Annotated in this window: 45 protein-coding genes and 1 pseudogene (1 of these 46 cut by a window edge); 26 read left to right on the top strand and 20 right to left on the bottom strand. The window is 71.7% G+C overall.

Annotated elements, in window-relative coordinates; genetic code table 11:
* Positions 1 to 21: 21 nt before the first annotated feature.
* Positions 22 to 1,143: an acyltransferase family protein gene (locus DOO78_RS08535; protein ID WP_111469316.1), complete on the bottom strand. Its 1,122-nt coding sequence runs from the start codon at positions 1,141 to 1,143 to the stop codon at positions 22 to 24.
* Between the two features lie 398 nt (positions 1,144 to 1,541).
* On the opposite strand from DOO78_RS08535, the gene DOO78_RS08530 reads away from it, so the two are divergent.
* Both DOO78_RS08530 and DOO78_RS08525 read left to right on the top strand, forming a co-directional pair.
* Positions 1,542 to 3,782: a carbohydrate-binding domain-containing protein gene (locus DOO78_RS08530; RefSeq protein ID WP_111469315.1), complete on the top strand. Its 2,241-nt coding sequence runs from the start codon at positions 1,542 to 1,544 to the stop codon at positions 3,780 to 3,782.
* A gap of 310 nt (positions 3,783 to 4,092) precedes the next feature.
* Positions 4,093 to 5,181, top strand: coding sequence for a glycoside hydrolase 5 family protein (locus tag DOO78_RS08525; protein WP_111469314.1), 1,089 nt, complete (start codon positions 4,093 to 4,095; stop codon positions 5,179 to 5,181).
* A 25-nt stretch (positions 5,182 to 5,206) separates the two neighbouring features.
* Here DOO78_RS08525 and DOO78_RS08520 read toward each other — a convergent pair whose 3' ends face one another.
* The 3 genes from DOO78_RS08520 to DOO78_RS08510 are packed head-to-tail and all read right to left on the bottom strand — an operon-like array spanning position 5,207 to position 8,189.
* A complete protein-coding gene (locus tag DOO78_RS08520; protein ID WP_111469313.1) occupies positions 5,207 to 6,085 on the bottom strand; it encodes a lysophospholipid acyltransferase family protein in 879 nt (292 codons plus the stop codon).
* The gene (locus DOO78_RS08515; RefSeq protein WP_243634459.1) at positions 6,082 to 7,443 is read right to left on the bottom strand and encodes a cytochrome P450; all 1,362 of its coding nucleotides are present in this window, start codon (positions 7,441 to 7,443) and stop codon (positions 6,082 to 6,084) included. Before DOO78_RS08515 ends, DOO78_RS08520 begins: the two co-directional genes overlap by 4 nt.
* A complete protein-coding gene (locus DOO78_RS08510) occupies positions 7,440 to 8,189 on the bottom strand; it encodes an SDR family oxidoreductase (RefSeq protein ID WP_111469312.1) in 750 nt (249 codons plus the stop codon). Before DOO78_RS08510 ends, DOO78_RS08515 begins: the two co-directional genes overlap by 4 nt.
* 357 nt (positions 8,190 to 8,546) lie before the next feature.
* Here DOO78_RS08510 and DOO78_RS08505 point away from each other — a divergent pair, with 357 nt between their 5' ends.
* The 3 genes from DOO78_RS08505 to DOO78_RS08495 are packed head-to-tail and all read left to right on the top strand — an operon-like array spanning position 8,547 to position 14,168.
* Positions 8,547 to 9,566 (top strand): efflux RND transporter periplasmic adaptor subunit, encoded by a 1,020-nt coding sequence (locus DOO78_RS08505; RefSeq protein WP_207802836.1) that lies wholly within the window; start codon positions 8,547 to 8,549, stop codon positions 9,564 to 9,566.
* 7 nt (positions 9,567 to 9,573) lie between these two features.
* Positions 9,574 to 12,750, top strand: coding sequence for an efflux RND transporter permease subunit (locus DOO78_RS08500; protein ID WP_111469311.1), 3,177 nt, complete (start codon positions 9,574 to 9,576; stop codon positions 12,748 to 12,750).
* A 5-nt stretch (positions 12,751 to 12,755) separates the two neighbouring features.
* Positions 12,756 to 14,168, top strand: coding sequence for a TolC family protein (locus DOO78_RS08495; RefSeq protein ID WP_111469310.1), 1,413 nt, complete (start codon positions 12,756 to 12,758; stop codon positions 14,166 to 14,168).
* A 10-nt stretch (positions 14,169 to 14,178) separates the two neighbouring features.
* On the opposite strand, the gene DOO78_RS08490 is transcribed toward DOO78_RS08495, so the two are convergent.
* Positions 14,179 to 15,342, bottom strand: coding sequence for a hypothetical protein (locus DOO78_RS08490; protein ID WP_111469309.1), 1,164 nt, complete (start codon positions 15,340 to 15,342; stop codon positions 14,179 to 14,181).
* Between the two features lie 3 nt (positions 15,343 to 15,345).
* The gene (locus DOO78_RS08485; RefSeq protein WP_111469308.1) at positions 15,346 to 15,972 is read right to left on the bottom strand and encodes an ABC transporter substrate-binding protein; all 627 of its coding nucleotides are present in this window, start codon (positions 15,970 to 15,972) and stop codon (positions 15,346 to 15,348) included.
* A gap of 143 nt (positions 15,973 to 16,115) precedes the next feature.
* On the opposite strand from DOO78_RS08485, the gene hpnA reads away from it, so the two are divergent.
* From hpnA to DOO78_RS08460, 5 genes are all read left to right on the top strand, one after another.
* Positions 16,116 to 17,123 (top strand): hopanoid-associated sugar epimerase, encoded by a 1,008-nt coding sequence (gene hpnA / locus DOO78_RS08480; RefSeq protein ID WP_111469307.1) that lies wholly within the window; start codon positions 16,116 to 16,118, stop codon positions 17,121 to 17,123.
* The gene (locus tag DOO78_RS08475; RefSeq protein ID WP_111469306.1) at positions 17,120 to 18,280 is read left to right on the top strand and encodes a glycosyltransferase; all 1,161 of its coding nucleotides are present in this window, start codon (positions 17,120 to 17,122) and stop codon (positions 18,278 to 18,280) included. Before hpnA ends, DOO78_RS08475 begins: the two co-directional genes overlap by 4 nt.
* Before the next feature lie 173 nt (positions 18,281 to 18,453).
* Positions 18,454 to 20,526: a squalene--hopene cyclase gene (gene shc, locus DOO78_RS08470; RefSeq protein WP_207802835.1), complete on the top strand. Its 2,073-nt coding sequence runs from the start codon at positions 18,454 to 18,456 to the stop codon at positions 20,524 to 20,526.
* Between the two features lie 268 nt (positions 20,527 to 20,794).
* A complete protein-coding gene (locus DOO78_RS08465; RefSeq protein ID WP_111469304.1) occupies positions 20,795 to 21,451 on the top strand; it encodes a phosphorylase family protein in 657 nt (218 codons plus the stop codon).
* 333 nt (positions 21,452 to 21,784) lie between these two features.
* Positions 21,785 to 22,927 (top strand): MFS transporter, encoded by a 1,143-nt coding sequence (locus tag DOO78_RS08460; protein ID WP_243634470.1) that lies wholly within the window; start codon positions 21,785 to 21,787, stop codon positions 22,925 to 22,927.
* A gap of 120 nt (positions 22,928 to 23,047) precedes the next feature.
* Here DOO78_RS08460 and DOO78_RS08455 read toward each other — a convergent pair whose 3' ends face one another.
* Together DOO78_RS08455 and DOO78_RS08450 are read right to left on the bottom strand one after the other, a co-directional pair.
* Positions 23,048 to 24,265 (bottom strand): cytochrome P450, encoded by a 1,218-nt coding sequence (locus DOO78_RS08455; protein ID WP_111469302.1) that lies wholly within the window; start codon positions 24,263 to 24,265, stop codon positions 23,048 to 23,050.
* 3 nt (positions 24,266 to 24,268) lie between these two features.
* On the bottom strand, positions 24,269 to 24,610 hold the full coding sequence (locus DOO78_RS08450) for an AtuA-related protein (RefSeq protein WP_111469301.1): 342 nt from the start codon (positions 24,608 to 24,610) through the stop codon (positions 24,269 to 24,271).
* Between the two features lie 112 nt (positions 24,611 to 24,722).
* Here DOO78_RS08450 and DOO78_RS08445 point away from each other — a divergent pair, with 112 nt between their 5' ends.
* Entirely contained in the window at positions 24,723 to 25,079 is a 357-nt protein-coding gene (locus DOO78_RS08445) for a hypothetical protein (RefSeq protein WP_111469300.1), read from the top strand.
* Between the two features lie 3 nt (positions 25,080 to 25,082).
* Here DOO78_RS08445 and DOO78_RS08440 read toward each other — a convergent pair whose 3' ends face one another.
* Entirely contained in the window at positions 25,083 to 26,510 is a 1,428-nt protein-coding gene (locus DOO78_RS08440) for an acyclic terpene utilization AtuA family protein (protein ID WP_111469299.1), read from the bottom strand.
* An 842-nt stretch (positions 26,511 to 27,352) separates the two neighbouring features.
* Between DOO78_RS08440 and DOO78_RS08435 the strand changes: the two genes are divergently transcribed.
* Positions 27,353 to 28,576: an ABC transporter substrate-binding protein gene (locus DOO78_RS08435; RefSeq protein ID WP_111469298.1), complete on the top strand. Its 1,224-nt coding sequence runs from the start codon at positions 27,353 to 27,355 to the stop codon at positions 28,574 to 28,576.
* A gap of 172 nt (positions 28,577 to 28,748) precedes the next feature.
* Positions 28,749 to 30,053 (top strand): MFS transporter, encoded by a 1,305-nt coding sequence (locus DOO78_RS08430; protein WP_111469297.1) that lies wholly within the window; start codon positions 28,749 to 28,751, stop codon positions 30,051 to 30,053.
* A gap of 52 nt (positions 30,054 to 30,105) precedes the next feature.
* Here the strand turns inward: DOO78_RS08430 and DOO78_RS08425 are convergent, their stop codons facing one another.
* Positions 30,106 to 32,088 (bottom strand): transketolase family protein, encoded by a 1,983-nt coding sequence (locus tag DOO78_RS08425; protein WP_111469296.1) that lies wholly within the window; start codon positions 32,086 to 32,088, stop codon positions 30,106 to 30,108.
* Between the two features lie 97 nt (positions 32,089 to 32,185).
* On the opposite strand from DOO78_RS08425, the gene DOO78_RS08420 reads away from it, so the two are divergent.
* The 8 genes from DOO78_RS08420 (at position 32,186) to DOO78_RS08385 (ending at position 40,008) form a co-directional block, all read left to right on the top strand.
* Entirely contained in the window at positions 32,186 to 33,160 is a 975-nt protein-coding gene (locus DOO78_RS08420) for a LysR substrate-binding domain-containing protein (RefSeq protein WP_111469295.1), read from the top strand.
* Positions 33,157 to 34,032 carry an SDR family NAD(P)-dependent oxidoreductase gene (locus DOO78_RS08415; RefSeq protein WP_243634458.1) on the top strand — a complete coding sequence of 292 codons (876 nt, stop codon included), beginning with the start codon at positions 33,157 to 33,159 and terminating at the stop codon, positions 34,030 to 34,032. The genes DOO78_RS08420 and DOO78_RS08415 overlap by 4 nt, the downstream gene beginning before the upstream one ends.
* A gap of 58 nt (positions 34,033 to 34,090) precedes the next feature.
* The gene (locus DOO78_RS08410) at positions 34,091 to 34,942 is read left to right on the top strand and encodes a transketolase (RefSeq protein ID WP_111469293.1); all 852 of its coding nucleotides are present in this window, start codon (positions 34,091 to 34,093) and stop codon (positions 34,940 to 34,942) included.
* On the top strand, positions 34,939 to 35,982 hold the full coding sequence (locus tag DOO78_RS08405; RefSeq protein WP_111469292.1) for a transketolase family protein: 1,044 nt from the start codon (positions 34,939 to 34,941) through the stop codon (positions 35,980 to 35,982). Before DOO78_RS08410 ends, DOO78_RS08405 begins: the two co-directional genes overlap by 4 nt.
* A gap of 58 nt (positions 35,983 to 36,040) precedes the next feature.
* On the top strand, positions 36,041 to 37,036 hold the full coding sequence (locus DOO78_RS08400) for a TRAP transporter substrate-binding protein (protein WP_111469291.1): 996 nt from the start codon (positions 36,041 to 36,043) through the stop codon (positions 37,034 to 37,036).
* Between the two features lies 1 nt (position 37,037).
* Positions 37,038 to 37,637, top strand: a complete 600-nt coding sequence (locus DOO78_RS08395) for a TRAP transporter small permease (RefSeq protein WP_111469290.1) — start codon at positions 37,038 to 37,040, stop codon at positions 37,635 to 37,637.
* On the top strand, positions 37,634 to 38,896 hold the full coding sequence (locus DOO78_RS08390) for a TRAP transporter large permease (RefSeq protein ID WP_111469289.1): 1,263 nt from the start codon (positions 37,634 to 37,636) through the stop codon (positions 38,894 to 38,896). The genes DOO78_RS08395 and DOO78_RS08390 overlap by 4 nt, the downstream gene beginning before the upstream one ends.
* A 269-nt stretch (positions 38,897 to 39,165) precedes the next feature.
* A complete protein-coding gene (locus tag DOO78_RS08385) occupies positions 39,166 to 40,008 on the top strand; it encodes an amidohydrolase family protein (RefSeq protein ID WP_165838791.1) in 843 nt (280 codons plus the stop codon).
* Between the two features lie 51 nt (positions 40,009 to 40,059).
* Here DOO78_RS08385 and DOO78_RS08380 read toward each other — a convergent pair whose 3' ends face one another.
* Positions 40,060 to 40,458 (bottom strand): protease inhibitor I42 family protein, encoded by a 399-nt coding sequence (locus DOO78_RS08380; RefSeq protein WP_111469287.1) that lies wholly within the window; start codon positions 40,456 to 40,458, stop codon positions 40,060 to 40,062.
* 166 nt (positions 40,459 to 40,624) lie between these two features.
* Here DOO78_RS08380 and DOO78_RS08375 point away from each other — a divergent pair.
* Positions 40,625 to 41,845: pseudogene (locus DOO78_RS08375) on the top strand (C1 family peptidase).
* Positions 41,846 to 42,108: 263 nt separating this feature from the next.
* Positions 42,109 to 43,281, top strand: coding sequence for a M20 aminoacylase family protein (locus DOO78_RS08365; protein ID WP_111469284.1), 1,173 nt, complete (start codon positions 42,109 to 42,111; stop codon positions 43,279 to 43,281).
* Between the two features lie 54 nt (positions 43,282 to 43,335).
* Here the strand turns inward: DOO78_RS08365 and DOO78_RS08360 are convergent, their stop codons facing one another.
* From DOO78_RS08360 to glk, 4 genes are all read right to left on the bottom strand, one after another.
* Positions 43,336 to 44,274 (bottom strand): 3-hydroxyacyl-CoA dehydrogenase family protein, encoded by a 939-nt coding sequence (locus tag DOO78_RS08360; protein WP_111469283.1) that lies wholly within the window; start codon positions 44,272 to 44,274, stop codon positions 43,336 to 43,338.
* A gap of 110 nt (positions 44,275 to 44,384) precedes the next feature.
* Positions 44,385 to 45,770, bottom strand: a complete 1,386-nt coding sequence (locus DOO78_RS08355) for an MATE family efflux transporter (RefSeq protein ID WP_243634457.1) — start codon at positions 45,768 to 45,770, stop codon at positions 44,385 to 44,387.
* Positions 45,763 to 46,266 (bottom strand): winged helix-turn-helix transcriptional regulator, encoded by a 504-nt coding sequence (locus DOO78_RS08350; RefSeq protein ID WP_111469282.1) that lies wholly within the window; start codon positions 46,264 to 46,266, stop codon positions 45,763 to 45,765. Before DOO78_RS08350 ends, DOO78_RS08355 begins: the two co-directional genes overlap by 8 nt.
* Positions 46,267 to 46,408: 142 nt before the next feature.
* Positions 46,409 to 47,335 carry a glucokinase gene (glk, locus tag DOO78_RS08345; RefSeq protein ID WP_111469281.1) on the bottom strand — a complete coding sequence of 309 codons (927 nt, stop codon included), beginning with the start codon at positions 47,333 to 47,335 and terminating at the stop codon, positions 46,409 to 46,411.
* A 131-nt stretch (positions 47,336 to 47,466) separates the two neighbouring features.
* On the opposite strand from glk, the gene DOO78_RS08340 reads away from it, so the two are divergent.
* A complete protein-coding gene (locus DOO78_RS08340; protein ID WP_111469280.1) occupies positions 47,467 to 48,576 on the top strand; it encodes an enolase C-terminal domain-like protein in 1,110 nt (369 codons plus the stop codon).
* A 362-nt stretch (positions 48,577 to 48,938) separates the two neighbouring features.
* On the opposite strand, the gene DOO78_RS08335 is transcribed toward DOO78_RS08340, so the two are convergent.
* Positions 48,939 to 49,841: a LysR family transcriptional regulator gene (locus DOO78_RS08335; RefSeq protein WP_111469279.1), complete on the bottom strand. Its 903-nt coding sequence runs from the start codon at positions 49,839 to 49,841 to the stop codon at positions 48,939 to 48,941.
* 115 nt (positions 49,842 to 49,956) lie between these two features.
* Between DOO78_RS08335 and DOO78_RS08330 the strand changes: the two genes are divergently transcribed.
* On the top strand, positions 49,957 to 50,628 hold the full coding sequence (locus DOO78_RS08330) for an RraA family protein (RefSeq protein ID WP_111469278.1): 672 nt from the start codon (positions 49,957 to 49,959) through the stop codon (positions 50,626 to 50,628).
* A gap of 30 nt (positions 50,629 to 50,658) precedes the next feature.
* Positions 50,659 to 51,351, top strand: coding sequence for a Glu/Leu/Phe/Val family dehydrogenase (locus tag DOO78_RS08325; RefSeq protein ID WP_207802833.1), 693 nt, complete (start codon positions 50,659 to 50,661; stop codon positions 51,349 to 51,351).
* 203 nt (positions 51,352 to 51,554) lie between these two features.
* Here DOO78_RS08325 and DOO78_RS08320 read toward each other — a convergent pair whose 3' ends face one another.
* The 4 genes from DOO78_RS08320 to DOO78_RS08305 all read right to left on the bottom strand — a co-directional run.
* A complete protein-coding gene (locus tag DOO78_RS08320; RefSeq protein WP_111469277.1) occupies positions 51,555 to 52,715 on the bottom strand; it encodes a PepSY-associated TM helix domain-containing protein in 1,161 nt (386 codons plus the stop codon).
* A gap of 2 nt (positions 52,716 to 52,717) precedes the next feature.
* Entirely contained in the window at positions 52,718 to 54,835 is a 2,118-nt protein-coding gene (locus DOO78_RS08315) for a TonB-dependent siderophore receptor (RefSeq protein WP_111469276.1), read from the bottom strand.
* A 202-nt stretch (positions 54,836 to 55,037) separates the two neighbouring features.
* The gene (locus DOO78_RS08310; RefSeq protein ID WP_111469275.1) at positions 55,038 to 56,696 is read right to left on the bottom strand and encodes a hydantoinase B/oxoprolinase family protein; all 1,659 of its coding nucleotides are present in this window, start codon (positions 56,694 to 56,696) and stop codon (positions 55,038 to 55,040) included.
* Positions 56,693 to 56,931, bottom strand: partial view of a hydantoinase/oxoprolinase family protein gene (locus tag DOO78_RS08305; RefSeq protein ID WP_111469274.1) — the final stretch only. The gene runs 1,819 nt beyond the window's last position; only the last 239 of its 2,058 coding nucleotides appear in the window; its start codon lies beyond the right edge, outside the window — the gene reads right to left on this strand; the stop codon is at positions 56,693 to 56,695. The genes DOO78_RS08310 and DOO78_RS08305 overlap by 4 nt, the downstream gene beginning before the upstream one ends.

The following is a 56,931-nucleotide window of genomic DNA, read 5'->3' as shown; positions in this document are numbered from 1 at the left end:
GCCGGCCGGGCCGGAGGCGGCTCATGGCGTGGCGACCGCCGCATCCACCTGCCGCCGCGGCCGCTGCTGCCGCAGCAGCAGCAGGATCGGCTTCTCGAGGGCGTAGTAGACGGCAATGGCGGCGCCCATGGCGAAGAGGCTCGCCGAGATGACGAAAGCCCAGGGATCGTTGATGTGCGTCCAGCGCCAGAGGATGGCGAAGACGTTGATCGAGAAGGGATGCGACAGGTAGAGCGAGTAGGAGGCGTCGCCGCCGAGGCGCAGCAGCTGCCCGATCCGCCCGATCCGCCCGATCCGTGCCGGCTGGCTGCCGAGGATCATGCCGGCCGCCAGGAGCAGGCAGGGCAGCCCGTTGCGGATCAGGCGCGACGGCGTCTCGAAGGGCGCGCGGTCCGGCGTGACATGCGCCATGGCGGAGAAGCCGAAGGCGATCGTCAGTGCCACCGCGAGGCCGACCAGCGCGGCCCGCGTCGGCATCGGCAGCCGCCAGCCATCGGCGTAGAGCATGGCCAGCCCGATGCCCAGCAGGAACTCGATGATGATCGCGCTGCCCCAGAAGTGCAGCGGCCAGACCGTGGCCGGCACCAGCGCCCCGAGCAGGATCAGGGCGGCGAAGGCGCCGAACAGGATGGCGATGCCGGTCTTCCGCTCGAAGCGCAGGGCCAGGGCGAAGACGGCGTAGAACAGCATCTCGAAATTCAGGGTCCAGCCAAGGGCGAGGACCGGCAGCAGCTCACCCGAGGCATTGGGCCAAGGCAGGAAGAAGAAGGAGGCGATGATGTGCTCGGGACTCGACATGCTCGCCGTGACCCGCCCCGGCATCAGGGCGAGCGCCGCGATCATGGCCAGGGAGAAGCACCAGTAGAGCGGCACCACGCGCAGGATGCGGCGGCTCATGAACTTGCCCGGGGCGCCGCGGCGGCCGAACTCCTCCTTGCCGATCAGGTACATGATGAAGCCGCTGATGATGAAGAACAGGTCGACGCCCATTCCCCAGTCGATCGCCGAGAGCAGGCCGAAGGTATCCGGCCGGGCATAGCCCAGCTCCATCGCCTCGTGCTGCACATGGCCGAAAAGGACCACGGTGGCCGCGACGAAGCGGAGCACCTGCACGTTGTGTAAAATGGATCGCGGCTCTGTCATCGACGTCCCTGAAGGGTGGCAACCCCGCTGATGCGTGTGCCACAGGCACAATCGTCCCGACAATGACGCGCTGCGTGATTCGATGTCACGTTCAGTCTCCCTGCCTCGCAACTGCGTGCGGAGAGGCGCCTGATCCCGGCAGGCGAGGGTCGGCGGACCCGCCACGGCCACCAGTCATAATCTGGCAAAAGCGAGAAACATTTCGTTTCGCCGTGGGATAATTCGGCCCCGGAAAAACAACGGGCCGGGCTACCGACAGCAAAATCCTTGCTACTCAATGATCATAACTAAATCGAGATTTTCTCTTGTTGGTTCCAAAACGACCGTGTTAGTCGTGCATCAACCCATCCTACTCAACCTAAGGTAGAGATCGGGCCTTCATTCGGAGGCAAATTCGCATGGCGACAACACTTGGCTCCCTTGGCTTCGCGACCCCGCTCGGCGAACTGTCGACCCTGAGCGACGACCAGCTGGCTGCGAAGCTTGCCGACTACAAGGCGACGGGTGCCACCTGGCTGCGCACCGACTTCTGGTGGGACCTGGTCAAGCCAACGGCCAGCGGTGGCTACGACTGGTCCACCGTCGATCGCGTGGTCGCGGCTGCCAATGCCCAGGGCCTGAAGGTGATCGGCGAGCTGCTCGGCCTGCCCTCCTGGGTGCAGAATGGCGGCGGCGTGGCGGCCAACGTCTCGGCCTATGGCGATTTCGCCAAGGCCGCCGCGCAGCATTTCGGCGACCAGGTCAACTACTGGGAGATCTGGAACGAGCAGAACCTCTCCGGCTTCTGGGGCGGCCAGCCCGACGCCGCCGCCTATACCCAGATCCTGAAGGCCGCCTACACCGCCATCAAATCGGTCGATGGCAATGACTTCGTCATCTCCGGCGGCCTCTCCCCCGCCCCGGATTCGGGCAGCGGCTGGCAGAGCGCCGTCTCCTTCCTGCAGCAGATGTATGCCAACGGCGCCGAGGCCTATTTCGACGCCCTCGGCTTCCACCCCTATTCCTGGCCGCTGATGCCGAACGACACGGCGTCCTGGAACGGCTTCCAGATCATGCAGAGCGGCATCCGCAGCCTCATGGTGGCCAATGGCGACGCCGACAAGCAGATCTGGATGACCGAGTTCGGCGCGCCCACCGATGGCGGCAGCGGCGCCGTCAGCGAGGCCGACCAGGCCACCATGCTGCAGCAGGCGATCACCTTCCAGCAGAACACCAGCTGGGCGGGGCCGCTGCTCTACTACTCCTATCAGGACCGCGGCAGCGGCAGCTGGTCCGGCTACTCGACCGAGAGCTTCTTCGGCCTCGTCCATACCGATGGCTCGCACAAGGCCGCCTATGACGTGTTCAAGAACGGGGCGGTGCCGGCCAGCAGCGGCGGCTCCGGCAGCACCGGCACCGCGGTGACGGCGACGCTCGGCAGCGGCAGCGACGCGCTGGTGCTGAGGATCTCGCAGGACGCCTATCTGGGCAGCGCCCAGTACACCATCGCGGTCGATGGGGTGGCCATCGGCGGGACCCAGACGGCCGGCGCCCTCTCCGGCAAGGGCGACGACCTCATCACCGTCAAGGGCAACTGGGGCGCGGGCAACCATACCCTCACCGTGACCTTCCTCAACGATGCCTGGGGCGGCACCAGCACCACCGACCGCAACCTGCATGTCGACAGCATCAGCTTCAACGGCGCCACCCTCTCCGGGGGCACCGCCACGCTCGGCTCCAACGGCCCGGTGAATTTCGCCTTCGTCAAATCCGCCAGCTCGACCAACGACACCGCCCCGGCGATGCAGTTCGGCACGCCGGGCAGCTGGGGCCAGGACAGCAAGGTCTCGGAGAGCCACCTCACCTATGGCAGCCAGGACTACCACGCCTTCCGCGCCACCGCCGCCTGGGGCGCGGTCGATACCGTGAAGTCGGCGCCGGCCAGCTGGGCGGCGACCAACAACACCCATCTGGCGGTGGACAATTTCAAGCAGGTGCAGCTCGACCTCCGCGCCGCGGGCAGCACCGGGCTCGACGTCATGGCGGTGGCGGCCAAGGGGGGCGCCATCACGACCGGCAACGGCAACGACCTGATCACCTGGGTCGCCCATTCCGACGCCTCCGGCACCGGCAACACCATGCTCATCACCACCGGCGCCGGCAACGACACCGTCAGGATCACGGCCGCCAGCCTGTCCACGCTCGACCAGTACGACGTCTCGAACAATGGCAGCCTGTTCAACGCCAGCTACAACGGCAAATACTCGACGGCCGATGTCTATACCGGCGCGGGCACCGACATCGTCACCACCGAGGGCAGCGTCCGCCTGGTGCTGCATGCCGGCGCCGGCCCGGTGACGGCGACCGGCGGGGCCGCCTCCGACACCTTCTTCCTCGGCAAGGGCACGGCCGACCTGACCGGCGGCCTGGGCAATGACCTCTACGTCATCACCCAGGGCAGCGGCCATGCGGTGATCGAGGACTTCGCCACCGGCGCCGACAAGCTGCGCTTCACCGGCATCACCTCGGGCAGCGTGACGAGCAAGGTGGCGACCGAGAACGGCGTCTCCGGCCTCAAGGTCACCTATGACTCGGCGGGCGACAGCGTCTTCCTCGCCCATGTCACCAAGCTGGCCGCCGCCGACATGGTCTTCGCCTGACCCTGTCCCCGCCGGGCCCTGCGCCCGGCGGGGACCCGTTGCGGTCGCCGCCGGCTGCCGGCGCGTCCGCGCACGAGCGCTTGTGCTGCGCGGCGCTGGCGGGCGCCGGGCGACCCAGGATAAACCCTTGTGCTGCAAGGGCTTCGCCGGCGCTGCGGTTGCCGCAGGACGGCAGGCCGGCCTGCCGCGCCGGAGCCTTGCCGCTTCCCTGCACCGCCCGCCCGACGCGACAATGGCGTGTCGGCAGGGAACGGCGGGTGGCCGCCCTCGCTCCTCCGGCATGGATTGCCTGGGCGAATGGAGGAGCAAGATGCGACGCGTGCTGATGAAGGGCTGTCTTGCCAGCCTCCTGGCCGGGCCGGCCCTGGCCCAAACCCGGCAGAAGGCCCCGCCGGCCGCCGCCCCGGCCGGGAAGGGGGTCGAGCTCGGCCTGGCGACGCCGCTGCAAGACCTCCTCGGCCATTCCCCCGCCGAGATGCAGACCCAGATCGCGGATTACGCCCGGCTCGGCGCGACCTGGCTGCGCACGGATTTCTGGTGGGACCACATCCAGCCCTACCGCCGGCCGATCTACGACTTCGACAAATTCGAGCCGATCGTGACCACGGCGAAGCGGCATGGGCTCGAGGTCCTGGCCGAGCTGCACGGCATGCCCTCCTTCGTCGCCGATAGCGGCGGCATGGGCTTCGAGGGCAACCGCAGCGCCTATATCGACTATGCGCTGGCCACCGCCCGGCGCTTCCGTGGCCGGATCCGCTACTGGGAGATCTGGAACGAGCCCAACATGCAGGGCGCCTGGGGCACGCCGCCGGATGCGGCGGTCTACACCCGCGTCATGCGCGACACCTACACGGCCATGAAGCGCGAATTCCCCGATTGCTTCATCGTCTCGGGCGGCCTGTCCCCGGCGCCGGAGACGGCCGGGGACCATGTCGGCGCCATCGATTTCGTGAAGCGGATGTATGCGAGCGGCGGCAAGGGGCATTTCGACGCCCTCGGCTTCCACCCCTATTCCTGGCCGCTGACGCCACGGGACGCGGTGCCCTGGAATGGCTGGGACATCATGGAGCGCAGCATCCGCCAGATCATGGTCGGGCAGGGCGACGGCGACAAAAAGATCTGGCTGACCGAGTTCGGCGCGCCCACCGATGGCGGCAAGAACGCCGTCTCGCCCGAGACCCAGGCCGAGATCCTCCGCCAGGCGATCGACCGCGTCGGCCGCGAGCCCTGGGCCGGGCCGATCTTCTGGTACTCCTACCGCGACAAGGGCGGCAGCCGCACGGATACCGAGAACTGGTTCGGCCTGGTCGGCCCGCGCGGCGAGCGCAAGCCGGCCTACGACCTGTTCCGCACCACCGGCGCCGCGGGCCGGCAGGAGAAGCCGCGGCCGCAGCGCTGAGTCCATCCCGGCTCCCGGGTCGGCCTCAGCGCCAGTAGAGCAGGGGGAACCACTGCTCGAGGTGGCGCAGCACCGCCGGGGTGATCGCCGCATCGAGCGCGGCGGTCCCCGCCGCGACATCCGCCGCCCGGTCGGCGGTGCGCGGCACCTCGATCGGCGGCAGGAAGCAGGCCTCGAAGCGCGGGTCGCCCGCCGGCCCGGGCAGGCGCAGCGCATAGGCGGGGAGGATCGCCGCGCCCGCCAGCCGGGCCAGCTTCACCGCCTGCACGAGGTTGCCGCCGAGCGGCGCCGCCCGGCCGAGGCGCGGCGCCATCACCCGGCCCTCGGTGACCTCGTCCACCAGCATATAGAGAATCTCGCGGCCCTCCCGCACCGCCCGCAGCGCCGGCCAGGTCGCCTCGCGGCCGAGCGGCAGCAGGCGGGCGCCGGCGCGCAGCCGCTCGCGCACCAGCAGCTGGCCGCGGAACTCGGCCGCCGGCGGCGGGTCGTGCACCACCGCGACCGGGATGTCGAGCCGGTGCGCCGCCAGGCCGAGGATCTCCCAATTGCCCAGATGCAGCCCGGCGAGGATCACCGGCCGCCGGTCCCGGTGCAGCGCCAGCAGCGCCGCCTCGCCCCGCATCGTCACCCGCCCCTCGTCATGCAGGCGGATGTAGCAGGGGACCTCGCAGGCGGTGCGGGTGGTCGCATCCCACAGCGCCGCGACCGCCGCATCCGGGGCGAGGTCGGGCCGCAGCCGCGGCACCGCCGCCCGCGCCATGGCGTCCAGCCGGGGATAGAGCCTTGGCGCCACGTGGCGGGCGATGGCGCCGGCCAGGGCCTGGCCGGCCGGCGTCGGCAGGTGCCGCATGGCCGCGGCCACGCCGCGGTCGAAGCCGCCCACCAGCCACCGGCGCGGCGTCATCGCGGCGTCAGCAGCATCGGCAGCGCCTCGCCCGGCCGCAGGGTCAGCCGGCAGACCGGGAAGACCCGGGCGCCCGGGGCGAGGCGCAGATGGAAGGCGGGCAGCAGCGTCGCCAGCACGATCACCGCCTCGGCGAGGCCGAAGCCCATGCCGGTGCAGACCCGCGGACCGAGGCTGAAGGGGACGTAGGCATGGCGCGGCCGCTCCGGCCCGCCGGGCAGGAAGCGGTCGGGCAGGAACTGGTCCGGCCAGCGCCACCAGCGCCGGTGCCGGTGCAGCAGCCAGGGCACCACCATGACGAGGTCGCCGGGATGCACCGCATGGCCGGCGATGGTGATGCTCTCCTGCGCCTGCCGCGCCAGCAGCGGCACCGGCGGGTAGAGCCGGAGCGTCTCCTCGACCACGGCACGGAGGAAGGGCAGGCGCGGCAGGTCCTCCCAGGTGGCGGCGCGGCCGCCGAGGGCGCCCGCCTCGGCCACCGCCCGCGCCTCCGCCGCCGGCGCCTGGGAAAGCAGGTAGAAGGCCCAGGCCAGGGCATTGGCCGTGGTCTCGTGCCCGGCCATGAAGAGCGTCGCCGCCTCGTTGCGGAAGGCGGTGGCATCCATCGGCCGGCCGCTGCCCGGCAGCGCCGCCTCGGCCATGGCGCGGATCAGCGAGGCCTCGCCTCCCTGCATGGCCTCCTGCACCAGCCCCTCGATCACGGCATGGATTTGCCGCACCTCCGCGGTCACGCCGCCGCGCCGCCGCGGCAGCCAGTCCGGCAGGCCGAGCACGCTGAACAGGTCGAGATGGCCGATCCGCGCCTGGTAGCGGGCGAAGGCCTGCACCACCGTCGCCGCCGCCTCGCCGCCGAGCCGGCGGCCGAAGAGGGTGCGGCAGATCACCTCGGCCGCGAGCTGGCCCATGGCGGCGAGCAGGTCGAGCGGCTGCCCCGCCGGCCGCGCCCGCCAGGCCTCGCGGAACTCCGCGGCGACCTCGGTCATCACCGGCGTCAGCGAGGCGAGGCGCGAGGGATGGGTGACGGCGGCGACCACCCGCCGCCGCTCCTTCCAGACCAGCCCGTCCGAGATGAACAGCCCGTCGCCGAGCAGCGGCTCCAGCGCATGGCGCATCTGCGGGCTCTTCCGCTCCAGCGCCGCGTGCTGGTCGATGAAGGCGTCCTGCACGCTGTCCGGGCTGTTGCAGATGAGGATCCGCCGGGCGAGCAGCCGGGTCGGGATCATCTCCTGCTCGAAATGCGCGTCGAGCCACACTTCGAGGAAGCTGCGCCGCGCCCTCCGCAGCAGCTCGGGCAGCGGCAGGCGGGATTTCGGCCGCTCCGGATAGGGGGGGACGAAGAAGCCGGACACGCCGTTCATTCGCGATGGACGCGCAGCGGCCCGAAGCTCTGCACCACCGGCATCACCTGCAGGGTGTTGACGTTCACCCGCGCCGGCCGCGTCGCCACCCAGTGCACGGTATCGGCGATGTCCTCGGGCGTCAGCGGCTCGGTCCCGGCATAGACGCCCGCGGCCTTCGCGGCGTCGCCGCCGAAGCGGATGGCGGAGAACTCGGTGCCGCCGACCAGGCCGGGCTCGATCTCCGTCACCCGCACCCGGGTCCCGAAGAGGTCGGCGCGGAGGTTCAGGCTGAACTGCCGGACGAAGGCCTTGGTCGCGCCATAGACATTGCCGCCGGGATAGGGCCATTCGCCGGCGGTCGAGCCGATATTGACCACATGGCCGCGGTCGCGCGCCACCATGCCCGGCAGCACGGCGCGGGTGACGTAGAGCAGCCCCTTCACATTCGTATCGACCATGGCCTCCCAATCATCGAGGCGAGCCGACTGCGCCGGTTCCAACCCAAGGGCGAGGCCGGCATTGTTCACCAACAGGTCGATCGCGGCAAAGCCGTCCGGCAGGGCGGCGAGGGCCGTTTCCACCGCGGCGCGGTCGGCGATGTCGAGCGGCAACGCATGCACCCGCTCGGCGCCCAGCTCCTCGGCCAGCGCCGCCAGCCGCGCCTGCCGGCGGCCGACCGCCACGATGCGGGCCCCGTCGGCGGCGAAGCGACGCGCGATGGCAAGGCCAAACCCGGCGGTCGCGCCGGTGACGAGGACGATCATGCGGCTTTCCTTCTCGGCTGCGTGATCCCTACGCCAAACTCGGAGGGGTTGAAATACCTTACAAAGCGTCCATTATCCCGCGTGTCGGCCGGCGTTGCAGACCGTCGCAAGGCGGCGCGTCCGGTGAAGAGGACCTAATTGTGCCGACGCGTGCCAGTTGAGCAGTTTGGGCTATCGGCACGCACACCATTGGGTGCTGAGCCGTGCGCCTCCCAATCCCGGCATGTTTTGGGGGCTGAACCTGTGTTTTCTGGGAATGCGGCGCGGCGGTGGCTCTGCGTGCTGGCCTTGGCGGCGCTTGCGCCGGCCATGCCCTTGCGCGCGGCCGAAGGTCCGACGGGCGAGATCCTCATCCCGATGGATGAACGGCGCGCCCGTGCCGCGGGCATCGATGTCACGCGGGTGCAGGCGGAGGCCGGGACGGCGCAGACCATGCTGCCCGGAACCGTCGCCGTGCCGCCGCAGCAGCTCCGCATCGTCGCCGCCCCCGCGGCCGGCCTGGTCGAGACCGTGCTGGTGGCGCCGAACGAGCCGGTGAAGGCCGGCGAGGCGCTGGCCCGGCTGCGCAGCACCGACCTGCTGGAGGCGCAGCGCACCTATCTCCAGGCCCTCTCGGCCGAGGAGCTGGCGAAGCAGCGCCTGGCGCGCGACGAGCAGATGTACCGCGAGCGGATCATCGCCGAGCGGCGGCTGCTGACCACCCGCGCCGACCACGAATTCGCCCGCACCAACCTGCAGGAGCGCGAGCAGATGCTCGCCCTGCTCGGCATGGCGGAACCCGACATCCAGGCCGTGCGCAAGACCCGGCGCATGGCCGCCGCCCTCACCGTCACCGCGCCCGAGGACGGCGTGGTGCTGGAGACCCGGACCAGCGCCGGCGAGCGCGTCGCCGCCTCCGCCCCGCTCTTCTCCATCGCCCGGCTGAAGCCGCTCTGGGTCAACCTGCAGGTGCCGCTGCCGCAGGCGATGGCGATCGAGCCCGGCACGCGGATGAGCATCCCCGGCACCGCCGCGCAGGGCGAGGTGATCCGCCTCGGCCGCAGCGTCGACCCGGCGACGCAGAGCGTCACCGCGGTGGTCGAGGTCGCCGACGGGGCGGAGACGTTGCGCCCAGGCCAGGTGGTCACCGCCGCCGTCGCGCTGCGGCCGAACGGCACGCCGCAATGGAGCGTGCCGGCCGGGGCGGTGGTGCGGCATGCCGGCCGGTCCTGGGTCTTCGTGAAATCCGCCGACGGCTTCCGCGCCAAGCCGGTGACGGTGATCTCCGAGAGCCCCAGCGCCAGCTCGATCCGCGCCGGCCTCACGCTGGATGACCAGGTGGCCACCCGCGGCATCCTGACGCTGCTCGCCGAACTCACCGAAGTCTACGGGGGCTGAACCGGGCATGCTCGGACGTCTCGTCGCGCTGGCGCTGCGCCAGCGGCTGATCGTGCTGCTCGTCACCCTCGGCCTGATCGTCTGGGGCGTCGATTCCTACCGCAAGCTGCCGATCGACGCCTTCCCCGATGTCTCGCCCACCCAGGTGCTGGTGGCGATGCAGGCGCCCGGCCTGCCGCCCGAGGAGCTGGAGGCGCAGATCACCAACCCGATCGAGATCGCCATGCGCGGCATCCCGAACCTGGTCGGGATCCGCTCCATCACGCGCTACGCCATCGCGCTGATGACCTTCGAATTCGCTCCCGGCACGGATGTCTACTGGGCCCGCACGCAGGTGGACCAGCGGCTCGACGATCTGGAATCGCAATTCCCGGACGGCGTCTCGGGCGGCCTCGCGCCGGTGGTCACGCCGCTCGGCGAGATGCTGATGTTCACCCTCGAGGGCGGCAGCATCTCCCCCATGGCGCGGCGGACCATCCTCGATTGGGTGATCCGGCCGCAGCTCCGCGGCCTGCCCGGCATCGCCGACGTGAACACCCTCGGCGGCTTCGTCCGCACCTACGAGGTGGCGCCCGACCCGGCGGCGATGGCGGCGCGCGGCATCACCACCGAGATGCTGGCCAACGCGCTCGGCGAGAACAACCGCAACGACGGCGCCGGCCGGGTGCGCGACGGCGAGGAGGCGCTGCTGGTGCGCGCCGAGGGCCGCATCCGCAACCTCGACGACATCCGCCACATCGTCGTCGCCGCGCATCCGACCGGGGTGGTGCGGGTCTCCGACATCGCCGATGTCCGCTTCGGGGCGCTGGCGCGCAACGGCGTCGTCACCCGCAACGGTGAGGGCGAGGCGGTCTGGGGCATCGTGCTCGGCCTCCGCGGCGCCAATGCCAAGACGGTGGTGAACAACGCCAAGGCGAAGCTGGCGGAGATCCAGAAGACCCTGCCCGAGGGCGTCAAGATCGACATCTTCTACGACCGCAACGAGCTGATCGAGAAGGCGGTCTGGACGGTGCAGAAGGTGCTGCTGGAGGCGATCGCCCTCGTCGTCGTGCTGCTGATACTGTTCCTCGGCAACCTGCGCGCCGCGCTCGTCGTCTCGCTCTCCCTGCCGCTCGCCGTCCTCACCACCTTCGGCGTCATGCGCATGACCGGCATCTCGGCCAACATCATGTCGCTCGGCGGCCTGGCCATCGCCATCGGCCTGCTGGTGGACTGCGCCGTGGTCATCGTCGAGAACACGGCGCACAAGCTCGGCACCGCGCATGGCCGGGCCGACTACCGCGGCCGCATGCGCATCACCGCCGAGGCGGTGCGCGAGGTGGCGGTGCCGCTGGTCTCGGGCGTCATCATCATCATCACCGTCTTCCTGCCCCTGCTCTCGCTGCAGGGGCTGGAGGGGCGGCTCTTCGCGCCGGTCGCGCTGACCATCGCCTTCGCCCTCTGCGCGGCGCTGTTCCTCTCGCTCACCTTCGTCCCGGCCCTGGCCGCGACGCTGCTCAAGGTCGGCGGCCATACGCGGGAGCCCTGGCTGGTGCGGCTGCTGCACCGGGTCTACGACCCCTTCCTCGCCTGGGCGATGCGCAACCCGATGAAGGTGGGCGCCGCGGCGCTGGCCGGGCTGGTGCTGGCCGGCTTCCTCTTCACCCGCATCGGCTCCACCTTCATGCCGGTGATGGATGAGGGCACGCCGGTCATCACCGTGCGCAAGCACCCGACGATCAACGTCGAATCGGCGGCCGCCACCGACCTCATGATCCAGCAGCAGATCATGGCCGCGGTGCCGGAGGTGCGCGGCATGATGGGCCGCGCCGGCGCCGACGAGATCGGCATCGACCCGGTCGGGCTGAACGACAGCGACCTCTTCCTCGACATCAAGCCGCGCTCGGAGTGGCGCGAGCCGAAGAACCCGGACTTCGTGGTCAACGAGCTGCGGAAGGTGCTCGACCACATCCCGGGCATCAGCTACGCGATCAACCAGCCGATCGACATGCGGGTGCAGGAGATGATCATCGGCGCCCGCGGCGACGTGGTGATCAAGGTCTTCGGCTACTCCATCCCCGAGCTCAACCGGATCGCAACCGAGATCGAGAAGCTGGTCGAGGGCATCCACGGCTCCTCGGAGGTCTTCGCCCTGCGCAACGAGGGCATGAAGTATCTCAAGGTCGAGATCGACCGCTTCAATGTCGGGCGCCTCGGCCTGAACGTGCGGGACGTGCAGCAGGCGCTGCGCGTCTGGGTGGATGGCCGCGAGCTCGGCATCGTGTTGGAGCAGGAGCGGCGCATCCCGCTGGTGCTGCGCGGCGAGGGCAGCCTGCGCCGCTCGGCGGCCGACCTCTCGCGCGTCATGCTGGCCCTGCCGGGCGGCCGCACCGTCGCCCTGTCGCAGGTGGCGAAGATCTCGGAGGAGGAGGGCCCGATCCAGGTGATCCGCGAGGGCACGCAGCGCTACGCCACCATCCTCTCCAATGTCCGCGGCCGCGATCTGGTCGGCTTCGTCGCCGAGGCGCAGGCGGCGGTGGCGCAGCAGGTGAAGCTGCCGGCCGGCTACCGGCTGGAATGGGGCGGGCAGTTCGAGAACCAGCAGCGCGCCTCGGCCCGGCTGGCCGTCGTCGTGCCCATCGCCCTCGCCCTGATCTTCCTGCTGCTCTACTTCACCTTCAACTCGGTGCGCGAGGCGCTGCTGGTGTTCTGCAACGTGCCCTTCGCGGCGATCGGCGGCATCATCGGCCTCTACCTCTCGGGCGAGTTCCTCTCCGTCCCCGCCTCGGTCGGCTTCATCGCCCTCATCGGCATCGCGGTGCTGAACGGCGTGGTGCTGATCTCCTACATCAACCGCCTGATCGCCGAAACCGGGCTCGGCCTGCAGGAGGCGGTGCTGGAGGGCGCGCGGCGGCGCATGACGCCGGTGACGCTGACCGCGACCATCGCCGCCTTCGGCCTGGTGCCCTTCCTCTTCGCCGAGGGGCCGGGCTCGGAGATCCAGCGGCCGCTCGCCGTCGTCGTCATCGGCGGGCTGGTCACCGCGACGGTCCTCACCCTGGTGCTGCTGCCGATCCTCTATGCCCGCTTCGCGGTCCGGGGCGAGGCGGCGGAGGAGGGGGCGGCGGCGCCCTCGGCCGCCGCCGATGGGACGCCGCTCCCCGCGCCGCCGGCCGAGGCGCGCCGTCCGGCGGTGGCGAAGTAGCCGCCATGCGACGCCCGCTCCTCGCCGCGCTCGGCGCCGCCGCCCTGCTCGCGGCCACGCCCTCGGACCTGGCGGCGCAGCAGACGCCGCTCGCGCGGCCGCCGCTCCGCTCCTATCCGGATCTCGCGGCGCCGCAGGCGCGGCCCGTGCCGCCGGTGGCGCAGCGCCCGCCGCAGCCGCCCGAGACGCCGCCCGAGCGGCGCGCCCCCCGCCCCGGCCGGCGCGGCCAGCCCGCCCCGGCGCCGGAGGTCGCGCGCGCCGCCCCGGCCGAGGCCGCGGGCCTCGCCGAGGATCTCGACGCCGCGCTCGCCATCGATGCCGGGGCGCGGGCGATTCGCGGCCAGCGCGAGGCGGTGCGGGCGCGCGACGCCCAGGTCCGCTCGCCCATCGCCGGCTCGCCGGCCATCGGCAGCTCCTTCCGCTCGGACACGCGCGGCCCGCGCCTGGCCAATGAATGGGATGTCGAGATCGGCGCCCCGCTCTGGCTGCCGGGCCAGCGCAGCGCCCTCGCCGGCACGGTCAATGCCGGCGTCGAGGAGCAGGAGCGCCGCTTCGCCCTCCGCCGGCTCGAGCTCGCCGCCCAGTTGCGCGACGCCTATTGGGCGGTCGGCCTGGCCGAGAGCGAGTGGCGGGTGGCGCGCGACCGGCTCGCCACCGCGCGCGACATCGGCCGCGACGTGCAGCGCCGCGTCGAGCTGGGCGACATCCCGGCGACCGAGGCGCTGCTCACCCGCAACGAGGAGCTGACGGCCGAGCTCGACCTCGCCCGCGCCGAGGCGGCGGTGGCTGCCGCCCGCGCCGCCTACCGCACGCTGACCGGCGGCAGCGAGGCCGCCTTCGAGGCGGGCGGCCGGGTGCCACGGCCCCTCGGCGGGCCGGCGAATGGCGAGGCGCATCCGGCGATCCGCGCCGCCGAGGCGGCGCTCGCCACCGCCGAGGCGCGCGCCCGGCTGGTGGCGGCGACGCCGATCGACAACCCCGAGCTCGGCCTCTTCACCCGCGGCCAGGGCGGGCCGGTGACCGAGAACGGCACCTCGCTCGGCCTGCGCGTCCGCATCCCGCTGCCGACCGAGGCGCGCAACGCCCCGCGGCGGGCGGATGCCGAGGCGGAGCGCACCCGGGCCGAGGGCGAGCTGCTGCAGGCCCGCCGCCTGGTCGAGGGCGAGATCCGGCTGGCGCGCCTCGGCCTCGGCGCGACGGAGCGGGCGCGGCAGCTCGCGGCCGACCGGCGGGCGGTGGCGGAACGCCAGCTCGCCGCCGGCCGCACCGCCTTCCGCTCCGGCGAGATCGGCGCCTTCGACCTGTTCCGCATCCGCCAGCTGCAGATCGAGGCGGCGGCGGTGGATGCGCGGGCGGAGGTGGATGTCGGGCGGGCGCGCAGCCGGCTGAACCAGGCGCTCGGCCTGGCGCCGGGCTGATCGCCGGCGCCTATCGCACCAGGCGCAGCGTGCCGGTGCTCGGGATCTCGCCGGCCGATTTTTGCAGGTTCAGCAGCTCGGCGGTCAGCGCCAGCACCGAGAGCGTCAGGTCCTCGCGGTCGTCCTGCTCGGCGACCCACCAGCGCTGCCCGCGATACTCGACCGCCAGGCGCGGGCGCGGCGGCGGCGCCGGCCAGAGGCGGAAGAGGCGCGGCTGGGTCGCGCCGACCAGGATGCGGTAGGGCCGCCCCGCCTCCTCCCGCCGCTGCACCGCGCCGAGATAGCGCATCAGCTCGTCCACCGAGCGGAGATACCAGCCGAAGCCCGGCGCCGCGGCATGGCCGGGCGGGATCGCCTGGTCCGCCACCTCCTCGGCGGTGCAGGGATCGCCGGCCTGCCCCATGGGTGCGATCTGCGGCGCCTCGGTGTCCATCGACAGCGCCTGGTAGCGCCCATCGGGCCCGGCGACGCAGAGCGCGACCTGCCCGACCGGGCGGAAGACCCGCCAGCCCGGCCCGTCGGGGCGCAGCGAGATGCCGGGCTGGCGCAGCTCGGCCAGCACCTCGGGCGCCGCGGCCTGCGCCGCGGTCAGGCGCGGGCCGAGCGGGACGAGACGGGTGTAGCCGTTGAATTGCAGCCGCCCGTACCGTGTCAGCCGGTCCACCATGGCGGCGAATTCCCCGCTCGCCGGGCTCTCCGGGTCGTTCGGGATGACCCGTCCGCCCGGCCCCTCGTCGAAGCGCGCGACCAGCAGGTGCAGCAGCAGCGGGTCCGGCAGGCCCCGGTCGGCGAGCAGGCGGAACAGCGCCGGGTCGATCGGCCGCATCAGCCCGCGGGCGAATTCCTGGCGGTCGAGCGGGCCGATGTCGAAGCTCGGGTTGGAGGCGACGAGGCCGGCCGGCTGCACGCCGTTGTTCACCGCCGTCAGGTCGTAGCCGATGCCGGCCGAGAGGGTGAAGGCGCCGTGGATGGCGCCGATGGTGGTGAAGTGCAGCGGCGCCCGGTCGCGCGCCCGCAGCAGGTTCAGCACCAGCAGCGTGTCGGTCGCCACCTCGACGCTGTGGTTGTAGTCGATGCTGTGGGCGCCGATGGCGCCCGAGAGCGAGCAGCCCGGCAGGGCGAGGGCGAGCAGCGCGGCGGCGAGCCGCCGGGAGGGCCGCCGGGCGCGCGGCACGGCTCAGCCCCGCAGCAGCGCCTGCGTCCGCCGTTGCAGCTCCGCCGCCAGCCGTTGCGGGCCGCCGTCGCGCAGCAGGGTGGTGAACTCGGCGCGGCGGCTGGCCAGCTCGCTGACCGTGCCGCTCAGATAGACATCGACCACCTGCCAGGCGCCGCCGGCGTTGCGCAGCCGGTAGTTCAGCGCCACCGGCTCGTCGCGTGGCCGCACCAGCAGGGAGCGCACCAGCCGGTCGCCATTGGAGAGCTCGCTCTCGCCCTCGATGCGGAAGCTCTCCCCGGCATAGCCGTCGAAGCGGTTGGCGAAGGTGGCGACCGACCAGTCGGAGAAGGCGCGGATCAGCGCCTCCTGCTCGGCCGGCGGGATCTGGGTCCAGGCCGGGCCGATCGAGATGCGGGTCATCGCCGGCAGGTCGAAGGCGGTGCCCATGGCCGGGCCGAGCCGCTGGATGCGGCCGCGGATGCCGAGGCGCTGGGCGTTGCGCATGATGTCGAGCAGCACCGCGTGGAAGCCCTCGATCACCGCGGTGGGTGAGCCGGCCGCGGCCTGGGCGCGGGCGGGCCCGGCCGGGGCGGCGAGCGGCAGCAGCGCGGCGGCGAGGAGCAGGGGGCGGCGGGGGAGGGTGCGCATGGCGCGGGGCTTACCATGCCGTCCGGCCAGGCGGCGACCGGCGGCGGGATCACGCCGACTGGAAATGTGGCGCCGGCCGGTCCACAACCCGGGCCCATGAGATCCTCTCGACCGGATGGGGCGAAGCGGCAGGCCGGGGGCGCATGCCGGAGCGCGTGATGCTGACGGGCGGGACCGGCTTCCTCGGCTCCGCCATCGCCCGCGCCCTGGTGGCGGCCGGGCATGGGGTGCGGGCGCTGGCCCGGCCGGGCACGCCGCGCGCGGTCCTCGCCGGCGTCCCGGTGGAATTCGCGCCGGGCGACCTGACCGATGCCGCCTCCCTCGCCGCTGCCGCCCAGGGCTGCGATGCCCTCATCCACTGCGCCGCGGATTACCGCATTTGGGTCCCCGATCCGGCGCGGATGTGGGCGGTGAACGTCGCCGGGACGGAGGCGGTGATGCGGGCGGCGCTGGCGGCGGGCTGCCGGCGCGTCGTGCATGTCTCCTCCGTCGCCACGCTGCGGCCGCGCCCCGATGGCCGGCCGGCGACCGAGGCGGATGCCGCCCGGCCGGAGGAGGCGATCGGCCCCTACAAGCGCAGCAAGACCGAGGCGGAGCGGCTGGTCGAGCGGCTGGTGGCCGAGGCCGGGCTGCCGGCGGTCATCGTCAACCCCTCCACCCCCATCGGCCCGCGCGACCGCCGGCCGACGCCGACCGGCCGGGTAATCCTGGAGGCGGCGCGGGGCAAGATGCCGGCCTATGTCGATACCGGCCTCAACCTCGTGCATGTCGAGGATGTCGCCGCCGGCTGCGTCGCGGCGCTCGGCCGCGGCGCGGTCGGCGAGCGCCACATCCTGGGCGGCGAGGATGTGCCGCTCGGCGCCTTGCTCGGCCATATCGCCGGTCTGTTCGGCCGCCGGGCGCCGGTGCGGCTGCCGCGGGCGCCGCTCTGGCCGCTGGCGCTGGCCTCCGAGGCGACGGCGCGGCTGACCGGGCGGGAGCCGATGCTGACCCGCGACGGGCTGCGCATGGCCGGCCACCACATGTATTTCGCCTCCGACAAGGCCGGGCGGGTGCTCGGCTTCCGGGCCCGGCCCTGGCAGGCGGGGGTGGCGGATGCCCTTGCCTGGTTCCAGGCCGAGGGGATGCTGCCGGGGCGCGCCGCGGCATGATGCTCGGGCTCGGCCTGGCCGCCTGCCTCGCCTGGGCGGTGCTGCTGTTCGGCCGCGGCTTCTTCTGGCTGGCGCGGGACGATGACCGCGACGCCGTCCGCCTGCCGGATCCGCCCGCCTGGCCGCGCGTCACCGCCGTGGTGCCGGCGCGCGACGAGGCGGCGACGATCGGCACGACCGTCGCCTCGCTCCTCGCCCAGGATTATCCGGGGGCGTTCCGCCTGATCGTGGTCGATGACCGCTCCACCGACGGCACCGGCGCGGCGGCGCGGGCGGCGGCGGCCGGCGATGCCCGGCTGACCGTGCTGCGCGGCGGCCCCCGGGCGCCGGGCTGGACCGGCAAGCTCTGGGCGCTGGAGCAGGGGCTCGGGGCGGCGCTGGCCGACGGGGCGGACCGGCCCGACCACCTGCTGCTCACCGATGCCGATATCCGGCACGCGCCGGACAGCCTGCGCCTGCTGGTCCGCCGGGCCGTGGCGGAGCGGCGGGTGCTGGTCTCGCTGATGGCGCGGCTGCGCTGCGAGAGCCCGGCCGAGCGCTGGCTGATCCCGGCCTTCATCTTCTTCTTCCAGATGCTCTACCCCTTCCGCTGGTCGAACGACCCGCGCGCCCGCACCGCCGCCGCGGCCGGCGGCTGCGTGCTGCTGGAGCGCGCCGCCTTCGAGCGCGCCGGCGGCCTCGCCCCGATCCGCGGCGCGCTGATCGACGACTGCGCCCTGGCGCGGCGGATGAAGGCGGTGGGGCCGATCTGGACCGGGCTGACGGAGCGGGTGGAGAGCCTCCGCCCCTATGAGACGGTGGGGCCGATCCGCCGCATGGTCGCCCGCACCGCCTATGCCCAGCTCGGCTACCGGGTGGCGGCGCTGCTCGGCATGCTCCTGGCGCTGGCGCTGGTCTTCCTGGCGCCGCCGTTGCTGGCGCTGCTGGGCAGCGGCGCGCCGGCCCTGCTCGGCGGCCTCGCCTGGCTCGCCATGGCTGTGGCATTTGCGCCGACATTGCAGCGATTCCGCCTCTCGCCCCTGCGCGGCTTCCTCCTCCCGGGCATCGCCGCCGCCTACATGGCGTTCACGCTCGACTCGGCCATCGCCGAGTGGCGCGGCCAGGGCGGCCTATGGAAAGGAGAGACCGGCCCGCGGACTGATCCGGGACCAGTGTGACTTCGCACCAAGGCACAGTGCCGCATTAAAGTCGCACCATCTGACATCGTGGTCTTCGCACGCGCGAAAAACAGACGTATTCGATCTGGAATGGCGCCATGCCGCATCGGCGCAGCCCTCCTCGCGGGGCGGGCACGGCGGGGCTGGCAAGGAGTATGTTCGACTTGTCGATAATGCAGGACCTTGCCGCGGCAGCGGCGCGGCCGGACTTCGCTCTCGCCGGGGGGTTGACCGAGGGGCCGGACCGAACCGGCCTCGATGCCGCCATCGGGCGTGCCACCGACCACCTCCTGCGCTGCCAGCAGGCGGATGGTCACTGGGTGTTCGAGCTGGAGGCGGATGCCACCATCCCCGCCGAGTACATCATGCTCCGGCGCTTCTTCGGCCGGCGCGACCCGGCGCGGGAGGTGCGGATCGGTCGCTATCTCCGCCGGGTCCAGGCGCAGGAAGCCGCGACGGCCGGCGGCGGCTGGCCGCTCTTCCATGGCGGGCCGATCGACGTCTCCTGCTCGGTGAAGGCCTATTTCGCGCTGCGCCTGATCGGCGACGCGCCGGAGGCGCCGCATATGGCGCGCGCCCGGGCGGCGATCCTCGCCGCCGGCGGGGCGGAGCGGAGCAACGTCTTCACCCGCGCGACGCTCGCGCTGTTCGGCGAGGTGCCCTGGCACGCGGTGCCGGTGATGCCGCCCGAGATCTGCCTGCTGCCGCGCTGGTTCCCCTTCCACCTCTCCAAGGTCAGCTACTGGGCGCGCACCGTGCTGGTGCCGCTGACGGTGGTGATGGCGCGCCGGCCGGTGCCGCTGGTGCCGACCGGCGTCTCGCTGCGCGAGCTGTTCCGCACCCCGCCCGAGCGGGTGCGCCGCTGGCCCGGCGGGGCGCATGCCGCCGAGCCCTGGAAGACGCTGTTCGCCTCGCTGGACTGGGTGCTGCAGCGGACCCAGCACCACTTCCCCGCCGGGGCCCGCGCCCGGGCGGAGGCGAAGGCGGAGGCCTTCGTGACCGAGCGGCTGAACGGCGAGGACGGGCTCGGCGCCATCTACCCGGCCATGGCCAATGCCATCTGGATGTATCACTGCCTCGGCGTGCCGGAGGACGACCCGCGCGTGGTCACCGCCTGGTCGGCGGTGGAGAAGCTGGTGCTCGACCGGAAGGCGGAGCCCGCGACGGCCGGGGAGGATACAGGAGAAAGCCGGGAGGAGAGCTACGTCCAGCCCTGCCTCTCGCCCATCTGGGACACCGCCCTGGTCAGCCACGCGCTGCTCGAGACCGGCGAGGCCCGGGCCGAGGCGGCGGTCGCCCGGGGCCTCTCCTGGTTGCTGGAGCGGCAGATCACCGATGTCGCCGGCGACTGGGCGGAGGCGCGGCCGGGCGTGCCGCCGGGCGGCTGGGCCTTCCAGTACGCCAACCCGCACTACCCCGACGTGGACGACACCGCCGTGGTGGTGCTGGCCCTCGATCGGGCGGAGCGGCAGATCGGGCCGGCCGGGGGGCGGGTGGCGAAGGCGGTGGCACGGGCCACCGACTGGGTGGTCGCCATGCAGTCGAAGGGCGGCGGCTGGGGCGCCTTCGATGCCGACAACACGCACCACCACCTGAACTCCATCCCCTTCGCCGATCACGGGGCCCTGCTCGACCCGCCGACCAGCGACGTCTCCGGCCGCTGCCTGGCCATGCTGGCGCAGCTTGGCCATGGGTCGGACCACCCGGCGGTGCGCTCGGCGATCGACTACATGCTGGCCGAGCAGGAGCCGGACGGCTCCTGGTACGGCCGCTGGGGCGTGAACTACGTCTACGGCACTTGGTCGGCGCTGACCGCGCTGAACGCGGCCGGCCTGGCGCCCGAGCATCCGGCGATGCAGAAGGCGGTCGCCTGGTTGAAGGCGCGGCAGAACCCGGATGGCGGCTGGGGCGAGGACGGCTTCACCTATCCGCGCTGCGGCGGCACCCGCGCCGACACCGACCTCGCCATGGGGCCGAGCACGGCGAGCCAGACCGCCTGGGCGCTGCTGGCGCTGATGGCGGCGGGCGCGGTGGACGATCCGGCGGTGGAGCGTGGCGCGCAATGGCTGCTGCGCCAGCAGCGCGCCGACGGCGCCTGGCCGGAGGAGGACTATACGGGCACGGGTTTCCCGCGGGTCTTCTACCTCCGCTACCATGGCTATGCCCGGTTGTTCCCGCTCTGGGCGCTGGCGCGGCTGCGCAACCTGCGGCGGGGCAATTCGCGGCAGGTGGTGCACGGGCTCTGACCGGCCCGCCGCGACGGTCCCGGGCGGCGTCTCGTCAATTCGTACGGCCCGGGCTCGTCCGGCCGGCCCGGGGGGCAGGCGGGATGCCGGGCGCCGCGGCGCAAGTCGCTGAACGGCGGCGTCTTTCGATCGGAAGACGTCGTGCCGCCGAGGGCGTGAATCACGCTCGATCGATTATGGCAACAGTATGATTTTCGATCTGCCCGGCAACGCCAGCGGCCTCTATACTTTCCGGTAATCACCACAGGCTGGAGCCATTCTGCTGTCCATGTCCCTCTCCTCGATCCTGGCGGTGGTGGGCATGCGGTCCGAGGCAGCGCTGCTGCCGCGCGAGATGCCGGTCATCGTCAGCGGCGGCGACCCGACCCGGCTGCGGGCCCTGCTGCAGCAGGCGCCGGAGGGGCTGGTCGGCGTGTTGAGCTTCGGCATCGCGGGCGGCCTCGACCCGGCGCTGCTCTGCGGCGACCTGGTGGTGGCGACCCGGGTGCGCGGCATGGGCGGCGCCTATGCCGCCGATCCGCGCTGGTCGGCGGCGCTGGCGCGGCATTGCGGGGCGCGGCTCGGCATGGTGGCCGGCACCCCCGCCGTGGTCGGCGAGCCGGCGCGCAAGCGGATGCTGCGGGCGGCGACCGGCGCCCTGGTGGTGGATCTGGAAACCGAGGCGGCGGCGGCCTTCGCCGCCTCCCGCGGGCTGCCCTTCGCGGCGCTGCGCGCGGTGGCCGACACCGCCGAGGAGGTGCTGCCGCGCGCCGCCGCGGTCGGCCTGACCCCCGATGGCCGGCCGGCGGCGGGGAAGGTGGCGCTCGCCCTGCTGCGCCAGCCGCAGGAATTGCCGGCCCTGCTGACCGTGGCGCGCCGCAGCCGGGTGGCGCTGCAGGCGCTCGGCGGCGCGAGGGACGCGGTGCGCCAAGCCTGCGCCGCTTGATACGGGCGGCCGTTGCTGGTGACCCATCAACGGCCCCTCGGTCGCCGGGCGGCTTGCTCCGCGAACCTTGGCACCACGCCGTCGCGCCGTCAGGCGCGCCTGACGGCGCGACGCGCGGCGCCCGTCCGGGCGCTCGTCAGGAATGACGCATTCATGCCGTTGGTATGAGACGGCCCACCCGCAATGCCATGCGCTGAGAGCGGAAGCGCCGGCTCGGCCGCGCGTCCGGCACATCTCTGCGGGCGTGGCGTCCCGGGCTAGGCTGCGGCCATGTCCTCGGTCCTGACGGCTGCCCCGGCCACCCCCGCATCCGCCACCGAACCAGTGCCGCGCATGCCTTGGGCGCTGCTGGCCGCGGCCTGCCTCGGCATGTTCGCCGCCTCCTCCTCCGGCACCACGCGGGCGCCCTTCCTCATCGCCATGGCCGGCGACCTCGGCACCTCGCTGCCGCTCATCGCCAACCTGATGGCGCTGACCTCCATCGCCTGGGGCGCCGCCTCGCTCTGCGCCGGGGCGGGGTCGGATCGCTGGGGCCGGCGGCCCTTCCTGGTTGGCGGGCCGGTGGCGCTCGCCCTCTGCATGGCCGGGGTCTCGACGGCGGAGAGCTATCTCGGGGCTGCCCTCTGGGCGACGCTCGCCGGCGCCTGCGCCGGGGCCTTCACCGGCGTGCTGATGGCCGAGGCCTCGGCCCGCACGGTGGACCGCCAGCGCGGCCGGGCGCTGGGCTGGGTGATGGCCGGGCAGTCGCTCACCCTGCTGGTCGGCGTGCCCCTGGCGGCGGCGATCGGCAGCCTGGTCGGCTGGCGCGGCGTCAATCTCTGCGTCGCGGCCCTCGCCCTGCTCGCCGCGCTCGGCCTGTTCCTGACGACGCTGCGGCCGGTAGACGGGCCGCGCGCGGCGGGGCGGCCGGCGCCGCGCCTCTCGGCCGCGCTGTCGCCGCGGGTGCTGAACCTGCTCGCCATGGGGGTGGCCGAGCGCATCTGCTACGGGCTGACGGCGGTCTACTTCGCCACCTTCCTGCAATCCACCTATGGCCTCGGGCTCGGCCAGGTGGCGCTGCCGCTGGCGCTCTTCGCGCTCGGCAACATCGTCGGCACCGTGCTCGGTGGCCAGCTCGCCGACCGGCTGGGCAACCGCATGCGGACCTTCGCCATCGCCATGGCGGGTTCGGCCGTCGTCGCCCTCGCCCTGTTTGGCTGGACGCCGGCGCTCGAGGCCAGCGTCGCGCTCGGCTTCGCCTATGTCCTCGTCAATGCCATCGCCCGGCCGAGCCTGATGGCGGCGCTGGCCAATGTGCCGGACGAGGTGCGGGGCACGGTGCTCGGGCTCAACGTCACCTCGGCGAGCTTCGGCTGGCTCGGCGCCGCCTCGCTCGGCGGCTGGATGATGGCGGAGTTCGGCTTCGCCGGCTTCGGCCCGCTCGCCGCCGGCGTCGCCCTGTTCGGTGCGGCGCTGGCGGTGTTCGGGCGGCGCTAGGGCGCTTCCCGTGAACGCCGGTTCACGGGAAGCGCCTTAGACTGTTGTTTTCAGAGCATCTTCACCCGATCAGGTGAGTCCACCTCAGGCGATCACGCTCTCGGGCGCGCGGCCCGCGCCTCAACCCAGCCGCGCCGGCAGGTGCAGGAAGCCGCGGAAGCGGGCGCGGCCGCCGCGCACCGGCGGCCCGGCAAGGGCATAGCCGGGGAAGCGGGCGAGGAAGCGGCCGATCGCCACCCGCCCCTCCAGCCGCGCCAGGGCGAGGCCGGCGCATTGGTGCGGCCCGGCGGCGAAGGCCAGGTGGCGGTTCGGGTGCCGGGCGATGTCGAAGCGCTCGGGATCGGCGACATGCGCCGGGTCGCGGTTGGCCGCGCCGATGCAGAGGGTGAGGCGCGTCCCGGCCGGCACCGCGACGCCGCCGATCTCGCAATCCGCCGCGACGCCCCGGTTGCCGAGCTGGTTCGAACTCTCGAAGCGCAGCACCTCCTCGACCGCGCTGCCGATCAGCCCGGGCTCGGCGAGCAGCCGGGCCCGCTCGGCCGGGAAGCGCAGCAGCGCCTCGAGCCCGTTGCCGATCAGGTTGGTGGTGGTCTCGTGCCCGGCATTGAGCAGGAAGATGCAGTTGTGCAGCAGCTCCGCCTCGCTCAGCCGCGTGCCATCCGCCTCGCCCGCGATCAGCCGGGTGAGCACATCGGTCGCCGGGTCGCCCGGCGCGGCGCGGCGGCGGGCGACCAGGCCGCGGAGATAGGCGAGGAATTCGCTGACGGCGGCATTGCCGCGCGCCGCGGCCTCGGGCGTCAGCGCCGGCTCCAGCGCGCCGAGGATCGCCAGCGACCAGCCACGCAGCGGCCCGCGCTCCTCGGGCGGCACGCCGAGCAGGGTGCCGATCACCTCGACCGGGATCGCCGCGGCGAAATCCTCGATCAGGTCGGCCTCGCCGCGCGCCGCCATGGCGTCCAGCAGGCGGTCCACCAGGGCGGTGAGGGCGGGCTCCATCCCGGCGATGGCGCGCGGCGTCAGCGCGCCGGTGATCAGCCGCCGGACGCGGCCGTGCAGCGGCGCGTCGTTGAAGACGAGGCTCGTCGTATGGTGCTCGTAGAGCGGCGTCGCGCCGAATTTCGGGGCGAATTCCGCGTGCTTGTCGGAGGTGAAGGTCCGGCTGTCGCGGTAGACCTGGTCGAGATCCGCCCAGCGGGTGAGGAAGAGCGCGCCATCGGGCAGGCGCCGCACCGGCCACCGCTCGCGCAGCAGCCGGTAGACCGGGTAGGGGTCCTCGTAGAAGGCGGGCGGCAGCGTCCGCAGGTCGAACCCCTCCGCCATCGCCTCCGGCGTGGCCATGGCTCAGCCCGGCGCCAGGTCGCGCGGCACCGCGACGGTCAGCGATAGCAGGCGGAAGGAGTTGGTCTTGCCATGGCCGTCGAGGTTCAGGCTGCCATTCACCCCGCCTTCCAGCACGTCGTCGACGACGAAGTTGAAGGCCTGCAGCCGCGGCAGGTCGTAGCGCGTCACCCGTGTCGCGCCGCGGTGCCGGAACAGCGCCAGCACCCGCGCCTCGGTCACCTGCTCGGCCAGCACCGGCCAGAGCCGCGGGTCGTAGGGCATGAGGGAGAGGTTGCAGCGATTGCCCTTGTCCCCGGCCCGGCTATGCGCGACCGCGTGCAGCGGCAGCTCGATCGCATCCATGCGCACCTCCTGCGGAACCATTTTCATGAAATCACGTTAATCTTCAAGTAAGGCGCCGGACAGGCGGGGCATCGGGCCGCGCCATGCGCCTTCAGGAGACTGGGTTCTACTCATGTTCACACGACGCCTGCCCCTTCCGGCCCTCGCCCTGGCCGCCCTTTTCGGCGGTGCGACGGTGCCGCTCGCGGCAGACGCCTATCCGCGGCTCTCGGGCGGCGATGACGACCAGCAGGTCACCTATGGCCCGATCCCCGGCGACACCATCGTCGGCGGCGCCGTCGCCGGCATCGAGGGCGGCGGCCGCAAGCAGACCGGCTATATGGCCGCGCCCGGCGGCCAGGCCCGCGAGGGCCGCATCGGCGTGCTGCAAGGCGGCGGCCGCGACGCCGCGGTGCAGTACCTGGACGGCAGGCCGCATCTCTGGGCCGACACCGCGGCCGATACCGATGATCGCGGCCATGGCGGCTGAGGCCTAGCCACCAGGGGAGGCGGCCACGGAGGCAGCCGCGGCTGCCTCCTGCCCCACCATCTCGCGCGCCGTGCGGGTGACGACCCGGGTCGGCACCCTCTCGCGCAGCACCAGGTAGCTCCGCGTCAGGATGCGCGGCGTCAGCCGCCAGCGGGCGCCGCCGGTGCCGGCCGTGCCGCAGCAGAGCAGCGCCAGCACCTCCCGCGCCGCCTGGTCCACCGCATCGCGGTCGCTGCCCTCGGCGGCGAGGCGGATGCGCACCTCCGGCGGCTCCGGTCCCTCATAGCGTCGCCACAGCGCGCCATCGTCGCTGTCATGCACCGAGGCGACGCCGATGAGGTCGACCCGCACCCGGACCGGCAGGCCGCGCATCTCCATCCGTCGCAGCAGCACCTCCGCCGTCGCGCGCGCCCGCGCCAGGGCGTTCGGCCCGGCGACCGAGACCTCGCCCTCGCCGAGCCAAGTGCCCTCGAAGCAGGCGGTGACCTTCAGCGTGTCCGGCGCCGGATGCCCGGCGAGGCCATGCACGGCGACGCGGTCCTTCCCCACCTGCTCCACCGAGCAGCCGGAGATGTCGAGCACCACATCGGGCGTGATGTAGCGCGAGGGATCGTGCAGCTCGTAGAGGAGCTGCTCCTTCACCGTGCGCAGGTCGACGATGCCGCCGGTGTCCTCGGGCTTGGTGATGACGAGGCCGCCCGCCGCCGTCACCTCGGCGATCGGGAAGCCGATGTTCCAGGGATCGGGGATGTCCTTGCAGCCCGGATCCCAGAAGACGCCGCCCGTTACCTGGCTGCCGCATTCCAGCAGATGCCCGCAGGCAGCGCCGAGGGCGAGCTTCTCCCAATCCTCGAAGGACCAGCCGAAATGATGGGCCAGCGGCGCGATGGCCAGCGCCGGGTCCGAGGTGCGGCCGGCCACCACCACATCGGCGCCCTGCCGCAGCGCCTCCACCAGCGGCCCTGCGCCGATATAGGCATTGGCCGAGACGAGCCGCGCCGATTTCATGTCGAGGCTGTCATCGGCCTCGTGCACCGGCAGCTGGTCGAGCGCGATGGAGGAGGTGACGTCGTCGCCGGTGACCACCGCGATGCGGCACTCCGGCAGGCCGAGCCGCATCGCCAGCCGCGCCACCAGCCGCCCGGCGGCGGGCGGGTTGGCGGCGCCGAAATTGCCGAGGATCGGGATGCGGTGCGCCACGCAATCGGCGAGGATCGGCTCCAGCAGCCGTTCCAGCATCGGCTCGTAGCCGAGCTCCGGGTCGCGCCGCCGCTCGAGCTGGGCCAGCGCCACGGTGCGCTCGCCGAGCGTCTCGAAGAACATCGCCGCGGGCAGGCCGCGGGCGATCAGGCTGCGCACGACCGGGATCGGCGCATCGACGCGGTCGCCGGAGAAGCCGCCGCCATTGCCGACGAGGAAGGTGTTGCTCATGGGCGTGTCCGGATCCTCCGCCGCGAATGGGGTCCTGCCGCGCCGATCGGGCGCCGGCGGCCATCGTCCCGGCCATCATCCCCTCGGCCCGCCCGTCCGGCAACGTCCCGGGCCCATCGGGGGCGGCCATCGACGTCGGCACCTCGACGGCCGCCACCCGGTGCCCCTCGGCGCCAGGCGCAACATCCGGTTCATCGGGCTTCGGGTGGCACCTGCCATCACCCGGCCGTTGAGGCGCCGGCGCAGCCCTGCCGGGGCGCCGCGGGTCGTGGCGGCGCAGAGCCTCCGCGCGGCTGACCCGACATGCGTTCAGGACGCGCAGAAGCGGGTCGGCGCCCCCATGAACCATCCTGTCGGCCGGCTCAACCATGCATGCAGCGGGCGTCTTTCGGGTCCGGAAGGCGCATGCCATGCTTCCCGACAAAGGGGGGATGCGCCATGCCGGAGGCACGGTTCGACGTGCTCGCCGTTGGATGCGGCGTCGCGACGCTCGAACGGGCGGCGCGCCAGGAGCGGGGCGGCCAGAGCCGCCACACCGAGGCCCATCTGCGCATGAATAGCGAGATGGCGGTCACCGACGACGGCGAGACGCATCTCGCCGGGAACAGCAGCGGCTGTGTCGATCCAGACCTGATCGAGGAAAGTGCCAGGCCGGTCGGCCAGCGTGCCGCCTATGCGATGCGCGCTCCATCGCGGAGCCCGCCTTCATCGCCGCTCCGCGGACTTCCTAGCAGGGGCGCGCACGGCGCTCGGCCTCACGGTCAGCCGGGTCGGGCATTATGCGAGGTCGCCCGCCGGGATGCTGGCACGGGCGCGGGACGCCGGTCGAGGGAGGAACACGCATGATGCGACGCTGGGCCATTCTGGCGGCCGCGCTGGCCGGCTTCACGGCGCTGCCCGCGCTGGCGCAACCCCCGGCGAAGCGCGAGGCGATCCGCATCGGGATCCTGAGCGACCTGTCGGGGAGCTTCGCCGATGTGGCGGGCCCGGGCTCGGTGGTCGCGGCGCAACTGGCAGCCGAGGATTTCGGCGGCCGCGCCGCCGGCTTGCCGGTGCAGATCCTGTCTGGCGATCACCAGAACCGTGCCGATACCGGCTCCGCCCTGGCGCGCCGATGGTTCGACACGGAAGGCGTGGATGCGGTGGTGGACCTGCCCAACTCCGCCATCGCGCTCGCGGTCGGCGAGGTGGCGCGCACCGCCAACCGCGTTGCCCTGGTGACGGCGGCGGTGGCCAGCCGGCTGACCGGGGAGGCATGCTCGCCCAATCTGATCCACTACGCCCTCGATACCTGGTCGATGTCCAACGTCCCGAGCCGAGCGCTCGTGCAGGCGGGCGGCACGAGCTGGTTCTACGTGACCGCGGATTACGCCTTCGGCCATGATCTCGAGAAGCAGTCCATGGAGGCGGTGACGCGGGCCGGCGGCGCGGTGCTCGGCGCGGTGCGCCATCCGCTCGGGACCACCGACTTCTCCTCGGTGCTGCTGCAGGCGCAGGCCTCGCGCGCCAAGGTGGTGGCGCTCGCCAACTCCCAGGCGGACTTCATCAACAGCATGAAGCAGACCTCGGAATTCGGCCTCGCGCGGCGCGGCCAGCGCGTCGTCGGCCTGGCGGTCTACATCTCGGATATCGTCTCGCTCGGCCTGGAGGCGACCCAGGGGGCCACCGTGGTCGGGAGTTGGTACTGGGACCTGAACGACGGGACGCGCGCCTTCGCCCGCCGCTTCGGCGAGCGGATGGGCGGCCGCATGCCGACCGACCTGCAGGCCAATGTCTATGCGGCGGTGACGCATTTCCTGCGGGCGGTGGAGGCATCGGGCCAGTCGACGGATGGGCAGGCCGTGGTCGCCCGCATGAAGGCCTTGCCGACGCAGGATGCGATCTTCGGTCGCGGCGCGATCCGCGCCGACGGGCGCCGCATCAGCCCCGTCTATGTCTTCAACGTCAAGGCGCCGGCCGAATCCCGCGGGCGCTACGACGTCTACAAGCTCGAGCGGGAGGTGCCGGCGGAGGAGGCCTACCGCCCCATCGACCAGGGCGGCTGCCCGCTGGTCCGCGGCGGATGAGCTCGGTCCGGGCCGCCCCGGCTGCCGTATCGGCACAGGCCGATCAGCGATTCGCCGCCGGCTCGACGGCGCCGGCTCGCAGGAGGAGAGGACGGATGCAGGCGATGGTGTTGGCGAGGACGACCGGGGCGCCTCCCACCATGATCGCGCTCGATCGCTGACGCCGACCAGGATGGATCCCGCCCGTCGCCTCGCACCGCGTCTGCCGTTCTACTATGGCTGGGTGGTCATCGCCGTCGCCTTCGTCACCATGGGCGTCGCGGTGAGCGCGCGCACCGCCTTTTCGCTCCTCTTGCCGCCGCTGCTCGACGAGTTCGGCTGGGAACGCGGGATCGTGGCCGGCGCCTTTTCCTTTGGCTTCCTTGTCTCGGCGGTCCTGAGCCCGGTCGCCGGACGGGCGGTGGACCGGCAGGGCCCGCGCTTCGTGATCTGCATCGGTGTTTGCATGATGGCCGCCGGCCTGCTCCTGGCGCCGATGATCGTGGCGCCCTGGCATCTCTACGCCACGCTCGGCGTGCTGGTCGGGGCCGGGACGAACCTCATGGGCTTCACCGTGCAATCCCTCTACCTGCCCAACTGGTTCGTCCGCCGCCGCGCCATGGCCATCGGCCTCGCCTTCGCGGGCGTCGGCGCCGGCGCGGTGGTGTTGCTGCCCTGGTTCCAGGCGGCCATCGACCGGGATGGCTGGCGGGCGGCCTGCCGGGCCATGGGCCTGCTCGTGCTGGTGGTCATCGGTCCGCTGGCCCTCCTGGTGCGGCGCCGCCCGGAGGATATCGGCCTGCTGCCGGATGGTGCGGCACGCGCCGCGGGTCCCGCCGGTTCTCGGCGCGGCGCGAACATCGTGGATCCGGCCTGGGCATCGGTCGAGTGGACCCTGGCGAAGGCGGTCCGGACGGGCCGCTTCTGGTGGATTGCGCTGGGCTATTCCTGTGCGCTCTTCGCCTGGTATGCCGTGCAGGTCCACCAGACGAAGTATCTGGTCGAGATCGGGTTAAGCCCCGCCGTGGGCGCCTGGGCCCTCGGCATCGTCGCCGTCGTGGCCATTCCCGGGCAGATCGGCCTCGGCGCGCTGTCGGACCGTATCGGGCGCGAGTGGGTGTGGTCGATCGGCTGCCTCGGCTTCGCGGTCTGCTACGCCACGCTGATCGCGCTCGGCCATGTGCCGTCGCCGGCGCTGCTCTGGGTGATGGTCCTCTCCCAGGGGTTGCTCGGCTACGCGCTGACCTCGGTGATGGGGCCGATCGTCGCGGAGATCTTCGAGGGGCCGCATTTCGGCACCATCTTCGGCACCCTCAACGTCGCGATGATCGCGGGCGGGGCCGCCGGCCCCTGGGTCGCCGGCGCGGTCCATGACGCGACCGGACGCTACGACCTTTCCTTCCTCCTGGCCGTCCTGCTGTGCGTGGTGTCCGCGGCCGCGATCTGGATCGCGGCGCCGCGCGGCGTCAGGCTGGTTCCGGGCCGCGCCGCCGCCTGAGGGGCTCGCCTGGCCGCTCATCACGGGCTTCCGGTTTGCTCCGCAGTCTTCGTCACGCCGGTCCCGCCGCCTGGTCCCTGGCCGCCGCGGCAACCGCCTCGGCGGTGATGCCGAAATGGCGCCAGAGATCATCCTCGGCGCCCGAGGCCCCGAAGCCGGACATGCCGATGAACGCCCCCTCCGGTCCGATCCAGCGATCCCAGCCGAGCCGCACCGCGGCTTCCACCCCGATGCGCGGCGCATCGCCAAGCACGGCGGCGCGGTAGTCCCGCGGTTGCTGCTCGAACAGCTCCCAGCAGGGCATGGAGACGACGGCGACGGGCAGCCCTTCGGCGGCCAGGAGGGCGCGCGCCCGCAGCGCCAGCGCGACCTCCGTGCCCGTCGCCAGGAGGGTTGCCGCGCGCGGCCCGCCTTCCGCCTCGGCGAGGACATAGGCGCCGCGGGCGCTGCGGTTCCCGCCGGCCTCGCGCCGCACCGCCTCCTGCGGCTGGCGGGCGAAGATCAGGCAGGACGGGCCGCTGCGATGGCCGATCGCCAGCTCCCAGCATTCCGCCGCTTCCACGGCATCGGCGGGGCGGAAGACCAGCAGGTTGGGGATGGCGCGCAGCGAGGCCAGATATTCGACAGGCTGATGCGTCGGCCCGTTGCGGCCGATGCCGATGCTGTCATGGGTGAAGGCGAAGAGGACCGGCAGGCCCATCATCGCCGCCATGCGGAAGGCCGGCCGCTCGTAATCCGAGAAGACCAGATAGGTCACGCCGGAGGGCACCACGCCGCCATGCGCGGCGATGCCGTTCAGCATCGATCCCATCGCATGCTCGCGCACGCCGTAATGCAGGTAGCGGCCGGCGCGGTCCTCGGCGGTGAAGGCGTGGAGCCGGCGCTTGTGCTGCGTCGCTGCCTCCAGGTCCGGCGCGCCGGCGAGCATCTCGGGGATCGCCGCGGCGGCGAGATCGACCAACTCGCCGCAGGTCTTCCAGCCATGCTGGGTCAGGCCCTCCGCCGCGGCGCGGCCGGCATAGGCGCGCAGCCCGTCCTGCCAGCCCTCTGGCAGGCGGCCCTCCCGCAGCCGGTCCAGCAGGCGGCGCTTCTCCTTTGGGAGCGCGGCCACGCGGCCCTGCCAGGCCTCGTATTGCGGCAGGCTGCGCCGCCCGGCCTCGCGCCAGGCCGCGGCGATCTCGGCGGGGATCTCGAAGGCGGGATGCGGCCAGTCCAGCGCCCGGCGCGCCGCATCCGTCAGCGCCCGCGTGAGCTTGCCGCTATGCGCCGCCCTGGTGCCCTCGATGTCCGGCAGGCCACGGCCGATGATGGTGCGGCAGGCGATGAAACTCGGCCGCGGATCGCGCCGCGCCAGGCGCAGCGCGGCATCCACCGCGTCGATGTCGTGGCCGTCCACCTCCAGCACCTGCCAGTGGGCGGCGCGGAAGCGCGCGGGCAGATCCTCGCTCTGCGCGATGCCGATGGCGCCGTCATCGGTCATGCGGTTGTCGTCCCACAGCCAGCACAGCTTGCCGAGACGCAGATGCCCCGCCAGGGAGGTGACCTCCTGCGCCACGCCTTCCTGCAGGCAGCCATCCCCGAGGATGGCGTAGCTGCGATGATCGACGATCCCGGGCCCGAGCTGCGCGGCGAGGAAGGCTTCGGCGACCGCCATGCCGGCGGCATTGGCGACGCCCTGGCCGAGTGGCCCCGTCGTCGCCTCGATGCCATGCGCCGGGCAGTATTCCGGATGCCCTTCGCAGGGTGAGCCGAGCTCGCGGAAGCTGCGGATCGCCTCGATCGGCATGCCGGCATAGCCGGTGAGGTGCAGCAGCGCGTAGAGCAGCATCGAGCCATGGCCCGCGGAGAGCACGAAGCGGTCGCGGTCGAACCAGAGCGGATCGGCAGGGTTGAATTTCAGGTGCCGGGTGAACAGCGCCGTCGCGGTCTCGGCGGCGCCGAGCGGCGTGCCCGGATGGCCTTCGCCGACGCGCTCGCAGGCATCCATGGCGAGGAAGCGGATCGCATGCGCCAGGCGGCGGGGATCGACGGACATGGGCTCCTCCGGGTTTTGGCCGGGATGTGCCCCTTCATCGGTTTCACCGACAAGCGAGAATATTGCGTGCATCGGTGAGCAGAGTTCATGCTTGGCCATGGCTCCGCACCTGCCCCTGACCGCGCTGCGCGCCTTCGAGGCCGCGGGGTGCACCGGCTCCTTCCGGCTTGCCGCCGACGATCTCGGCCTGACGCCGAGCGCGGTCAGCCATGCCATCCGTGGCCTCGAACGCGATCTCGGCGCGCTGCTTTTCGAGCGCGAGGGCCGGTCGATCCGCCTGACGCCGGAGGGCGAGACCCTGATGCGCCATGTCGAGCGCGGCTTCGGCGAGTTGCAGCTCGGCATCGGCAGCGTCGCCTCCCGCCGGCCGCAATTGCTGAAGCTGCACAGCGCGCCGAGCTTCGCGGCGCAATGGCTGGTGCCGCGGCTCGGGCGGCTGCTGAAGGACTGCCCGGGGCTGGAATTGCGCATCGCCGCCGGCACCGACTACACGAAATTCCTCGCCGATGAATTCGATGCCGATATCGTCTATGGTGCCCCGCCGCCGGAGTTCTTCGGCGGTGCCGGCCATCCCGGCATGCTGGTGCTGCCATTGGGGACGGAGACCGTGACGCCGCTTTGCTCCCCCGGCCTGGCGGCGGCGATCCGCACGCCCCGCGACCTCTTCGGGCAACCGCTGATCGAGAGCGACAACAAGCGCGTGCGCTGGCCGGCCTGGTTCGCCGCCAATGGCCTGGCGGCGCCGCCGCCGCGCGGGCCGCGCTTCGACCGCAGCTTCATCTCGCTCAGCGCCGCGGCGGACGGGCTCGGCGTCGCGCTGGAATCGACGCTGCTGGCGGAGCGGGAGCTGGACTCCGGCCGGCTTGTGCAGCCGCTGCGGGGCATCGCGGAGGATGTGATCTATACCGGGCACTGGCTGCTGGCGCCGCGCGCCAAGCGCTATGCCCGGTCCATGGTGCTGTTCCTCGGCTGGCTGGCGAAGGAGCTGCATCTCGACATCCATCTCGACGAGCCAGAGTGGATCGCGGGCGAGCGCGAGCGGGCAGGGGTGCGGCCGCAGGTCGCCGGGTGACGGCACCCGCCTCGCAACCTCGGATCGATGAGCTGAAGTCACCGATCGGCGCAAATTACTCGTTTGCCGGTGAAGCGGTTGCTGCGGCATTCCTTCCGAAAGAAACGAGGAGGACGTCGCCCATGCTGCTCGCCAACAAGACCGCCGTGATCTCCGGCGCCGCCAGCGCCCGCGGGATCGGCCGCGCCACCGCAAAGCTGTTCGCCGAGCATGGCGCGCGCGTCGCCATTCTCGATCTCGACGACGAGGGCGCGCGCAAGGCCGCCGCCGAACTCGGCGAGGGAAATGTCGGTATCGGCTGCAACGTCGCCGACCTCGGCAGCTGCCGCCAGGCCGCGGAGCAGGCGATCGCCGCCTTCGGCAGGATCGACATCCTCATCAACAATGCCGGCATCTCCCAGCCCGTGAAGACCATGGAGATCACGCCGGAGGACTGGCAGCGCGTCGTGGACGTCAACATGACCGGCGTGCTCTATCTCAGCCAGGCCTTCATCCCGCATATGCGGGCCCGCAAGCAGGGCGCCATCGCCTGCATGTCCTCCGTCTCCGCGCAGCGCGGCGGCGGCATCTTCGGCGGCCCCCACTACTCCGCGGCGAAGGCGGGCGTGCTGGGCCTGGGCAAGGCCATGGCGCGGGAGCTCGGGCCGGACGGCATCCGCGTGAACATGGTCACGCCCGGCCTGATCCAGACCGACATCACCGGCGGCAAGCTGACGCCCGAGATGAAGTCGGAGATCCTGAAGGGCATTCCGCTGAACCGGCTCGGCGACGCGATCGACGTGGCGCGGATCTATCTGTTCCTCGCCTCCGACCTCTCGGCCTATGTCACCGGTGCCGTCATCGACGTCAATGGCGGCATGCTGATCCATTGATGCCGGGCCGCGGCGGCTGCCGCGGCCCTTTCCACGAAACGTCAGGAGGAAGCGCGCCATGGAAGCGCCATCGGCGGTGCGTGCCAACGCACCGGGCCTGGAGGAGCGTGCCTATCGCATCCGCCGCAACGCGCTGCGGATGGGCGAGGTCCAGGGCCAGGGCTACATCGCCCAGGCGCTCGGCATCGCCGATGTGCTGGCCGTGTCCTATTTCCACGCCCTGCGCTACCGGCCGGAGGACCCGCACTGGGAGGGCCGCGACCGCTTCCTGCTGTCCATCGGCCATTACGCCATCGCGCTCTATGCCGTGCTGATCGAGGCCGGGGTGATCCCGGAGACGGAGCTCGAGACCTATGGCACCGATGACAGCCGCCTGCCGATGTCGGGCATGGCGAGCTACACGCCGGGCATGGAGATCAGCGGCGGCTCGCTCGGCATCGGGCTCGGCATCGCCGTCGGCATGGCGCTGGGGCTGAAGCGGAAGCGCTCCGACCGCTTCGTCTACAACCTGATGTCGGATGGCGAGCTGGACGAGGGCCCGATCTGGGAGGCCGCGATGTCCGCCGGTCACCACAAGCTCGACAACCTGATCTGCGTCGTCGACGTGAACCGGATGCAGGCCGATGGCGTCTCGACCGGCGTCCTGAATTTCGAGCCGCTGCAGGACAAGTGGCAGGCCTTCGGCTGGTTCGTGCAGCGCGTGGACGGCAACGACACCGCGGCGCTGGTCGCGGCCTTCGATGCCGCGCGCCACCATGCCGCCCCGCAACCGCGCGTCATCATCTGCGACACCAGGATGGCGAAGGGCGTGCCCTTCCTCGAGGCGCGGGAGAAGTCGCACTTCCTGCGCGTCGAGGCGCATGAATGGGCGGAGGCCATCAAGGCCCTGGACGACGGGAGGACCGCATGAACCGCACGCAGCGCCGCTCCTGGCGCGGCATCCCGGCCGCGCCGCAGGACCCGTCGAAGCCGCGCCTGACGACCTCGGCGATGATCGCCTCGCTGGCGGGCGCCGATCAGCGCACCAGCCCCGCGCCCTTCGGCCGCGCCCTGGTCGAACTCGGCCGGACGCGCCCCGAGGTGCTGGGCCTGACCGCCGACCTGGCGAAATACACCGACCTGCACATCTTCGCCCAGGCCCATCCGGACCGCTTCTACCAGATGGGCATGGCGGAGCAGCTGCTGATGCTGGCCGCGGCCGGCCTGGCGCATGAGGGCTTCGTGCCCTTCGTCACGACCTATGCCGCCTTCGCCTCGCGCCGCACCTTCGACTTCATCAGCCAGGGCATCGCCGAGGAAGGCCTGCCGGTGAAGATCTGCTGCGCCCTGCCGGGCCTGACCACCGGCTACGGCCCCAGCCACCAGGCGACCGAGGACGTCGCGATCTTTCGCGGCATGCCGGACCTGACCATCGTCGACCCGTGCGACGCGCTCGACATCGAGCAGGCGGTGCCCGCGATCGCCGCGCATGACGGCCCGGTCTACATGCGCCTGCTGCGCGGCAACGTGCCGCTGGTGCTGGACGAATACGACTACCGCTTCGAGCTCGGCAGGGCGAAGCGCCTGCGCGACGGCGGCGAGGTGCTGATCATCTCCTCCGGCTTCATGACCATGCGGGCGCTGGAGGTTGCAAAGCGGCTGGAGGCCGACCGGATCGGCGCCGCCGTCCTGCACGTCCCGACCATCAAACCGCTGGACGAGGCGACCATCCTCGCCGAAGCCGGCCGCACCGGGCGCATGGTGGTCGTCGCCGAGAATCACAGCGTCATCGGCGGTCTCGGCGAGGCCGTGGCGACCCTGTTGCTGCGGAGCGGTGTGATCCCGCCGCGCTTCCGCCAGGTGGCGCTGCCCGATGCCTTCCTCGATGCCGGCGCGCTGCCGACGCTGCACGACCGCTACGGCATATCCGCCGAGGCGATGTCGGCCAACATCAAGGGCTGGCTCGGCTAGGGCATTTCCCACTCGAGTGGGATCTGCTCCAGCACCCCATAAAACGGAGGAAACGACCATGAATATCCCGACCACCCGCCGCGCCGCGCTGCTCGGCGCCGCGGGCCTGCTCGCCATGCCCGGCCTCCTGCAGGCGCAGGGCCAGCTCAAGCTCACCCTCGGCCATGGCGCCGCGCCGGGCAATCCGCGCAGCCTCGCGGCCGAGCGCATGGCGGCGCTGCTGAAGGAGCGCAGCAACGGCCGGATCGAGATGCGGGTCGCCGGCTCCGCCCAGCTCGGCGACGATGCGGCGATGCTGACGGCGCTGCGCACCGGCACGCTCGATCTCTCAGTGAACAGCCAGGGCGCCGCCTCGGCGGTGCTGCCCGAGCTTGCCGCGCTCGGCCTGCCCTTTCTCTTTGCCGATGCGACGGCGCCCTATGGCGTGGTCGACGGCGCGATCGGCGAGGAGCTGGCCAGGCGCTTCGAGGGCGTCGGGCTGATCTCGCTCGGCTTCTGGGACAACGGCATCCGCCACACCACCAACAGCAAGCGCCCCATCGCGCAGCCCGCCGACCTGAAGGGGCTGAAGATCCGGACGCCGCCCGACCCGATGACGATCGACATCTTCCAATCGCTCGGCGCCGCCACCCAGCAGATCAATTTCGGCGAGCTCTACGTCGCGTTGCAGCAGGGCGTGGTGGACGGGCAGGAGAATCCGCTGGCGAACATCCAATCCTCCAAGCTGTTCGAGGTGAACAAGTACATCTCCCTGACCGGCCATAAATGGGAGTGCAACCCGGTCCTGGTTTCCCGCATCGCCTGGGGCCGGCTGAAGCCGGAGGATCGCAAGCTCCTGCAGGAGACGGCCCGGGAGGCCGCCACCTATCAGCGCGGCCTCTCGCAGGAGATCGACCGGAAGCTGCTGGCGGAGTTCCGCGCGAATGCCGCGCTCGCGGTGAACCAGGTCGATCAGGCGCCCTTCCGCGCCGCGACCGCCTCGGTGGCCGAGCGCTGGGAAGCCAAGCCCTTCGGCGATTTCGTGAAGCGCCTGCGCGCGGCCGCGGCGGCGTGACATGGCGCGATCCGAGGACGTCGAGGCGGCCGCCGCCGGCTCGGCCATGGCATCCGGCGGCGCGGCGCCGAAGGGTGGCCTGATCGCGGCGACCGAGGCGGTCGACCGCGCCATCGCCCTGCTCTGCCAGGGCGTGCTGCTGCTGGCGGGCACGGCGCTGATGACGGTGCTGACCGCCAATGTCATCGCCCGCTACGTGCTGGCGACGGGCGGCTTCGACTGGGCCGAGGAGGTTCCGCAGCAGATCTTCCCCTGGTTCATCATGGCCGGCGTCGCGCTGGCGGTGCAGCGCGGCGGCCATATCGCCGTCGAATGGCTGCTCGGCAAGCTCACCCGCGGCGGCAGGCGCGCGCTGCTGCTGGCGGGCCATGCGCTGGTCATCCTGGCCTATCTGGCGCTGTGCCGCCAGGCGCTGGAGGTGGCGGAGATCGTCGCCATCGAGCGCAGCCCGGCCCTTGGCCTGCCGGGCTCCTATGGCTACTGGGCGATCGCCGCGGGCTGCGCCCTGCTGGCGCTCGGCACGCTGACGATCCTGCTGCGCATCGCCGTCCTGGGGCCCGAGGCCCTGCCGCAACCCGTGCCGGAGGAGCAGCCGACATGAGCCTCGCCCTCATCCTCTCCTTCACCATGCTGATGGTCGCGGTGGTCCCCGTGGCGCATGCCCTGGTCATCGCCTCCGGCATCGCGCTGCTTTGGGACGGCACCATGCCGCTGATGCTGGTGGCGCAGCAGATGTTCCAGCAGACGCAATCCTTCCCCATGCTGGCCCTGCCCTTCTTCATCCTCGCGGGCACGCTGATCATGGAAGGCAAGCTCGGCGAGGAGCTGCTGCGCTTCTCGGGCGAGATCATGCAGCGGCTGAAGGGCGGCGCGCTGTCCACGACCGTCGTCGGCTCGGTCGTGTTCGGCGGCGTCTCCGGCAGCGCGGTCGCCAATGCCAGCGCGCTCGGCTCGGTGCTGATCCCCTGGCAGAAACGCCAGGGCTATCCGGCCGGGCTCTGCGCCGCCAACAACGCGACCTCGGCGGTGATCGACATCCTGATCCCGCCTTCCATCCCGATGATCCTCTATGCCGTCGTCAGCGGCGTCTCGATCGGCGACCTGTTCATGGCCGGCGTGCTGCCGGGGATCCTGATGGCCGGCGGCTTCGTTGCCGTCTGCTGGTGGCAGGCGCGGCGGCTGAACCTGGCGGCGGAGGCGCCGCCGCTCGACCTCGGCCGGCTGCTGCGGCTCGGCCTCTACGCCCTGCCGGCGCTGATCCTGCCGGTGCTGATCCTGGTCGCGCTGCGCTTCGGCTTCGCCACCCCGACCGAGATCGCCGTCATGGCGGTGCTCTACGCGCTGGTGGCCAGCCTGGCGCTGTACCGCGACATGACCTGGGCGCGCTTCCGCAAGGCGATGATCGATGCTGGCATCGCCACCGGCATCGTCATGATGGTCATCATGGGCAGCGCGGCGGCGAGCTGGATCCTGACCTATGACGAGGTGCCGCAGCGCTTCGCCGACTGGGTCTCGACGACGCTGCACGCGCCCTGGCTGGTGATCCTGGCGATGAACCTGATCATGCTGGCGATCGGCGGGCCGCTGGACCTGGCGCCGGCGATCCTGCTGCTGGCGCCGATCTTCGTGCCGCTGGCGCAGACGATCGGGCTGGATACGCTGCAGCTTGGCCTCATCATGGTGATCAACCTCGGCATCGGGCTCTACACGCCGCCGGTCGGCACGACGCTGTTCATCTCCTCGACGATCGCCGGCAGCTCGATGGCGGAGACGACGCGGGCGCTGTGGCCCTTCTTCTGGGTGGCGATCGCCCTGCTGGCGCTGATCAGCTACGTGCCGGCCCTCACCATCCGATTCTGAACGCGCAGCGTCGAGGGGTGATTGGGCGCCGCTTGAACGGCCGCGTCTCCCTCGGTCACCACGACCGGGTCTTCACCCGTCTGGCGCCGTGATGGCTGGGGCGATGGGGCAGCCGGCAAGGATGGGCCGGGTCGCGTGCGACCCGTGCCGCCCTTCATCACCATGGACGGCGCGCCACCCCTTCACGGCCAGCCGCCGCTGGCGGTCGCCCCCTCTGGACAGCAGGCTCTCGCGGTCGCCAAGCTCGCATGGCACGGAGGAACTGTCCGATGACGATCATCGATTCACAGGTGCATGCCTACGAGGCTAATACGCCGCAGCGCCCTTGGCACACGGTGCCGAACTGGCCCGCCCATGTCACGGGCGACGAGATGGTGGCGGCGATGGACAAGGTCGGCGTCGACGGCGCGATCTTCATCTCGTCGTTCTCCATGTACCGCTACGACGCCAGCTACGCCGTGGATGTGCAACGCGCCCACCCCGATCGCATGGCCATCGTCAAGCCCGTCGATCCGGACGATCCGGCTGTTGCCGATGTCATCGCGGATTGGAAGCGCACGCCCGGCACCGTCGGCATCCGCATCATGCTTCCCAAGGAAGCGGAGCGCGATCCAGCCGATCCCGGCCTCGACCGGATCCTGCGCGCGGCCAGGCAGCACGATTTCCCGGTGAACATCCTGTGCTGGGGCAATCTGGAGGCCGGCGCCACGGTCATCGACCGCCATCCGGAGACGCGCTTCATCATTGATCATCTCGGCATCGTGCAGCCGCGCGTGCCCCCGGCGCCGCCGCAACCCTGGGCCGATCTCCCGAAGGTGCTCGAGCTCGCCAGGCGCCCGAATGCCGTGATCAAGGTCAGCGGCGCCTGCACGCTGTCGCGGGAGCCGTATCCCTTTCCGGATATCTGGGATCCGCTGGCCCGCATATTCGATGCCTGGGGCTTCGATCGCTGCCTGTGGGGCACCGATTGGACCCGCGCATTCGCCGTCGTGAACTACGAACAGGCCGTCAGGCCCTTCCTCGACACCGATCGCCTGACCGATGCCGAGCGATCGATGCTCATGGGCGGAGCCTGTGCGAAGGCCTATGGCTGGTCACCGAGGAGGTCGTGACCCGCAAGGGCCTCAACGCCTGACATAACCGGCGCTTTTCGTCACCCCGTATCATGGCGCGATCTCGACCTGGAGGCGGAACCGTCGCGCCGGCGTCCCCGGCTCCCAGGGCCGGCGATAGGCGAGCTGCAGCGTCTCGCGGCCGGTGGCGGCGGCGGTGAAGTCGAAGACCTGCGTCTCGGTGCCGCCCGGCCGGGTGCGTTCCGGCGCCTCGACCTGCTGGCCGGTCGGCCGCAGCAGCCGGGGCGCGGGATCGGGCGCCCAGGAATAGCCGGTGCCGAGCTGGGCCGGCAGCCGCAGCCGCAGCCGCTCCCCGATGCGGAGCGCGATGCTGGCGCCGTCCTGCTCGGGCGAGACGACGACCATCCGCGGCGCCTCCGCCGCGCCGCATCCTGCGACCCCCAGCGCGGCCGCAGCCATGGTGTGCAGCAGCACAGCACGCCTCTTCATGCCTCGTTACTCCTCATCCGGCCGGCCGGGCCGAGGGGCCGCCATCGCGTGCGCCCATCCTCGCCCGCCCGGGCCGGCGGTTCCAGCGCGTGTCCTGCCCACGGGGTCCGGGGGAGGTCCCCTGGCGGGCGCCGAGCGGCAGGCCACGCCATGAGGAGGAGACTGCATGCAGAATGGCACGGTCCGGAGCACGGTCCGGACGGGCATCGCGGGCCTCTGCGCCGCGATCCTCGGCATCGCGGGCGCGCGCGGCCAGCCCGCCGCCCCCGCCGCGACGCAGGCCATCGCGCCGGCCGAGGTGCGACGCGTCCTGTCCTTCTCCCCCGCGGAGGCGGTGACGCGCGAGCAGGCGCTCTCGCCGGAAATCCAGAACAGGCTGGCGAGCATCCGCGCCCAGGTGGCGCAGCAGGGCGGCCGCTTCAGCGTCGGCTACACGCCGGCCCTCGAATTGCCGCTCGAGGTGCTGGCCGGCACCCGCATCCCGCGGTCGCAGCCCGGCATCGCCGCGACGGTCAACCAGCGGGCGGCAGCGCTCCGGCGCATCGACATCGACAGCGCGCGGCTCGGGCGGGTCGACCTCTCGAAGCTGCTGGCCGCCTGCTCACCGCAGGCCGCGGCCTTCGACTGGCGACGGAGCGGCAAGGTGACGCCGGTGAAGGCGCAGAGCTGCGGCACCTGCTGGGACTTCACCGCCATGGGCGCCTATGAGGGCAGCTACGCCATCCGCAACGGCGCGCAGATCAACACCTCCGAGCAGCAGATCCTGAACTGCGCTGGCGCCGGCACCTGCGCCGGCGGCTGGTGGATGCCGGTCTATGACTACATGCTGACGCATGGCGCAGCCCATGAGCAGAGCGCGCCCTTCACCGGCGATGACCACCAGTCCTGCCCAGGCAACATCGCCACCCCGTTCCGGGCGGCGAGCTGGGGCTTCGTCGCCAATGATGTCGGCACCATCCCGCCGGTGCAGGCGATCAAGCAGGCGCTCTGCGCGCATGGGCCGCTCGCCACCGCCCTGCAGGCGACGCCGGCCTTCTAGGCTTACGACAGCACCGATGCGGTGTTCGACGAGAGCAGCCAGCATTTCGATTGGATCAACCACGGCGTCGTCATCGTCGGCTGGGACGATGCGAAGCGCGCCTGGCTGATCAAGAACTCCTGGGGGCCGGCCTGGGGCGGGACCGGCGGCTTCGGCAGTGAGCGGGGCTATGCCTGGGTTGCCTGGAATTCCAACAATATCGGCATCGCCACGGCCTGGGTGGATGCGGTCAGCAACCGCTTCGTGCTGCGGCCCGAGTGGTTGCAGAAGATGAAGCAGCTCGACCTGAAGGTACAGCCGCCGCCGCGGCCCGAGGCGCTGAACCTGATCCTGCGGCCCAACGGTTAAAGCGTGATCGCCTGAGGTGGACTCACCGAAGGCGTGACTCACGCGACCAAACAGAGCGCTGGACCATGGTCCGCACCGGGGTGAGCAGCCCGCGCTCGGCTGGACACGGCCCTGGGTCCCGATGCGGTCGCACATCGGGGCCCATGGCCCAGCAGCCCCGGAGACCTGATCCCGGGAGGCCGCCGGCAAAGCTGATCGCGCCGTGACAGACCCGGCCCGTGCTGGGCGCTACACTGGCCCGCCTGCCGACCCGGAGCCTTTCCATGCCCGTCCTCAACCGCATCGCCGCCCTCGCACCCGAAATGACCGAATGGCGCCAGGATTTCCACGCCCATCCCGAGCTCGGCTTCGAGGAGCACCGGACCAGCGACATCGTCGCGCGGAAGCTGGAATCCTGGGGCATCGAGGAGCATCGCGGCCTCGCCACCACCGGGCTGGTCGGCGTGCTGCGCAACGGCGGCAGCGGGCGCAGCATCGGGCTGCGGGCCGATATGGACTGCCTGCCGATGACCGAGCAGAACGACGTGCCGCACCGCTCGACCGTGCCGGGGCGGATGCATGCCTGCGGCCATGACGGGCACACCGCGACCTTGCTCGGCGCCGCCCGCTACCTCGCCGAGACGCGGAATTTCGACGGCACGGTGCATTTCATCTTCCAGCCGGCCGAGGAGGGCGGCGGCGGCGGCAACGTCATGGTGCAGGAAGGGCTGTTCGAGCGCTTCCCCTGCGATGCCGTCTACGGCATCCACAACGACCCGACCCTGCCGCTCGGCGAGGCGAAGGTGGTGCCGGGCACGGTGCTCGCCGCCTCCGACCGCGTCTCGATCACCATCCGCGGCATCGGCGGCCATGCGGCGCGGCCGCATGCGACGATCGACCCGGTGCTGATCGGCGCGCAGGTGCTGGTGGCGCTGCAGGGGCTGGTGTCGCGGCGGACCGATCCGCTCGACAGCGCGGTGCTCAGCATCACCATGTTCCAGGCCGGCAGCGCCATGAACGTCATCCCCGACGCGGCCGAGCTGAAGGGCACCGTCCGCACCCTGCAGCCTGAGACGCGCGACATGATGGAGCGACGGATCGCCCAGATCGCCGAGGGCATCGCGGCGGCGCATGAGGCGACGGCGGAGGTGGTCTACACCCGGCTCTATCCGCCGACGGTGAACCACCCGGAGGAGACCGCCCGCGCCGCCCGGGCGGCGGCGAAGGTGCTGGGCGCGGCGAAGGTGATCGGCGAGGCGCCGCCGATCATGGGCGGCGAGGATTTCTCCTTCATGCTGCTCGCCCGCCCCGGCGCCTTCGTCATGATGGGCCAGCAGGAGGCGGCGCGCGGCGGCGTGCCGGTGCACCACCCACGCTACGACTTCAACGACGCGATGCTGCCGGTCGGCGCCAGCTACTTCGCCGCCCTGGTCGAGCAGGAGCTGCCGCGCGGCTGAGGCGCCTCGCGGGCGCGCTCCGGGCGCGCCCGCCGGGGGCATCGCCGCCCGGGATCACCCCTCCCGCCGCAGCAGCTCCAGCGCCGCGAGCAGCATCCGCTCGTAGCGCTCGCGCGCCGCCTTGGCGCTCTCCGGCGTCCATTCCCAGAAGCCCTCGCCGGTCTTGGCTCCGAGCTTCCCCGCCTCGACCAGCCGGGTGATGGTCGGGCCCGGCGTGCTGCGGTTGCAGAGCGAGGGATAGATCGTCGCCTGCGCCGCAAGCTGCGTCTCCAGCCCCGCCAGTTCCTTCTGCAGGATCGGCCCGGCGCCCATGATGCGCATGCCGAAGGTGAAGCGCACCGCCTTGTCCACATCCTCGGGCGAGGCGAGGCCCTCATCCAGCGCGTTGAAGGCCTCGCGCACCATGGCGTGCTGGATGCGGTTGGCGAGGAAGCCCGGCACGTCGCGCGCGACCCGGATCGGCACCCGGCCGAGATCGGCCATGATCGCCGCCAGCCGCTCGCAGGCGGTGTCCTCGGTGTGCTCGCCCTTCACCACCTCGACGCCGGGCACCAGATGCGCCGGCAGGAAGAAGTGCAGGTTGGCCATGCGGTCGCGCGTCGCGCAGCCCTCGGCGATGTCGGTGATGCGGAAGCCCGAGGCGTTGCTGGCCACCGGGATGCCCGCCGGCACCAGCCGGTCGAGCGCGGCGAAGACCTGGCGCTTGAGGTCCAGCCGCTCCGGCACCGCCTCGATCACCGCCTCGGCGTCGTTGAAGCCGACATCCTCGAGCGCCGCGACGAGATCGAGCGCATCCACCCGCGCCGGGGCGGCGCCGAGCTGGGAGAGGGAAAGGGCGACGCGATCGAGCCGCGCCGGCCAGTTGGCGCGGTCGGGCTCGACCGCCGTCACCCGCCATCCCCCGGCGAGGAAGATGGCGGCGATGTCGCAACCCATCAGGCCGAAGCCGATGATGGCGGCGTGCCGCTGCGGCGGCTCGGAATCCTCTGGCATGCTGGATCGTCCTCCTCGATCCGCAGGCTATAGAGCGTGATCGCCGGAAGCGGAAACCGCGGCGCCCACGGCCCGGCGGCAGGAGGCGGCGGCGATGGCCGGATGGCCGGTCATCGGGACCAGATGCCCGGCCGCACCGCCGCGGCGGTGATGGCGCCGTAGGCGGTGATGCCGAGTGCGACTGCCAGGAACTGCCCGGGCAGGCCGAGGCCGAGCACATCCGCCAGCAGCCAGCCGCCGCCGACCGCGAGGGTGATGCGCGAGACCGCCGCCACCACCGGCCAGCGCATCCGCCCCGCGCCCATGGAGGCGAAGTAGAGCGCCATGCCGACGCCGAAGCCGGGCAGCGCCCAGCCGATGATGGCGAGCGCCTGGGTGGCGATGGCGACCACCGCCGGATCGCCGCTGAAGGCGCGCGCCGTGGCGCCGGGGAAGAGCGCCACGGCGAAGCCGACGCTCGCCGTGACGGCCAGCGCCAGCAGCGCCCCGGACCAGGCGGTGCGCCGCGCCGTCGCCCAGTCGCCGCCGCCGACCGCCCGGCCGACCAGGGCGGTGAGCGCCGAGCCGACGCCGAAGGCGAGCGGCACCATGAGGAATTCCAGCCGCGCCGAGACGCCATAGGCGGCGACCGCGGCGGCGCCATGCGCGGCGATGCGGGCCGTCACCAGGATGGTGGTGAGGTTGGCGATGGTCGCCATGACGCAGGCGATCAGCCCGACCGAGAGGATGCGGCCGAACAGAGCGGATTGCAGCCGGAGGCGCAGCGTCGGGCGGAAGCCGGCGCCGCCGCGCAGCACCACCGCCGCCATGCCGATCGTCGCCGCCGTCATCATCACGGCGAAGGCGATGCCGGCGCCGGCGAGGCCGAGCCCGGCCGGCTCCATCAGCGCCCAGGCGAGTGGCGGGTAGAAGAGCCAGGCGAGCAGCAGCACGCGCGAAGCGAGGGCATGCCGGCCGCCGCCGCGCAGCACCGAGGCGAGGGTGTTGGCCAGCCAGGCCGGGATGGCGCCGAGGCCGAAGAGCCAGGCGCAATAGGCCGAGGCCGCCTCGGCCGCCTCGGGCCCGCCGATCAGGCCGAGGATCTCGCGCGGGAAGCCGGCCAGCAGCACCGCATAGGCGAGGCCGAAGCCGAGGGCGATGACCACGGCGTGCAGCACCAGCGCCGAGGCCTCCTCCCGCCGCTGCGCCCCGAGCGCCCGGGCGATGGCCGAGACCACGCCGCCACCCATGGCGCCGGCCGACATCTGCTGCAGCAGCAGGGCGAAGGGCAGCACCACCGCCCAGCCGGCGAGCGCCGCCGTGCCCTGCCGCGCCGCCAGCCAGGGCTCGAAGAGCTGGCAGAGCGACTGCACCGCGGCGACCAGGGTGGTGGGGGCGGCGAGCTGCAGCACCCGCCGCAGCAGCACGCCGAGCGGCGGCGGCGCCGTCATCGCAGTGGTCGGGGCGGCGGCCGGGGCGGTGTTGCTCGCCGGGGCCGCGATGGCGCCGTCAGCCATGCGCCGCCTCCCCGCCGAAGCGGGCACGCGTGGCGCGGCCGGCCCCCGGCCCGGGCAGCACGCGGATATCCTCCGGCCGCAGCACCCGGCCATCGGCGCCGAGCGGCGGGGGCGACTCGACCGGGCGGCCTGTCGCCGCCTCCTGCAGCACCACCAGCGGCCCCTCCGGCCCGGTCATCCAGCGATCCGCCCAGGCCTTCAGCGCCAGATAGGCGGGGAAGAAGTCGCGTCCCTTCTCGGTGAGACGGTATTCGTGCCGGGCGCCAGGGCCCTTCGCCTCGCCGAGCGGCACCCGCTCCAGCAGCCCGTGCTCGGTCAGGTCGCGCAGCCGGGCGGAGAGGATGTTGGGGGCGATGCCGAGATGCCGCTCGAAGGCATCGAAGCGCGTGGTGCCGTAGAAGGCCTCGCGCAGGACCAGCATGGCCCAACGCTCCCCGAGCACCGCCATGGAGCGGGCGACGGGGCAGCGCATCCCCAGGAAATCGGTGCGGCCCATGGACGGTTTCCCTGCTGGCTTGCGACATGCAAGCATCGGAGCTTGCGTGATGCAAGCCGCTTGCGGGCCGCAAGCCAAGGTGCCGGCCCTCCGCCCTGGGCGGCAACGGCCTCCCCGGGTCGGGCGCCGAGGGGGGCCGGGCTCAGCCGCGGCGGGCGAGGGCCGCCAGCCCGACCATCGCCGCATCCGGATGCATGATCACCCAGGCCGGGATCGGCGCCAGCCAATCGCGGAAGCGGCCCTTCGCCTCGAAGCGCTGGCGGAAGCGGGACGTGGCGATGAATTCCGGGAAGCGCGGGCTGATGCCGCCGCCGACATACACCCCGCCGCGGGCGCCATAGAGCAGCGCCAGGTCGCCGGCGACGCCGCCGAGCACGGCGCAGAACATCTCGAGCGCCTCGCGGCAGACCGGGCACTCGCCCGCCAGCGCCCGGGCGGTGATCGCCGCCGCCTCGAGTTCCGGGCGGCCGCCGCCATCGAGCGCGACCAGCGCCGCATGGATGTTCTCGATCCCCTGGCCGGAGAGCAGCCGCTCCGCCGAGACATGGCCGTGCCGGCCGCGCAGCCACTCCACCACCGCCGCCTCGCGCGGGTCGTGCGCGGCGAGGCTGGCATGCCCTCCCTCGGTCACCAGCACCCGGTCCGGCGGCAGGAAGGCGCCGACGCCGAGCCCGGTGCCGGGGCCGAGCACCGCCATGGGCGCCCCCGGCTCCGGCGGGCCGCCGCCGAGGGGGAAGAGATCCTCGCCCGTGAGGTCCGGCAGGGCGGCGGAGAGGGCGGCGAAATCGTTCACCACCCGCACCTGGGGGATGCCGAGCAGACCGGCGATCTCGGCCCCGTCCACCACCCAGCCGCGATTGGTCAGCCGCACCCGGTTGTCCTTCATCGGGCCGGCGACGGCGAAGACCGCCGCCTCCGGCTGCGGACGGGTGGCGAGATAGCCTGCCGCGGCCTCGGCGATGCTGCCGACCGTGTCCAGCGCCAGCCGGAAGGGCGGGCTGTAGGTCCGGCCGTCGAACAGCGCGAAACGGGCATTGGTGCCGCCGATATCGGCGATGAGCGTGTGCATGCGCCCCGTTCTACCGCGCCCGGGGGCGTGAATCGACGATCCCGCGCCCGGTGGCACGGTCCGGCGGCAAGGCCCGGTGGCGCGAGGCGCCGGGCGCCGGTAGCGTCTCCCTCCAGGGAAGGAACGCCGCCATGCAGATCGACCGGGTCTCGCTCACCCTCTTCGCCTGGGACGGCATCCCGCCGACCCGCTACCACGCCGCCTCGCGGATGGAGAGCGGCGCCTCCGCCCTCGGCCTGCTCAGCATCGGCACCGATGCCGGGCTGACCGGCCACGCCTTCCTCGGCTCGGCGACGCATACGGCGGCGAATGACGGGCCGGGGCTGATCCGCTTCCTCAAGCCCCTGCTCATGGGCCGCGACCCGCTGGAGCGCGAGGCGATCAACGCCAGGCTCTGGCCCTTCTCGCGCCTGGTCTCGGTGCGCTCGATCGGCGCGGTCGATGTCGCGCTCTGGGACCTGGCGGGCAAGGCGGCGGGGATGCCGATCCATCGCCTGCTGGGCACCTGCCGGCATGGCATCCCGGCCTATGCCAGCTCGCAGGTGCTGGACGGCGCCGGGGCCTATGCCGAGGAGGCGGTCGCCTTCCGCGATGCCGGCTGGGCCGCCTACAAGATCCACCCGCCGCAGCATCCCGCCACCGACATCAAGGTCTGCGAGGCGGTGCGCCGCGCGGTCGGCGACGACTTCCCGCTGATGCTCGATTCCACCTGGTCCTACGACTTCCCCGCCGCCATCCGGGTCGGCCGCGCCATCGAGCGGCTGGGCTTCCTCTGGTACGAGGACCCGCTGCACGACCAGGACATCACCAACTACGTCAAGCTGCGCCAGAAGCTCGACATCCCGATCATGGCGACGGAATACCCGGCCGCCGGGCTGGAGAGCTACGCGCCCTGGATCATGCTGCAGGCAACGGACTATCTCCGCGGCGATGTCGCGGTGAAGGGCGGCATCACCACCCTGCTGAAGACCGCGCATCTCGCCGAGGCCTTCCGCATGACCTACGAGATCCACCACGGCGGCAACAGCCTGAACAATGTGGCGAACCTGCATGTCGCCTGCGCCATCCGCAACACCACCTATTTCGAGGTGCTGCTGCCGGACGGTGCGCACAAATACGGGCTGGCGAAGGAGATCGAGCTGGGGCGCGACGGGTTGGTGCGGGCGCCGGAGGGCCCCGGCCTCGGCGCCGAGATCGACTTCGACCTGATCGCGCGGAAGACGGTGGCGGTGCTGGACTAGATTCTGTGGACACGATCCAGACCGGTCCACCGCCGACCCGGACGCGGGTGGCCACGAACCGGGCCAGGAGCGGGCCCTTGATGCCCTGCCGCCAGCACAGTGGCGCGTCGTCCCAGGCCGCGCTGGCGATGACGTGCTGCAACTGATCGTGCCCGCCCAGCCCCAGGCCGGCCGCCATCGGTTGCCCGCAGCCGCCCATTGATCTGTTCCGGCGTCAAACGCTTCCCTGCCATCCTGACCTCCTCCAGGAGGCCAACTCTCCCATCCTTCCCGGATCCAGTTCAGGGGCGCAGGTCAATCAGCGGCACGGTCGGCCGTCGCCGCACGCGGCACGACGCCCATGCATCGCCGCCGCGCCGCTGTCAGGTCCAGCGGATGGGGGTTGAGAAATTGCAGGTCGCCCTGGCGATGCTGGCAATGGATTCCACCACGTTGTTGGATTCGTCGGGGCGAAACATCATTGCGTAGGTGACGGCGGGCAGCGGCGGGTCCGTCGAGATCACCCATAGCTTGCCCTGCTCAACGAGGCCGTCGAAGCATGCCTGGGGCAGGTAGCTGACCCCCGTTGCCGCCAGCGTCAGACCGATCAGCGCAACCAAGCTATTGCTGGTGAGCATCCGTGGCAGCTTGATGTTCTTCTCCTCCAGCCAGTGACCGAAGACCAGTCCCGAGCCCGAACGCTCGCCTTGCGTCAGGATGTTGAAGCGGGCCAGCTCTTCCAAGCGCATGACGCGCCGCTCGTGGAAGAGCTCGGGACTGCACATCCAGGAATTCTGCACGTTGGCCAGGGGCACGCGGCGGGCTCCCGCCGCGCGGAACGCAGTCGGCACGATGATGAAGTCGAGCGTTCCCTTCTTCAGGGATTCGAACAGGTCGGCGCTCAGATTCACCTCTGGCTCCAGCACGACGTTCGGATAGGAGGCACGCAGTTCGCCAACGAAGGCGGGCAGCCAGGTCATGGCCGTCAGCTCCGTCACGCCGAAGCGCAGATGCCGCATCGCAACAGCATGGCTTGTCCCCACGGCGAGGATGCGGTCGCGCACCGACAGCAATTCCTCCGCAAGCGCCATGATGACCTCGCCCTTCGTCGTCAGGCGGGAGCTGCGCTGGGCCCGGTCAAACACCGGCGTCCGCAACTCTGCCTCCAGCTCCTGGATCCGCTTCGAGATCGCTGACTGGGTGGTGTGAAGCCGCTCGGCGGCCCTCTCGAAGCTGCCGAGAGCCACGATCCAACGCAGGGCTTCCAGCTGCTTGATGGTGGGCATGACGGGCCAGCATCTCCTTCGCCCATACATTCCTTAATAGCATGTATTAATATTGCATCAAATCGTTTTTTTCCATCCGCCAGTGATGGCATGTCTCCGGTCATCGGAGGTGCCAATGCCAGCCATCACAGTCTTCCAGCCGATCCTGCCGCCCACGCTGACGCCGGTGGACGAGGCCGCGCTCCGCGCGCTCGCCACGCCGCTGCTCAGCGACAACATGGATCGTCTCATCGGCGCGACCGGCCTCAACAGGTACGATCGCCAGGGAATGCTGGTGGGGACGGCCCTGACCGTCCGTTCGCGCCCGGGCGACAATCTCGGCATGTACCAGGCGCCGGCGCAGATGCGACCGGGCCATGTGCTGGTCGTCGACGCGGGCGGCGACCTCAACAACGCCCTCTGCGGCGACCTGATGTGCGCCTACGCCGTGTCGCGTGGCTGCGCCGGCTTCGTCATCGATGGCGCCATCCGCGACGTTGCCAGCTTCGCCAGCGGCGACTTCCCCTGCTACGCGCGCGGCGTCGTCCATCGCGGCCCGTACAAGTCGGGCCCGGCACATCTGAACGGCCCGGTCATCATTGGCGGCCAAGCGGTGAACCCGGGCGACATCGTCGTGGGCGACGAGGATGGGCTCGTCTTCATCGCACCCGACCGCCTCGCCGACACGATCGCCGCCGCTCAGGCAAAGCTGCGCGCGGAACAGATCATCATGGCCGAGATCGAAGAAGGCACCGAACACCAGAGCTGGCTGCACGGCCTGCTCGGTCAGATGGGCATCCGAGCCTGAACGCCAAGCCCACGAAAAAGAGCGGACATCATGACTGAGATCACCATTGCTCGCCGCCCGGCGGCCATCAAGCCCTCGCCCAGCATGGCAGCGCGTGCCCTGGTGCTGAGCCTCCGCGCCGAGGGCCGCAGCATCATCGACGTCTCGGCGCTGACGCTGGCCGAGATGGGTATCTGCATCCTCGGCGTCAGTGACCACACCGCCTGCTACTATGATCCGCGCGGGCTGGATCTCATGGAGATCGAACGCCACGTGGCGGCGCACGGAGTACTCGCCGGCTTCTCCAGCGAGTTGGTCTTCGATCCGGCGGCGTTGCTGGTGCAGCCCTGTGACATCCTGGTGCCGGCCGCGGTCGAGCGGGTGATCGATGCAGACGTCGCGCGTCGGCTGCGCTGCCGCATCCTGGCAGAGGGCGCGAATGGCCCCACCACGCCGGAGGCGGACCGCGTGCTGGAGGAGCGCGACGAGATCTTCGTGCTGCCGGACATCCTGTGCAACTCGGGGGGCGTGATCGTCAGCTACTTCGAGTGGGTGCATGACATCCAGAGGCTATTCTGGGAGGAAGATGAGGTGAAGAGCCGCGCCAACCAGATCCTTGATCGCGCCTTCAATCAGGTCCAGCAACGCGTCCAACGGGAACGCATCTCCCAGCGCATGGCGGCGATGGCGATCGGCGTCGAGAAGGTTCTGGATGGCAAGAGGCGGCGTGGACTGTTTCCATGAAGTGGTGGTGGGCTTCGCCCGCCATAACAGAATGGATTCCGCGACGGATGTCGCAGACAGGGACGCTGCCTTCTGAACCGCGCTGGGTGTGCCGGAGGCTCCAACCGTTGAAGGGGTGGAGCAATGACGGCGAAGAAGGCGGTGCGGCTGGCGCCGGAGAGCAGGACTCGCACTCGGCGGCAATCGCTTCAGGGGACAAGCCGTCATGACGCGCCAGGGCGCGGAGCGCCCTCGCCCTCCCGCAGGGCGGCGAGGCGCAGCGCTGCCGTCAGCTGCCGCAATTGCCGCCGCCGCAGCCAGAGCAGCAGCCCACTGATCCAGAGCGCCGGCAAGGCGAGGCCAGCCAGCAGAGCCAGGAGCCTCCCGCCGAGGCCGAACAATGCGCCGCTGTGCAGCCAGATCAGGTCCTTGTGCATGCGCGCGCCGAGCGGCCCGTGCCCCTCGCCGAGCAGCCCGAGCACTGCGCCGCTGGCGGGATCGATCCAGGCCAGGCTGCGCGACCGCAGGCGCGGGTCGCTTCCCATGGGTCGCAGTCCAACCTGCCAGCTGTTGCGCCCGGGATGCGGTGGCGACAGGTAGCCCGCCTCGGAGCCCGGCAGCGCGGCCTCTGCCCTGGCCTGCGCGGCGGAGGCATCGATCGCCGGTGGCCAGGCGAAGCGGTCGGGGGCGACCGGCGGCGCGTCGCGCACCGGCGTGACGAGGCCGATCACCGGCCCGATCACCCCCGGCAGGCCGAGCCATGCGCCGGTTGCGGCGCTGAGCACCAGCAGCGCCCCCAGCCAGGCCCCAACCAACTTGTGCAGGTCAAGCAGCAGGAGCTGGCTCGGCCGCCGGCGCAGCCGCAGCATGGCCGCGCCCAGGCCCTCCCGCGGCCACCACAGCCAGAGCCCGCTGCCGATCGAGAACAGCGCAAGGAGGCCAAGGCTGCCGACCAGCAGCCGGCCCCAGAGCGGCTTCAGCAGCAGGTTGGCGTGCAGTCGGAAGATCTGCTGCGGCAGCGAGGCCTCGAAGTCCCGGCTGCCCAGCACCCGACCGCTGGCGGGATCGACATGCACGGTCCAGAGCCGCGGCCCGTCCGGCCCGCGCCGGGTCTGGTTCACCACGATCACCGGCCAGACCGGGTCGGGGAGGCGGATGATGGAGACGCGGCCGCTGCGATCCTCGGCAAGCGCGGCTGCCAGCGCCTCGGCGGCGCCGGCCCTCGCAGGGCCAGGCCCAGGGATGAAGAGCGCTGGGTTGGCCCAGGCATCGATCTCCCGCTGGAAGACGGAGAGGCTGCCCGTCAGGCCGATCAGGGCCAGCAGCGTCCCGAGGATCAGTCCCAGCCATTTGTGGATAGCGATCCAGGCGCGGCGGGCCCGCATGCTCAGAACCGGAAGGCAAGCGAGGCGATGATGGTGCGCGGCGCGCCCGCATAATTCTCGGTGCGGCTCACCGGCATCTCGATGTAGCGGACATCGGTCAGGTTGCGGGCGGTGAGGGCGAGGCGTGCCTGCGGGATCACGGGATAGCTGACAGTGGCGTCGATGCGGGTATAGCCGCTGACCTTGAAGCTGTCGTTGAGGTCGCCGGCGCGCGGCCCGGCCATGAAGGCGCCGGCGCCGAGCAGCAACCCCTGCAGCGGGCCGTCCTGCAGCTCGTAGGTGGACCAGACGCTGCCGCTCCAGAGCGGTACGCCGGTCAGCCGCCGGCCGGGAATGAAGGTGGTGTCGGCGGTGATCTCGGCATCGGTGTAGGCGCCGGAGCCGATGACGCGCCAGCCGGCCATGATCTCGCCGGCGATGTCGAGCTCGAATCCACGCGAGCGCTGCTTACCGGTCTGCACCGAGTAATTGCTATCCTGCGGATCGGTCGCCAGCACGTTCTCGCGGATGATGTGGAAGGCGGCGAAGGTGGCGGTAAGGCGGTCCGGCACGATGTCGTAGCGAATACCCGCCTCGTACTGCTCGCCCTTCTCGGGATCGAAGGCCCGGCCGATCCGGTCGGCGCCCACCTGCGGCAGGAAGGAACGGCTCCAGCTGGCATAGAGGGCGAGCCGCGAGGTCGGCTCGCAGACCGCGCCGAAGCGCGGCGTCCAGGCTGAGCCGTTGGTGGCATTGAGCTGTGTCGCGCTCGGCGTGATGATGTTGTAGCTGTTGTCCCGCTGGTCGTAGCTGTCGAAGCGCAGCCCGGCGAGCAGCTTCACCTGCGTGCCGATGGCCACTTGGTCCTGCAGGAAAGCCGATTTCAGGTCGAGCGTGTTGTTGCGCACCGTGCGTAGCGAGAAGCGGCCGGGTTGGGCACCGTAGATCGGCATGTAGATGTTGATGGGCGCGAGCGTCGCCTGCGAGAGCTCGAGGCTGCGCTTGGCGTGCACATACTCGCCGCCGAGCGTCACCGCATGGGCGAGCGGGCCGGTCGCGAAGCGCGCCGTGGCGTCGAGCTGCAGGTCGATGCTCTGCGATTCGTCCGTCTGGTCGGTGGCGCGGCGCGACAGGGTTGGGCCGGCGAGGCTCACCGGGTCGGCGCTCAGGCGGCGCGCCGTCGCCCAGTCGAAATGCGTCACCTGTCGGAGCGTCAGCCAGTCGGTCGCCTGATGGTCGATACGCAGCGCCACGTCCTGCCGGGTGGCGCTGGCGCGCGACCAATTCTCGCCGAAATACCGCTCGCGTGGCAAGGTGACGGCATGGCCGACCGCCGGCAAGCCGCGGTCGAAGGGGAGGCGTTGGTCGAGATAGGTGGCATCCAGCGTCACCCGCGTGCGATCATTCGGCTGCCATTGCAGCGAGGGGGCAAGGAATTCCCGCTCGGCGATCGACATGTGGTCGCGGTAGCCGTTCTCCTGCTGCGCCGCGCCGATCAACCGCGCAGTGACGCTCTTGTCGGCGCTGATCGGGCCGGTCAGGTCGAACTCGCCGCGGTTGAAGCCATAGCTGCCGGTCATGATGTTGAGCCCGGCGGAGGGCCTGACATCCGGGCGGCGGGTGACGATGTTGATGACGCCGCCTGGGTCGCCGCGGCCATAGAGAACCGAGGCCGGACCCTTCAGCACCTCTACCCGCTCGACATTGGCCAGGTCGCGGGTGGTCTCGGCGAATTCCAGCGCCGGGTTCAGCATCACGCCGTCGACCGACTGCGTCTGGGTGCGAAAGCCGCGCAGGATATAGCTCTGCGAGCGGTTGCCGGCGCTGCCGGCCGGCCTCACGCCGCTGACGTTGCGCAGCGCGTCGTCGAGGCTGACGGCCTGCTGGTCCTCAAGCACCTGGCGCGGCACGACAGCGATGGATTGCGGTATGTCGCGCAGCGGGGTGTCGGTGCGCGTGCCGGTGGCGGAGCGGGTAGCGCGGTAGCCCTGCACCGGGCCGTCGGCGCGCTCCGCCTGGTCCTGCACCTCAAGCGTCGGGAGCTCGATGGAGGAGCTGGCTTCCTCGGCGACTGCTGCGAAGGGCATCAGCGCGAAGACAAGCGCCGCGCGCGGCGGGCGATCGAAAAAGGCGAGACGCATCGGTATCCTGCGACTTCGACCTACCTATCCGCCACATGAATCCGCAGGAATTCAGTCGCTACTGGGACCCCGAAGAACGCAGCTTGGCGCCCCTTGTGCGCGACGTGATCAGGTCCGACACAATGGTGAATTGGCGACAGGGAATGGGGTCCTTGGCTCGACAGTGCTCGCTCATGTCGCGTCCTGCCGGAAGCGTGCTTCCTCAGTCGTCGCCATAGCTTTCCCGCGCTGCCGCCTCGCTGACGAAGCCGAGCAGGACGTCGCGCCGGAGCTTGTCGCGGTCGCGGCGGCGCGGCTCGCCATAGCCCCCACCGCCCGGCATCTCCACGACCAGCCGCTCGCCGGGCGGCACTTGCTGGAAGCCCTTCGGCTTGAGCTCCGCGCCCGAGCCGAGTGACAGCCGCCCCCGCTCGCCGGCCAACCCGCCCTCCCGGCCGCGCGCCGGGAACCTGACCCGCTCGAAAGTAGCGTGAATGCCGAAGCCGCCGCCGTGGCGGTGCGCCACCTCCATCACCTGCCCGAGGCCGCCGCGATGCTCGCCGGCCCCGCCGCTGTTCGTGCGGTACTCCTTCTTCCAGATCACCAGCGGGGTGATGCTCTCGGTGATCTCGACCGGCACGTTGCGAACGCCGGACGGGAAGGGCGTCGCGCTGAGACCGTCCTTGCTGGGACGCGCCCCGGCGCCGCCACTATGGAAGGTGGTAACCTGGAAGGGTGGGTTGCGGCTGCCGCCGGCGGCGGTGATGCCCTGCCCGGCCGCCAGCTTCAGGTTCCACAGGTTGCTCGTGCCCTCGGCCGGCACACGGCCGGGCAGGCATTGGTGCAAGGCGCCGTAGACCACGTCGGGCAGCATGTGGCCGATGGTGCTGCGCGCATTCACCGCTGCCGGCCAGGGCGCATTGACGATGCTGCCCTCCGGCGCCGTCACCCGCACGGCATCGAGTGTGCCGGCATTGTTCGGGATCGTTGGCGCGACCAGGCATTTCACCCCGAAGGCGGTGTAGGCCTCGGTGTAGCACATGGGGCAGTTGATGCCGGCGCTGACGACCGGCGAGGTTCCGGCGTAGTCGACCGCGACATGGTCGCCGGCGATGGTGACCTTCGCCTTCAGGTCGATCGGCGCGTCGTAGCCGTCGATGCGCATCTCGCTGTGCCAACTGCCCTGCGGCAGGGCGGCGATGGCCGCTGCCATGCCGGCGCGGCTGCGGTCGATGATATGCCCGCCCAGCGCGTCGAGCTCGGCGATGCCGTATTCCCGCATCATGGCCGAGAGCCGCCGTTCGCCCGTGGCGTTGCAGGCGACGAGGGCATGGATGTCGCCCTCCACCTGCACCGGCTCGCGCACATTGGCGCGGACGATCTTCATCAGGCTCTCGTCCATGGTGCCCGCGCGCGCCAGGGGCAGCAGCGGCAGGAAGAGTCCCTCGTGGAAGACCTGTCGGCTGTCTGGAGATTGCCCCCAGCCGCCGATATCCACGACATGGGTGGTGGAGGAAAACAGCGCCACCAGCCGGCCCTCGTGGAAGGCCGGCGAGGTGACGACGATGTCGTAGAGGTGCCCCGTTCCCTTCCAGGGGTCGTTGGTGACGTAGTGGTCGCCCGGCCGCATCGTCTCGACCGGGAATTCCCGGATGAAGTGGACGACGCTGCGCGCCATGGAATTGACGTGCCCCGGCGTGCCGGTCACCGCCTGGGCCAGCATCCGGCCCTCGAGGTCGAAGACGCCGGCGGAGATGTCGCCGGCCTCGCGCGCCGCCGTCGAGAAGGCGGTGCGCACCAGCGTGCGCGCCTGCTCCTCGACCACCGAAAGCAGGCGGTTCCACATCACCTGCAGGCGGATATCGGCCAGCGTCTGGCTCATGCCATGTCCTCCAGGATGATCTGGCCGAGAGCGTTCACCCGGGCGGCGAAGCCGCGCGGCACCACGGTGGTGGTCTCGTCCTCGACGACCAGCGCCGGGCCGGGGAAGCCCATGCCCGGCCGCAGCATGGTACGGGCATAGAGCGCCGCTTCTTCGGTCACGCCGCTTGCGGGATCGAAGACGTTGCGATCGCCAACTGGTGCCGCTGCCGAAACCGGACTTGGCGCTGCGACCG

Source organism: Roseicella frigidaeris (assembly GCF_003258945.1).
Taxonomy (GTDB): domain Bacteria; phylum Pseudomonadota; class Alphaproteobacteria; order Acetobacterales; family Acetobacteraceae; genus Paracraurococcus; species Paracraurococcus frigidaeris.
The sequence above is the reverse complement of the archived record's forward strand: the minus strand, read 5'-3'. Positions and strand labels throughout refer to the sequence as shown.

Bases quoted from the DNA above. Each gene is read 5' to 3' on its own strand.
- DOO78_RS08535 (WP_111469316.1), bottom strand. From the start codon at position 1,143: ATGACAGAGCCGCGATCCATTTTACACAACGTGCAGGTGCTCCGCTTC.
- DOO78_RS08530 (WP_111469315.1), top strand. From the start codon at position 1,542: ATGGCGACAACACTTGGCTCCCTTGGCTTCGCGACCCCGCTCGGCGAA.
- DOO78_RS08525 (WP_111469314.1), top strand. From the start codon at position 4,093: ATGCGACGCGTGCTGATGAAGGGCTGTCTTGCCAGCCTCCTGGCCGGG.
- DOO78_RS08520 (WP_111469313.1), bottom strand. From the start codon at position 6,085: ATGACGCCGCGCCGGTGGCTGGTGGGCGGCTTCGACCGCGGCGTGGCC.
- DOO78_RS08515 (WP_243634459.1), bottom strand. From the start codon at position 7,443: ATGAACGGCGTGTCCGGCTTCTTCGTCCCCCCCTATCCGGAGCGGCCG.
- DOO78_RS08510 (WP_111469312.1), bottom strand. From the start codon at position 8,189: ATGATCGTCCTCGTCACCGGCGCGACCGCCGGGTTTGGCCTTGCCATC.
- DOO78_RS08505 (WP_207802836.1), top strand. From the start codon at position 8,547: ATGGATGAACGGCGCGCCCGTGCCGCGGGCATCGATGTCACGCGGGTG.
- DOO78_RS08500 (WP_111469311.1), top strand. From the start codon at position 9,574: ATGCTCGGACGTCTCGTCGCGCTGGCGCTGCGCCAGCGGCTGATCGTG.
- DOO78_RS08495 (WP_111469310.1), top strand. From the start codon at position 12,756: ATGCGACGCCCGCTCCTCGCCGCGCTCGGCGCCGCCGCCCTGCTCGCG.
- DOO78_RS08485 (WP_111469308.1), bottom strand. From the start codon at position 15,972: ATGCGCACCCTCCCCCGCCGCCCCCTGCTCCTCGCCGCCGCGCTGCTG.
- hpnA (WP_111469307.1), top strand. From the start codon at position 16,116: ATGCCGGAGCGCGTGATGCTGACGGGCGGGACCGGCTTCCTCGGCTCC.
- DOO78_RS08475 (WP_111469306.1), top strand. From the start codon at position 17,120: ATGATGCTCGGGCTCGGCCTGGCCGCCTGCCTCGCCTGGGCGGTGCTG.
- shc (WP_207802835.1), top strand. From the start codon at position 18,454: ATGCAGGACCTTGCCGCGGCAGCGGCGCGGCCGGACTTCGCTCTCGCC.
- DOO78_RS08465 (WP_111469304.1), top strand. From the start codon at position 20,795: ATGTCCCTCTCCTCGATCCTGGCGGTGGTGGGCATGCGGTCCGAGGCA.
- DOO78_RS08460 (WP_243634470.1), top strand. From the start codon at position 21,785: ATGCCTTGGGCGCTGCTGGCCGCGGCCTGCCTCGGCATGTTCGCCGCC.
- DOO78_RS08455 (WP_111469302.1), bottom strand. From the start codon at position 24,265: ATGGCCACGCCGGAGGCGATGGCGGAGGGGTTCGACCTGCGGACGCTG.
- DOO78_RS08450 (WP_111469301.1), bottom strand. From the start codon at position 24,610: ATGGATGCGATCGAGCTGCCGCTGCACGCGGTCGCGCATAGCCGGGCC.
- DOO78_RS08445 (WP_111469300.1), top strand. From the start codon at position 24,723: ATGTTCACACGACGCCTGCCCCTTCCGGCCCTCGCCCTGGCCGCCCTT.
- DOO78_RS08440 (WP_111469299.1), bottom strand. From the start codon at position 26,510: ATGAGCAACACCTTCCTCGTCGGCAATGGCGGCGGCTTCTCCGGCGAC.
- DOO78_RS08435 (WP_111469298.1), top strand. From the start codon at position 27,353: ATGATGCGACGCTGGGCCATTCTGGCGGCCGCGCTGGCCGGCTTCACG.
- DOO78_RS08430 (WP_111469297.1), top strand. From the start codon at position 28,749: ATGGATCCCGCCCGTCGCCTCGCACCGCGTCTGCCGTTCTACTATGGC.
- DOO78_RS08425 (WP_111469296.1), bottom strand. From the start codon at position 32,088: ATGTCCGTCGATCCCCGCCGCCTGGCGCATGCGATCCGCTTCCTCGCC.
- DOO78_RS08420 (WP_111469295.1), top strand. From the start codon at position 32,186: ATGGCTCCGCACCTGCCCCTGACCGCGCTGCGCGCCTTCGAGGCCGCG.
- DOO78_RS08410 (WP_111469293.1), top strand. From the start codon at position 34,091: ATGGAAGCGCCATCGGCGGTGCGTGCCAACGCACCGGGCCTGGAGGAG.
- DOO78_RS08405 (WP_111469292.1), top strand. From the start codon at position 34,939: ATGAACCGCACGCAGCGCCGCTCCTGGCGCGGCATCCCGGCCGCGCCG.
- DOO78_RS08400 (WP_111469291.1), top strand. From the start codon at position 36,041: ATGAATATCCCGACCACCCGCCGCGCCGCGCTGCTCGGCGCCGCGGGC.
- DOO78_RS08395 (WP_111469290.1), top strand. From the start codon at position 37,038: ATGGCGCGATCCGAGGACGTCGAGGCGGCCGCCGCCGGCTCGGCCATG.
- DOO78_RS08390 (WP_111469289.1), top strand. From the start codon at position 37,634: ATGAGCCTCGCCCTCATCCTCTCCTTCACCATGCTGATGGTCGCGGTG.
- DOO78_RS08385 (WP_165838791.1), top strand. From the start codon at position 39,166: ATGACGATCATCGATTCACAGGTGCATGCCTACGAGGCTAATACGCCG.
- DOO78_RS08380 (WP_111469287.1), bottom strand. From the start codon at position 40,458: ATGAAGAGGCGTGCTGTGCTGCTGCACACCATGGCTGCGGCCGCGCTG.
- DOO78_RS08365 (WP_111469284.1), top strand. From the start codon at position 42,109: ATGCCCGTCCTCAACCGCATCGCCGCCCTCGCACCCGAAATGACCGAA.
- DOO78_RS08360 (WP_111469283.1), bottom strand. From the start codon at position 44,274: ATGCCAGAGGATTCCGAGCCGCCGCAGCGGCACGCCGCCATCATCGGC.
- DOO78_RS08355 (WP_243634457.1), bottom strand. From the start codon at position 45,770: ATGGCTGACGGCGCCATCGCGGCCCCGGCGAGCAACACCGCCCCGGCC.
- DOO78_RS08350 (WP_111469282.1), bottom strand. From the start codon at position 46,266: ATGGGCCGCACCGATTTCCTGGGGATGCGCTGCCCCGTCGCCCGCTCC.
- glk (WP_111469281.1), bottom strand. From the start codon at position 47,335: ATGCACACGCTCATCGCCGATATCGGCGGCACCAATGCCCGTTTCGCG.
- DOO78_RS08340 (WP_111469280.1), top strand. From the start codon at position 47,467: ATGCAGATCGACCGGGTCTCGCTCACCCTCTTCGCCTGGGACGGCATC.
- DOO78_RS08335 (WP_111469279.1), bottom strand. From the start codon at position 49,841: ATGCCCACCATCAAGCAGCTGGAAGCCCTGCGTTGGATCGTGGCTCTC.
- DOO78_RS08330 (WP_111469278.1), top strand. From the start codon at position 49,957: ATGCCAGCCATCACAGTCTTCCAGCCGATCCTGCCGCCCACGCTGACG.
- DOO78_RS08325 (WP_207802833.1), top strand. From the start codon at position 50,659: ATGACTGAGATCACCATTGCTCGCCGCCCGGCGGCCATCAAGCCCTCG.
- DOO78_RS08320 (WP_111469277.1), bottom strand. From the start codon at position 52,715: ATGCGGGCCCGCCGCGCCTGGATCGCTATCCACAAATGGCTGGGACTG.
- DOO78_RS08315 (WP_111469276.1), bottom strand. From the start codon at position 54,835: ATGCGTCTCGCCTTTTTCGATCGCCCGCCGCGCGCGGCGCTTGTCTTC.
- DOO78_RS08310 (WP_111469275.1), bottom strand. From the start codon at position 56,696: ATGAGCCAGACGCTGGCCGATATCCGCCTGCAGGTGATGTGGAACCGC.